Source organism: Castellaniella denitrificans, from assembly GCF_042653765.1.
GTDB lineage: Bacteria > Pseudomonadota > Gammaproteobacteria > Burkholderiales > Burkholderiaceae_B > Castellaniella > Castellaniella denitrificans.
Window position 1 is genome coordinate 110795 of sequence record NZ_JBHSEZ010000001.1, and the last position, 55277, is coordinate 166071.

Here is a 55277-nt window from a genome sequence, read left to right on the forward strand (position 1 = left end):
GCGACGCGCCGGGCGGCGGTGCGGGCGCCCGGCCCGGGATCAGCCGACCGTCAGCCGCCCGGATTCCAGCAGCCGGCCGACGTAGGCATTCACCCCTGTCTGGACGTCGCTGAAGGCGCCCGTGTAGCCGGCCGCGCGCAACCGGGTCAGGTCCGCCTGCGTGTGGCTCTGGTAGCGGCCCTTCAGGTCGTCCGGGAACGGGATGTAGCGCAGTTGCCCGCCCGCCGCCAGTTCCCGCAGCGGCAGGGCGAGCTGCCCCTGGTGCACGCGCAGGCTGTTGACCACGGTCTGGGCGACGTCGTTGAAGGGCTGGGCGCGCCCGGTGCCGCAATTGAAGATGCCCGAGACTTCCGGATGATCGAGGAAGTGCAGGTTGACCTTGACCACGTCGTCGACGAAGACGAAGTCGCGCTGCTGGCCGCCGTCCGGATAGCCGTCCCAGCCGCCGAACAGCCGCACGTGGCCCTCGCGCGCGTACTGGTTCATGTTGTGGAAGGCCACCGACGCCATGCGCCCCTTGTGCTGCTCGCGCGGGCCGTAGACGTTGAAGTAGCGCAGGCCCACCACCTGGGCCGTGAGGCGGTCCATGCGCCGGCGCAGGACCTGGTCGAAGAGCAGCTTGGAATAGCCGTAGACGTTCAGCGGCGCCTCGCAGGCCGGATCCTCGGCGTAGCGCGGGCCGGCCCCGTACACGGCGGCCGACGAGGCGTACAGGAAGGGGACTTCCCGGGCCTGGCAGTACTCGAACAGTTCCAGCGTGACGCGGAAATTGTTGTCCATCATGAAGCGGCCGTCGCGCTCCGTCGTGTCGGAGCAGGCGCCCTGGTGGAACACGGCGTCGGGACGCGGCAATTCGCCCGCCAGGACGCGGCGGCGGAACTCGTCCTTGTGCTGGTAGTCGGCGATCCCCAGGTCGGCCAGGTTGCGGAACTTGTCGCCGTCGGTCAGGTCGTCGACCGCCAGGATGTCGGTGATGCCGCGCGCGTTCAGGCCGCGGACCAGGTTGCTGCCGATGAAGCCGGCCGCGCCGGTGACCACGATCATGATGTCAATTCCTCTGCGGTGACGATGGAGGTGCCCAGCTTGCCGACGACGATGCCGCCGGCGCGGTTGGCCCACGTCATGGCCTCGAACCAGTCCAGGCCGGCGGCCCGGGCGACGGCCAGGGTGGCCAGCACGGTGTCGCCCGCGCCGGACACGTCGAAGACTTCGTGCGCCTGGGCGTCCGCGTGCCGGCGGCCTTCGGCGGTGAACAGGGTCATGCCCTGTTCGGAACGGGTGATCAGCAGGGCTTCCAGTTCCAGTTCCTGGCGCAGGGCCTGGGCGCGGCGCGTCAGGTCGTCTTCCGAGTCCCAGCGGCCGACGGCGTCCTGCATCTCGCTGCGGTTGGGCGTGACCAGCGTGGCCCCCCGGTAGCGCGGATAGCGGTGGCCCTTGGGATCGACCAGCACCGGGATGCCGCGCTCGCGGGCCGCCCGGATCATGGGTTCGACCCGGGACAGGGCGCCCTTGGCGTAATCCGACAGCACCAGCAGGTCGTAATCCGCCAGGACGTCCGCCAGGCCGACGTCCAGCGCGTCCAGCGCGCGGGCGCCCGGCCCCTGTTCGAAATCCACCCGCAGCAGCTGCTGCTGGCGCCCCAGCACCCGCATCTTCAGGGTGGTGTCCATGCCCTCGGCATCCTCGACCAGATGATCCCGGACGCCGGCCTCGCGCGCCAGGGCGCGCACGCGGGCGCCGGCCTCGTCGGCGCCGACCACGCCCAGCAGCCCCACGCTGGCGCCCAGGGCGACGATGTTGCGGGCCACGTTGGCCGCGCCGCCCAGGCGGTCTTCCCGGCGGGCGACCCGCACCACGGGCACGGGCGCCTCGGGCGAGATGCGGTCGACTTCGCCGAACCAGTAGCGGTCCAGCATGATGTCTCCGGCGACGAGGATCCGGGCGGCGGCGGCCGCCCGGGCCGGGAATACGGTCATCGAATTTCCTCCAGGCGGCGGGGCCGGTAGGTTTCCCAGGTGTTGCAGCCCGGGCATTGCCAGTAATAGCGCCGCGCCTCGAATCCGCAGTGCCCGCAGGCGTAGCGGTCCAGGCGCTGGGTGTGCTTGTGGATCATGCTGCGCAGCAGGCCCAGGTCGGCTCCGGGCACCAGCGGCTCGCCAGGCACGGCTTCGCCGCCCTGGGCCAATTCGACTTCGAGCAGGCGGTCCAGCCCCAGCAGCGAGGGATGGGCGCGCAGCGCCTGGCGGGCGAAGGCCCAGGCCGGGGCGGCGCCCTCCGAGGCGCGCAGGGCGCGGAAAATCACGTTGAACAGGTCGAGCGTCGGCAGCCGTTCGTACTGCTCGCGCAGCAGCGACAGGCCCTCGGCGGCGCGTCCCAGGGCCGCATGGCAGTCCAGCAACGGCTGGGCGACCAGGCCGGAGAATTCGGGCGCCGTGGACAGGACGTCCTGAAGATGCGCGCGCTGGGCTTCGAGATCGCCGCGCAGGGCCGCCCAGCGGGCGCGCAGCATGCGCACGCGGGTTTCGGAGGCCGGGGTGGCGCCGTTCTGGCGCGCGGCGTTCTCGGCGGCGTCCAGCGCCAGGGAGGCGGCGTCGAAATCGGGCGTCCTGGCTTCCATCAGCGCCTGGGCCCGCTCGCAGTGGTAGTGCGCCAGTTGCGGGACGGGCTCGTCGGTGCGGCCGCGCAGTTGCTGGACGGTGTCGATCGCCTTGTCCCAGTCGTGCTCGGATTCATGGATGCGGACCAGGGAGCGCAGGGCCTCGAGGACGTGGCGCGTCTGCAGCACCGCCAGGAACCCCTGTTCGGCGCGGTCCAGCATGCCGGCCTTGAGGAAATCCTGAGCCAGGGCCAGCTGGGCGTTTTCACGATCCGGCAGGGGCAGGTCTTCGCGTGAGAGCAGGCTCTGGTGCACGCGGATGGCGCGCTCGATCTCGCCCCGGCGGCGGAACAGGCTGCCCAGGGCGAAATGCAGTTCAGTGGTTTCCGGGTCGAGCTTGGCGACCTCGACGAAGGCGTCGATGGCGCGGTCGGGCTGCTCGTTGAGCAGGAAGTTCAGGCCCTTGAAGTAGGAATCGGGCAGCGCCCGGGTTTCCGACAGCATCTGGCGGAAGTCGAAGCGCGCCGCCAGCCAGCCCAGGCCGAACAGCACCGGAACGATGATCAGCCACCAGGGCTCGAAATCCACGGCCCGCCCCGGAATCTACAGGGGCGCCAGCGGCGCGACGGTTTCGGGAATCACCGGGGCGGACGCGGCCTGCGGATGATCCAGGGCGTCCTGGGCGCGGGCGAGCTCGCGGCGCAGGCGGTTGATCTCGCGGCGGCGGCGCAGCATGGACGTGGCCGCCATGAGCAGGCCGAAGGCCACCCCCAGGACGAAGGCGGTCAGCATCACGACGATCAGCGGGATCTGGCTGAGGACGTGGTCCGCGAACAGGCCGACATCCACCGGCGCCGTGTTTTTCAGGGCGAAAAGCAGCACGATGACAAAGATCACCAGCCGCAGAATCCAGACCAGGTAGCGCATGCGACAAGCTCCTCGGGACAATCCCTCTATTGTAAACGGAAAGAGCCCCCACGCCGCGCAGCCTGCGGCTGCTTGCATCCACCTCGCGGCCTGCATGCCGCTCGGATTCGCCAGGCGCAGGCCAGTCCGCAGGGACTGCCCCGCGTCCGGGTTCATCCCCCCGAGGGGGCGCTTTTTGCCTTGGGGCGACCCGGCGGCAAAAAGACGACGGGCGGTGCCTCTAAAGGCACCGCCCGTCATTCGGCCGCGATGGCGCGGGCCGGCCCGCGTCACATCATGCGGGCCTGGTACAGATCGGCCACGGTGGCGGGCTCGTCGGCGTCGCCGCCGGCGGGACCCTGGTCCACCCGTTCGCGCAGTTCCTTGCCCGGCTTGAAGTGCGGGACCAGCTTGGCCGGCACGTGCACTTTTTCACCGGACTTGGGATTGCGCCCCACGCGCGGCTGGCGCCGCGAGAGGGAAAAGCTGCCGAAGCCGCGGATTTCGATGCGCTGGCCCTGGGCCAGCGCATCGGCCATCGCGTCGAGGACCGTCTTGACAGCAAAGTCCATGTCGCGGGCCGCCAACTGCGGATAGCGGCCCGCCAGCACGGCGATGAGCTCGGACTTGGTCAGGCCAGGCATCACTCGTCGCGCTGTTGGTCGAGCTTGGCCTTCAGCAGGGCGCCCAGGTTGGTGGTGCCCGAGGAGGCGCTGGCTTCGGTCATGCGCTGGATGGTCTCGGCCGTTTCGGCATTGTCGCGGGCCTTGATCGACAGCTGGATCGAACGCGCCTTGCGGTCGATGTTGATGATCATGGCTTCGACCTGGTCGCCGGCGTGCAGGACCGTGGTGGCGTCCTCGACGCGGCCGGCGGAGATTTCCGAGGCGCGCAGGTAGCCTTCGACGTCCACGGACAGCGTCACGACGGCGCCCTTGGGTTCGACGGACTTCACGGTGCCCGACAGGACGGCGCCCTTGTCGTAGGTGGCCACGAAGTTGTTGAACGGATCGCCTTCGAGCTGCTTGACGCCCAGGGAGATGCGTTCCTTGTCGGTGTCGATGCCCAGCACCACGGCGTCGATCTCGTCGCCCTTCTTGAAGTTGCGCACGGCCTCTTCGCCGGTCTCGGACCAGGAGATGTCGGACAGGTGCACCAGGCCGTCGATGCCGCCGGGCAGGCCGACGAACACGCCGAAGTCGGTGATCGACTTGATGGCGCCGTGGACCTTGTCGCCGCGCTTGAAGTTGGAGGCGAAATCTTCCCAGGGGTTCGGGCGGCACTGCTTCATGCCCAGCGAGATGCGGCGGCGGTCTTCATCGATTTCCAGGACCATGACTTCGACTTCTTCGCCCAGGGTCACGACCTTGCGCGGATCGACGTTCTTGTTGGTCCAGTCCATTTCGGAGACGTGCACCAGGCCTTCGATGCCGGCCTCGACTTCGACGAACGCGCCGTAGTCGGTCAGGTTGGTGACCTTGCCGAACAGACGGGTGCCTTGCGGGTAGCGGCGGCCCAGGCCGATCCAGGGATCTTCGCCCAGTTGCTTGACGCCCAGCGAGACGCGGGATTTTTCCTGGTCGAACTTGAGGACCTTGGCTTCGATTTCCTGGCCCACCTGCAGCACTTCGGACGGGTGGCGGACACGGCGCCAGGCCATATCGGTGATGTGCAGCAGGCCGTCGATGCCGCCCAGGTCCACGAACGCGCCGTAGTCGGTGATGTTCTTGACGATGCCCTTGACGATGGCGCCTTCGTGCAGGGTTTCGAGCAGCTTTTCGCGTTCCTCGCCCATGCTGGCCTCGAGCACGGCGCGGCGCGACAGCACGACGTTGTTGCGCTTGCGGTCGAGCTTGATGACCTTGAATTCGAGGGTCTTGCCTTCGTAGGGGGTGGTGTCCTTGACGGGACGCAGGTCGACCAGCGAGCCCGGCAGGAAGGCGCGGATGCCGTTGGTCATGACCGTCAGGCCGCCCTTGACCTTGCCGGTGATGGTGCCGTTGACCAGTTCGCCGGATTCCAGGGCCTGTTCGAGTTGCAGCCAGGCCGACAGGCGCTTGGCGCGGTCGCGCGACAGGATGGTGTCGCCGTAGCCGTTTTCCAGGGAATCGATGGCGACGGAGACGAAGTCGCCGCCCTCCACTTCCAGGTCGCCCTGGTCGTTCAGGAATTCTTCGAGGGGGATGTAGGCTTCGGACTTGAGGCCGGCATTGACCACGACGAAATTGTGGTCGATGCGCACGACTTCGGCGGAGATGACCTCGCCGGAGCGCATGTTCTGATCCTTGATGCTGGCGGCAAACAGATCGGCGAAGCTTTCGCCGCCCAGGGCGGCTTCAGTGGTAAGGGTGGACATGAACGATTGATCCATACGCCCCGAGGGGCAATCATGACACGCCAGGCAAAACGCCCGGCGGAGTGAAAAAACATCCCGCCCGAAGGAAACGCCGGAAACGGCGCCCCGTCAGGCAGGCCCGCGTGCGGACCAGAGATCCAGCACTTGACGCACCACGTCATCGATCCCCTGATGGGACGAATCCACGGTAACCGCATCCGCCGCCGCAACCAGCGGCGCATGCGCCCGACCCCGGTCTCGCGCATCGCGCGCCCGCAGGTCTTGCAAAAGGCCATCTAGGTTAGCAGAAAAACCCTTGTCCTTCAACTGCTTATGGCGCCGCTGCGCCCGGACCTCGACGCCCGCGTCCAGAAAGATTTTCAAGGGGGCGTCGGGAAAGACCACGGTACCCATGTCGCGCCCGTCCGCCACCAGGCCCGGCGCCCGGCGGAAGTCCCGCTGGCGCGCCAGCAGCGCCTCGCGCACCGCCGGCCAGGCGGCCACGCGCGAGGCCAGGTTGCCGACCTCTTCCCGGCGGATCAGGGCGCCGACGTCCTCGCCGTCCATGAGGATGGCGTCCGGCTCGAAGCGCACGTCCAGGCGCCGCGCCAGCCGGGCCGCCTGGGCCTCGTCCGCGCCGTCGCCGCCCTCGCGCAGCACCGCCAGGGCGGTCAGGCGGTAGAGCGCGCCGCTGTCCAGCACATGCCAGCCCAGGACCCGGGCCACCCGCTGGGCGATCGTGCCCTTGCCCGAGGCCGTCGGGCCGTCGATGGTGATGACCGGCGCGGGCCGCGCCGGAGTGCCGTTGCCAGGATGATCGGCGGCCATGGGGGTTCCTCTTCTGTGGATCGGACCCGCCGCCCGGGACGCCCCGGGCGGACGGCGTCAGCCGGCCCCGAGCAGGCGGCGGAAGTCCGTGAAATAGTCGGGATAGGTCTTGCTGACGCAGCCCGGGTCCAGGATGGTCACCGGCACGGGACCGAAGGCCGCCAGCGAGAAGCACATCGCCATGCGATGGTCGTCGTAGGTGCGGATCTCGGCGGCGCGCCAGTCGGCGGCCCGCGGGGGGTGCACGGTCAGGCTGTCGGCGTCGGACTCCACGCGCGCGCCCAGCCGGGCCAGTTCGGCGTGCATGGCGGCGATGCGATCGGTTTCCTTGACCCGCCAGCTGGCGATGTTGCGCAGCCGGCAGGGGCCGTCGGCGTACAGGGCCAGCACGGCGGCGGTCATGGCGGCGTCGGGGATCAGGTTGAAGTCGCGGTCGAAGGCCTTGAGCCGCTCGCCCTCGGCCACCGCGAGGCCCCGCACCGTCAGGGCGTCGGCCTCGCGCTCGACCCGCGCGCCCATGGCCTCGATCACCTCGGCAAAGGCCACGTCGCCCTGGATGCTGTCGCCGCCGACGCCTTCGATGCGGACCGGGCCGCCGGCGATGGCGCCCAGCCCCAGGAAATACGAGGCGGACGAGGCGTCGCCCTCGATCCGGTAGCGGCCCGGACTGCGATAGCGGGCGTCTGCCGCGATGGTGAAGCGTTCCCAGCCTTCGCGCCGCACGCGCACGCCGAAGCGTTCCATCAGGTTCAGGGTGATCAGGATGTACGGCTTCGAGATCAGCGGACCGTCCAGTTCGATGACCACGTCCCGCCCGGCCCGGCGGGCCGCGATCGGCGCGGCCATCAGCAGCGCCGTCAGGAACTGGCTGGACACGGAACCGCGCACCCGCACGGGCTGGCGCGCGTCCAGGCGCCCCTGGCCGATGCGCAAGGGAGGATAGCCATCCTGCCCTTCATGGATGATGTCGCAACCCAGGCCGCGCAGCGCCTGGACCAGGTCGCCGATGGGCCGCTCGTGCATGCGCGGCACGCCCGCAAGCCGGTAATCGCCGCCCATCATCGCCAGCGCGGCCGTCAGCGGCCGGAAGGCCGTGCCCGCGTTGCCCAGGAACAGGTCGGCCTGTTTCCGCGGCCAGTCGGCGGCGCCGGACAGGGTCACCCGCCCCGCCCCGTCTTCGCGCAGGTCCAGGCCCAGGGTCCGCAAGGCATCCCGCATGACCCGCGTGTCGTCGGAATCCAGCAGGCCGTCGAGCTCGGTTTCGCCTTCGGCCAGCGCCGCCAGCAGCAGCGCCCGGTTGGAAATGCTCTTGGATCCCGGCAGGGTCACCGTGCCGCGCGCGCGCGCGGCCGGCTCCAGTCGCAGGGAGGGTTCGCGCGCGTCGGCGCCGGTCGTGTTCATTGCATCTGGCTCCTGCCGCCCCAGAACCGGCGGGCGAGCGCCGCCTGTTCGAGCAGGGCTTCGAGCGCGGCGGGGTCGGGATCGCCTTCGAGGGTCGCCCGCAGCAGCCGCAGCGCCTGGTCGAAATCGTCCAGTTCGCGCAGCACCGCCGCCCGGTTGGAAAGAAAGATGTCGCGCCAGACCTCGGCGGAACCCGCCGCGATCCGGGTGAAGTCCCGGAACCCCGTGCCGGCCAGGTTCAGGCGCGTGTCGGCGTCGTCGGCCCGGACGATCTGGGCCATGTAGGCGGCCGCCAGGAAGTGCGGCACGTGGCTGACCGCCGCCAGCGCCCGGTCGTGGGCCTCGGGCGTCATCAGCGAGATGCGCGCGCCGCAGGCTTCCCAGATCCGGATCAGGCGATGCTGCAGCAGGCCGGGCGTGTCCTCGAACGGGGTCAGCACGACCTTGCGGCCGTGGTACAGCATGGGATCGGCCGCCTCGGGGCCGGTCATCTCCGATCCCGCGATGGGGTGGCCGGGGATGAACTGCGCGTGGCGCTCGCCCAGGATGTCCAGGGCCAGGCGCGCCACGTCGGCCTTGGTGCTGCCGGCGTCGGTGATCAGGGTGTCGGGCCGCAGGACCGGCGCCAAGTCGCGAAGGATCGGCGCCATGGCGCCGATCGGCGTGGCGAGGAAGATCAGGTCGGCCCGGGCGGCCGCCTGATCCAGATCGGCGATTTCATCGATCAGGCCCAGGTCGCGCGCGCGCTGGAGCGAAACCGGATTGCGCCCGACCCCCAGCACCCGGCCCGCCTGCCCCACCCGGCGCAGGGCCGCCGCGAAGGAGCCGCCGATCAGCCCCGTGCCGACGACGGCCAGCACTGGAACGAGTGGGTGCCCCCACGCTGCGCCTTCGGCTTGCTGCCCCCCGAGGGGGCCGCTTTCGCCTTGGGAGCGGCCCGGCGGCGAAAGAGGGTGCCCCCACGCCGCGCCTTCGGCTTGCTGGTCCCCGGGGGGACCGCTTTCGCCCTGCTCTTTCATGCCCGCAGCACGGCCTTCAGGGCGTCGAGGAGGCGGGCGTTTTCCTCGGGCAGGCCGACGCTGACCCGCAGGTGCTCGGGCAGGCCGTCGCCGGCCACGGGGCGCACGATGACGCCCCGGCGCAGGAGTTCGCCATTGATGCGCACGGCGTCGCCCACCCGCACCAGCACGAAATTCGTATGGCTGGGCACGAAATCCAGGCCCAGGGCGGCGAAGCCTTCCTGGAGCTGCGCCCGGCCCGCCCGGTTCAGGGCGTAGGTGCGCGCCAGGAAATCGGCGTCGTCCAGGGCGACGCGCGCGGCGAGCTGGGCCAGGACGTTGACGTTGAAGGGCTGGCGCACCCGGTTGAGCAGGTCGGTGAGCGCCGGCTGCGCCAGGGCGTAGCCGACCCGCAGCCCGGCCAGACCATAGGCCTTGGAGAAAGTGCGGGTGACGATCAGGTTGGGGAATTCGCGCACCCATTGGGTGCTGTCCGCGCGCTCCTCGGGATCGAGGTATTCGTCGTAGGCCTCGTCCAGCAGCACGACGACGCGGTCGCCGTGCCGCTCCCGGACGGACTCCAGGAAGGCCCGCACGCGGAGACCGGGCAGATGGGTGCCGGTGGGATTGTTTGGATTGGCGATGAACACCAGCCGCGTGTCCCCGGCGATCGCCGCCAGCATGGCGTCCAGGTCGTGGCCGTAGTCGCGCGCCGGCACCATCAGGTGGCGGGCGCCCCGGGCCTGGGTGCTGAGGCGGTAGACCACGAAGGCGTGCTGCGCGTAGACGGCCGACGTGCCCTCGTCCAGCAGCGCCAGCGAGGCGAGTTCCAGCAGGTCGTTGGAACCGTTGCCCAGCGTGATCCAGTCCGCGGGCACGCCGTGGCGCGCCGAGAGGGCCGCCTTCAGGTCGAAGCCGTTGGCGTCCGGATAGCGGCCGTGCAGCGCGCCGGCGGCCTCGGCGAGCGCCGCGCGCACGCGGTCCGAGCAGCCCAGCGGGTTTTCGTTGGAAGCCAGCTTGATGATGCCGTCCGGATCCAGCCCGTACTCGCGGGCGAGTTCCTCGATCGGCTTGCCGGCCTGATAGGGAGCGATGGCCCGGATGTGGGTGGGCGCCAGGGTGTCTGTCATGAAGCGGACCTCATTGCCGGGGGTAGGATCCCAGCACCTTGAAGAAGGCGACCTGCTGGCGCAGTTCGGCCAGGGCCTGGGCGACGGGCTCGTCGTCCCGATGACCCAGCAGATCGACGTAGAAATAGTATTCCCACTGCCCCGTGCGGGCGGGGCGCGATTCGAGGCGCGTCATGGACACGCCGTGCCGGGACAGCGGCGCCAGCATGTCGTAGACCGCGCCGGCGCGGTTCGGCACGGCCAGGACCAGGCTGGTCTTGTCGCGGCCGGTGGGGCCGGCGTCGCGCGGGCCGACGGCCACGAAACGGGTCTGGTTCTGGGGATCGTCCTGGATCCCGCTGGCCACGGCGCTCAGCCCCCAGGCGGCGGCGGCCGCGTCCCCGGCGATCGCCGCGCAGGCGGGGTCTTCCGAGGCCATGCGCGCCGCCTGGGCGTTGCTGGCCACGGGCAGGCGTTCCAGTCCGGGATGGTTGCGGCTGAGCCAGGCCTGGCACTGGGCCAGGGCCTGAGGATGCCCCAGCACCCGGGTGACGCCTTCCAGCCCCCCGGTCAGGGTGAGCAGGTTGTGATGGATGCGGATGGTGCGCTCGCCCAGGACCTTCAGCGAGGAATTCAGCAGCAGGTCCAGGCTGCGGTTGACGGCGCCCTCGGTGGAATTTTCCACCGGCACGATGCCGACGTCCGCCTGCCCGGCCTCGACGGCGCGGAAGACTTCGTCGAAGGATTCGCAGCGCAGGCCGGTGATGGCATGGCCGAAATGCTCGTAGGCCGCCTGTTCGGAGAACGAACCCTGCGGCCCCAGGAAGGCGGCGGTCAGCACGCTTTCCAGGCCGCGACAGGTGGAGATGATCTGGCGCCAGATGGCGGCGACGGCCTCTTCCGGGACCGGCCCGGGGTTGTCGGACTGCAGGCGCCGGATGATCAGGGCCTCGCGCTCGGGCTTGAGGATCGGCCCGGCGGCGTCGAAGGCCTTCTTGACTTCGCCGACTTCCAGGGCCGCGCGGGCGCGCTGGTTGAGCAGGTCGAGGATCTGCGTGTCCAGCGCGTCGATGCGCTGGCGCAGGGGTTCCAGCCGGGACTGGAGGGTGTCGTCATCCGCCATGGCGGGCCTCGAAGTCCTTGAGGAAGTCGATCAGGGCCCGCACGCCTTCCATGGGCATGGCGTTGTACAGCGAGGCCCGCATGCCGCCCACGGCCTTGTGGCCTTTCAGGGCCAGCAGCCCGGCGGCCTCGGATTCGGCCAGGAAGGCGGCGTTCAGCGATTCGTCGCGCAGGAAGAACGGCACGTTCATGCGCGAACGGCAGGCCGGCGCGATGCGGTTTTCATACAGGCCGGAACCGTCCAGGTAGTCGTACAGGGCGCGCGACTTGGCTTCGCTGGCGGCGTCCATCGCCGCCACCCCGCCCTGGCGCAGCAGCCACTTGAAGACCAGCCCCGCCACGTAGATGGCGTAGGTCGGCGGCGTGTTGAACATGGACTGGGCGCCGGCCACGTTGGCGTAGTCGAACACCGAGGGGCAATGCGGCAGCGCATGGCCGATCAGGTCCTTGCGCACGAAAGTCAGCGTGACCCCGGCCGGGCCGGCGTTCTTCTGCGCCCCGGCGTAGACCATGCCCACCCGCGAGAAATCGATGGGCCGGGACAGGATGTTGGACGACATGTCGGCCACCAGCGGCACGTCGGGCGCCCCCAGGGCGGCCATGTCGGGCATGACGGGCTGCTCGACCCCGCCGATGGTCTCGTTGGCGCACAGGTGCAGATAGGCCGCGTCGGGGCGGACCCGCCATTGGGCGTGATCCGGCAGCCAGCACCAGGGGCCGTAGCGGCGGCCGTCCTCGACGGTCCCGGATTCGGCCGTGGCGGCGACGGCGATGTCGCCATAGCGCGCGGCCTCGTTGAAGGACTTGCGCGCCCAGTGGCCGCTCAGCACGTAGTCCGCCCGGCCCAGGCCGGCGCGGCCGATCAGGTTCAGCGGCACGATGGCGTTCTGCGCCGAGGCGCCGCCCTGCATGAAGAGCACCTCGAAGTCGTCGGGCACCGACAGCAGCGCGCGCAGGTCGGCCTCGGCCTCGTCGCGGATGCGGCTGTAATGCTTGCCGCGGTGGCTCATTTCCATGACCGAGGTGCCGCTGCCGTGCCAGTCGCACATTTCGGCGGCGGCCTGCTGCAGGACTTCGAGCGGCAGGGTGGAAGGGCCTGCGGCAAAATTCCAGGGGCGGCTCATGATTCCTGATCCTCGTCGGCTTGGGGTTCGGCCGGGCCATCGGCCGCCGGAGCGGCGCCGCCCGGCGATTCCGGACCGGCATCGACGGTCTCGTCGTCCTCGTCCTCGTCGGCATCGCTCTCGACCACGCGGCGCACCCCCGACAGCAGGCTGTCCTCGTCCACGTTGATCAGCGTGACCCCCTGGGTGGCGCGGCCCATCTCGCGGATCTCGGAGACCCGCGTGCGCACCAGCACGCCCCCGGTCGTGATCAGCATGATCTCGTCGTCGGGCTTGACCAGCACGGCGCCGACGACCTTGCCGTTGCGCGCCGAGGTCTGGATGGCGATCATGCCCTTGGTGCCGCGCCCATGGCGCGTGTATTCGACGATGGACGTGCGCTTGCCGTAGCCGTTTTCAGTGGCCGTCAGCACGCTCTGGGTTTCGTCTTCCGCCACCAGCAGGGCGATCACGGACTGGCCGTCCTCCAGCGACATGCCGCGCACGCCGCGCGCCGTGCGGCCCATCGGGCGCACATCGTTCTCGTCGAAGCGCACGGCCTTGCCCGCGTCCGAGAACAGCATCACGTCGTGCTGGCCGTCGGTCAGCTCGGCGCCGATCAGGAAGTCGCCGTCATCCAGGCCGACGGCGATGATGCCGGCCTTGCGGGGGTTGGAGAAATCCGACAGCGGGGTTTTCTTGACCGTCCCGCGCGAGGTGGCCATGAAGACGTAATGGTCGTCGCTGAACGCCTTGACCGACAGCACCACCGTGATGGTCTCGCCGTCGACCAGCGGGAACATGTTGACGATGGGCCGGCCGCGCGAATTGCGCGAGCCCTGGGGCACTTCCCAGACCTTGAGCCAGTAGACGCGGCCCCGGTCGGAGAAGCACAGCAGGTAGTCGTGCGTGTTGGCGATGAAGAGCTGGTCGATCCAGTCGTCTTCCTTGGTGGCGGTGGCCTGCTTGCCGCGGCCGCCGCGCTTCTGGGACCGGTATTCGGACAGCGGCTGGCTCTTGATGTAGCCGCTGCGCGACAGCGTCACCACCATGTCCATGGGCGTGATGAGGTCCTCGGTCTCGAGCTCGGTGGCGTTGTATTCGATTTCCGAGCGGCGCCGGTCGTTGCTGGCGTTGGAGAATTCGGCGCGGATCGCCTGGAGTTCGTCGCCGATGATCGCGGTGACCCGTTCGGGACGGGCCAGGATGTCCAGCAGGTCGGCGATGGTTTCCATGATCTCGCGGTATTCGCCGACGATCTTGTCCTGCTCCAGGCCGGTCAGGCGCTGCAGGCGCATGTTCAGGATTTCCTGGGCCTGGACTTCGGACAGGCGGTACTGACCGTCGGCCTGCAGGCCGAAATGCGCCTCCAGGCCGTCCGGGCGGTAGGCCGCGCGCCCGCCCGAGGCGACGTTGCCGTCGGCGCGTTCGAGCATTTCGCGCACCAGGGACGAATCCCAGCTACGGTCCATCAGGGCCTGGCGCGCCACCGGCGGGGTGGGCGCGGCCTTGATGATGGCGATGAAATCGTCGATGTTGGCCAGGGCCACCGCCAGGCCTTCCAGCACGTGGCCGCGCTCGCGGGCCTTGCGCAGTTGGAAGATGGTGCGGCGGGTGACGACTTCCCTGCGGTGCTGGAGGAAGTACTGCACCATCTGCTTCAGGTTCAGCAGGCGCGGCTGGCCGTCGACCAGCGCCACCATGTTCATGCCGAAGGTTTCCTGCAGCTGGGTGTTCTTGTAGAGGTTGTTCAGGACGACCTCGGGGACCTCGCCGCGCTTGAGCTCGATGACCAGGCGCATGCCGTCCTTGTCCGATTCGTCGCGGATGTCGGAGATGCCCTCGATCTTCTTTTCGTTGACCAGCTCGGCGATGCGTTCCTGCAGGGATTTCTTGTTCACCTGATAGGGAATGGCATCGACGATGATCGCCTGGCGGTTGCCGCGCTCCATGTCCTCGAAGTGGACCTTGGCGCGCATGATCACCCGCCCGCGCCCGGTGCGGTAGCCCTCGCGCACGCCGGACATGCCGTAGATGATGCCGCCGGTGGGGAAATCCGGCGCGGGGATGCGTTCGATCAGCTCGTCGACGGTGCAGTCGGGATTGCGCAGGCAGTACAGGCAGCCCTCGACGACCTCGGACAGGTTGTGCGGGGGGATGTTGGTCGCCATGCCCACCGCGATCCCGGCGCTGCCGTTGACCAGCAGGTTCGGCAGGCGCGACGGCAGCAGCAGGGGTTCCTGCTCGCTGCCGTCGTAGTTCGGGCCGAAGTCCACGGTTTCCTGGTCGATGTCGGCCAGCAGCTCGTGGGCGATCTTCGACAGTCGGACTTCGGTGTAGCGCATGGCCGCCGCATTGTCGCCGTCGATCGAGCCGAAGTTGCCCTGGCCGTCGACCAGCATGTAGCGCAGCGAGAAATCCTGGGCCATGCGCACGATGGTGTCGTAGACCGCGGAATCGCCGTGAGGGTGGTATTTACCGATCACGTCCCCGACGATGCGCGCGGACTTCTTATAGGCGCGGTTCCAGTCGTTGTTCAGTTCGTGCATGGCGAACAACACCCGCCGGTGCACGGGCTTGAGCCCGTCGCGCACGTCCGGCAGGGCGCGACCCACGATCACGCTCATCGCGTAATCCAGGTAGCTGCGCCGCATTTCGTCTTCGAGCGAAATGGGCAGCGTCTCTTTGGCGAAAGAATCCATGGCGTATCCGAAAAACCTTTCAGGCTTGAATGACTGGACCGGACGGCGCCCGGAGCGACGGACCGCGAATCGCGTCCCCCCGGACGAGTCGCGCATGCCCGACCCGCCTGGAGGGTTGCCCGTCTACCCGGCACCCTGGCCAATCGGTGATTCTATCATTCGCTCCACGGCTCCGGCCGGGCGGCGACGGCGGGCGGCGCCGCGCCCCGAAGCCGGCATCCGGACCGCCGGGCCGGCCTGGATGTTGCGAAAAGCCTACACCCGGCCGCGTCCATTCGTGTAAAACACGCCCAGAGGGGGCACGAAGGGATTTGTGCTTAACCCGGCGGGGGAAAATGCCTTAAGATTTCGCCTAACACGCATGAAACCCAGCGCAACTCTGAGCATTCCAACTCGACATTGCTATACTGGAAGCGTTCTTTCGATATGCGGCGGGGGTTCGCTGCGGTCACTTTCAAGCATCATGCTCAAACGAGGAGAAACATGAACAAACCCTCCAAAATCGCTATTGGACTCGCCATCGCTGCCATGGCCGCCGTCGGCACCGCCTCGGCTTCCGACAACTGGACCGGCGTGGACGGCACCGTCTGGAAGGACGCGAGCGGCCAGAACTGCTGGCGTGATGCGTTCTGGACGCCTGCCACCGCCGCCGAAGGCTGCGGCAAGCCCGTCGCCGAAGCGCCCGTCGTCGCCCCGACCGCCAGCAAGGTCGTCCTGAACGCCGACACCTTCTTCGACTTCGACAAGTCCACCCTGAAGCCCGAAGGCAAGCAAGTGCTGGACCAAGTCGCCCAGCAAGCCGACTCGATCAACCTGGAAACGGTCATCGCCACCGGCCACACCGACTCCATCGGCACCGAAGCCTACAACCAGAAGCTGTCCGAACGCCGCGCCAACACGGTCAAGCAATACCTGATCAGCAAGGGCGTGCCGGCCGACCGCATCTACGCCGAAGGCAAGGGCGAACTGCAACCCATCGCGTCCAACAAGACCCGCGAAGGCCGCGCTCAGAACCGCCGCGTGGAAATCGAAATCGTCGGTACCCGCAAGTAATCTCGCAGGCCGCACGAAGCCGCCGCGCCCCGCGCGCGGCGGATACAATAGGGCTCCGTTCAACGGAGCCCTATTCTTTTCTGGAGCCTTCTGGAGCCCGCCCCATGCATGCAGCCAACGCCGATCCGGCGGAACTCGACAAATTCAGCGCATTCGCCTCCAGCTGGTGGGACCCGCAGGGCGAACTGAAGACCCTGCACGACATCAACCCCCTGCGCCTGGACTGGATCCGCACCCAGGCCGGCGCCCTGGACGGCCTGCGGGCGCTGGACGTGGGCTGCGGCGGCGGCCTGCTGGCCGAGGCCATGGCGGCCGAAGGCGCCCGCGTCACGGGCATCGACCTGGCCAAGCAATCCCTGCAGATCGCGCGCCTGCACGGCCACGAATCGGGCGTCCAGGTCCAGTACGAATGCGCCAGCGCCGAAGACTACGCGCAACGGCAGGCCGGCCAGTTCGACCTCGTCACCTGCATGGAACTGCTGGAACACGTGCCCGATCCGGCCTCGGTCGTCGGCGCCTGCGCCCGGCTGGTCCGCCCGGGCGGCCTGGTGTGCTTTTCCACCCTGAACCGCAATCCGAAGTCCTTCCTGCTGGCCATCGTGGCGGCCGAATACGTGATGCGGATGCTGCCCCGGGGTACCCACAGCTACGAACACTTCATCACCCCCAGCGAACTCGCCGCCGCCGCGCGCGCGGCGGGGCTGGAAGTCGTCGGACTGTCCGGCATGGGCTACCAGCCCCTGACCCGGCGCTACAGCCTGACCACGGACACCGGCGTCAACTACCTGATGGCCGCGCGGCGCCCCGAATGACCATGCCGCACCGCCTCGTCCTGTTCGATTTCGACGGCACCCTGGCCGACACGGCGCCGGACCTGGCCGCCGCCGCCAACCGCCAGCGCCACTACCGGGGCCTGCCCCCCCTGCCCTACGAGGCCCTGCGGCCGCACGCCTCGCACGGCGCGCGAGGCCTGCTCAAGGCCGCCCTGGACCTGGATGCCCGGTCGGGGGAATACGAAGCCGCCCGGCAACGGTTCCTGCGCGACTATGCCGAAGCCATGCTGGTGCGCACCCGGCTGTTCCCGGGCATCCCCGAACTGCTCGACCTGCTGGGCGGCCAGTCCTACGGCTGGGGCATCGTGACCAACAAGGTCGAATCGCTGGCCCTGCCCATCGTGCGCCACCTGGGCCTGCAGGACCGCTGCCTGGTGACGGTGGGCGGCGACACCACCCCGCACACCAAGCCGCATCCGGAACCGCTGCTGCACGCGGCCCGCGAGGCCGGCGTCGCGCCCGAACACTGCATCTACATCGGCGACGACGAGCGCGACATCGTGGCCGGCCAGTCGGCCGGCATGGCGACCGTGGCCGCCGCCTACGGCTATTGTTCGCTGGACGATCCGGCCCGCTGGGGCGCCGACGCGATCGCCGACACCCCGGCGGATCTCTGGCCCCTCATCGAACGCTGGGTGGCGGGCGGCCTGAACCGGCGGCAGTGAGCCGCGCGTCATCCACTTCACGCTACCCGAAGGAACTCCATGGCTATACACACGATCCGCGTCGGCATCGCCGGCTACGGCAACCTGGGACGCGGCGCCCTGGCGGCCCTGACCCGCTGCCCCGACATGCGCCTGGCCGGGGTCTTCACGCGCCGCGACCCGGCCTCGCTGCGCCTGCCGGACCCCGCGACACCCGTCCTGCCCCTGGACGAGGCCGCCGCGCACCGCGACGACATCGACGTCATGATCCTGTGCGGCGGTTCCAAGGACGACCTGCCCGCCCAGGGCCCCGAGCTGGCGCGGTGGTTCACGACGGTGGACAGCTACGACACCCACGCCCGGATTCCCCGATACTTCGAAGCCATGGACGCCGCCGCCCGCGCGCACGGCAACCTGTCCGTCATCGCGGTGGGCTGGGACCCGGGCCTGTTCTCGATCAACCGCCTGGTGGGCGAGGCCATCCTGCCGGCCGGCGCCACCTACACGTTCTGGGGCAAGGGCCTGAGCCAGGGGCATTCGGACGCCATCCGGCGCGTGCCCGGCGTGCGGGCCGGGGTGCAGTACACGATTCCGGTCCCCGAAGCGGTGGCGCGCGTGCGCGCGGGCGAGCAGCCCACGCTCTCGACCCGTGAAAAGCACCGACGCGAATGCCACGTGGTACTGGAACCGGGCGCCGACCCCCGCGAGGTCGAGCAGGCCATCGTCGCCATGCCCGACTATTTCGCCGACTACGACACCACGGTGCATTTCATCGACGAGGCCACGCTGGCCCGCGAGCATGCCGGCATGCCGCACGGCGGCTTCGTGATCCGCAGCGGGCAGACGGCCGCCGCCGAGAACCAGGTGATGGAATTCTCGCTGAAGCTCGACAGCAACCCGGCCTTCACGTCCAGCGTGCTGGTGGCCTACGCGCGCGCCGCCTGGCGAATGAAGTCGGCCGGGGAGACCGGCGCGCGCACCGTGTTCGACGTGGCCCCCGGCCTGCTGTCGCCCCGGTCGCCCGAGGCCCTGCGCAAGGCGCTGCTGTAGGCGGCGGGCAGGCGCCCCCTCCGGCGGGAAGGCCGGCGCCGACCGGCGCCCCGAGGCCCCCGGCGGCGCGCTTTCCTCGTGCTTGCCTGCGGCCGCCCCGCACACTACCATGCCAAAAACACTATTCAGGAGTCAACAATGACGCAGCCTTCCTTCGACCGCAGGGATTTCCTGAAACTGGCCGGTGCCGCCGCGCTGCCCGGCCTGCCGGCCTGGGCGCACGCCGCCGACGCCGCCGCCCGGGCCGAGGGCAAGGCCACGTTCTTCGCCAACATCACCTCCGTGCAGCCCATCATGGATGCCTTCCAGAAGGCGACCGGCATCCAGGGCGAATATTCGCGGATCTCCAGTTCCAAGTTCATCCCCACCCTGCTGACCGAGGCCGCCGCTGGCAAGCTGACGGCGGACGTGGTGCAGGCTCCCCTGCCGATGCTGGAACTCCTGAAGGAACAGGGCATCCTGGCCCCCTACCGGTCCCCGGCCGCCCAGGGCTACCCGGACTGGGCCACCAAGGACGAGCACATCACCCTGTTCGGGGTGGAATACGTCTCCTACCTGTACAACACCCAGCACGTCCAGGCCGCCGACGCGCCCAAGCGCTACCAGGACCTGGGCGACCCGAAATGGCGCGGCCAAATCGTGATGGCCAACCCGTCCAGCCACGCCTCGACGATTTCCTGGCTGGTCGGACTCAAGGAGCAGGTCTTCGCCTCGGAAGACGAATGGATGCAGTTCGTCAAGGCGCTGGCGGCCAACCAGCCCATGTTCGTGGCCTCGTTCGGTCCGACGCCGGCGCCCATCGAAAGCGGCGAAAAGCGCATCGCCATTTCCATGCCCAAGTACATCGTCACCAAGGCTCCCGCGCCGCTGGCCTGGGGCCCGCTGTCCGGGCCGCTGCTGGGCTCGGCCCGCGCCATCGCCGTCACGGCCAAGGCGCCGCGCCCGGCCGCCGCGCGCGCCTTAGTGGACTACTGGCTGGGCCGCGAGGCCATGTCGCTGCTGGCCAGGGACGTGGGCGAATACGTGCTGGCCCCGGGCGTGCATCCCCCGATCCCGGGCATCGACCAGGTCCAGGTCAAGCCCGTGCGAGACCTCTCCGACCAGGAACTGCAACGCTGGGGGCGCGAGTTCGGCAAGCTGTTCGGCGCCCGCTGAACCCGGCGCCCGCCATGGAAATCCGCATCGAAGGCCTGTGCAAGACCTACCGGTCCGAAGGCCGCACCGTCGCCGCCCTGGACCACGTCGACCTGACCATCCCGGCCAACGAGATCTTCACCCTGCTGGGCCCCAGCGGCTGCGGCAAGACGACGCTGCTGCGCTGCATCGTCGGCCTGGAAACCCCGGACGCCGGCGAAATCCGCATCGGCGACGATGTCGTCTGGTCGTCCGAACGCCGCATCGCCGTGCCCACCGAGAAGCGCGGCCTGGGCATGGTGTTCCAGACCTACGCCATCTGGCCGCACATGTCGGTCTTCGACAACATCGCCTATCCGCTGCAGGTGCGCGGCACGCCCCGGGCGCAGATCCGCGAGAAGGTCGCCCGGGCGCTGGAATTCGTCCAGCTGCGCGGTGTCGAGCGGCAGCCCGCCACGCGCCTGTCGGGCGGCCAGCAGCAGCGCGTGGCCCTGGCCCGCGCCCTGGTGGCCGAACCGCGCGTCATCCTGTTCGACGAGCCGCTGTCCAACCTGGACGCCAAGCTGCGCGAGGAAACCCGCAAGCTGCTGCGCCGCTTCCTCGGCGAACTCGGCATCACCGCCCTGTACGTCACCCACGACCGGGTCGAGGCCCTGGCCCTGTCGCACACGATCGCCGTGATGCAGGCCGGGCGCGTGATCGAGACCGGCACGCCGCAGCACATGTACTTCGACGCGCGGCACCGCTACGTGGCGGATTTCATCGGCCGGGCCAACCAGTTCCCAGCCATCGTCCGCAACCGCGAGAACGACTGCACGCTGGCGCGCTGCGGCCTGGGCACGATCCACTGCCAGGCCCGCGACCTGCCGGAAGGCGCCGAGGCCACGCTGTGCATCCGGCCGGAATTCATCCGCGTCACGCGCCATGAGGTCGGTCCGGGCTTCAACGTCATCGAAGGCACGATCGAATCCATGGAATTCGTCGGCGAGGTCTACGAGGCCGAGATCCGCGTCAACGACGAACGGCTGCTGGCGCGCATCGATCCGGACGTGCAGGCCGCGCCGGGCGAACGCGTCGAAATCCGCCTGGATCCGGCTCACTGCCTGCTGCTGAGCGCCTGAAGCCGCCATGTCCCGCCCCCAGTCGCGCTCCCTGAGCTGGACCCTGATCGTCCTGGTCGGCTTCCTGACCCTGTGCCCGGTCCTGATGCTGCTGCTGGGCAGCCTGTCCCAGGGGCTGACCGCCTTCGGCCAGTTCACCCTGTCGAAATACGTCCGCGCCTACACCGACCCGTACCTGTGGGACGTCACGTTCAACACGGCGGTGTTCGTGCTCGGCTCGTCGCTGCTGGCCACGCTGCTGGCCCTGTTCCTGGCCTACCTGAACACCCGCACCGACATCCCCGCCAAGCCGCTGTTCACGGTGCTGTCCATCGTTCCGATGATGATCCCGCACCTGCTGTTCTCGGCCAGCTGGGCGCTGCTGCTGAACCCCAGCAACGGCCTGCTCAACCAGGCGCTGCAGGGGCTGCTCGGCCTGGACTCGGCGCCCTTCGACATCTACTCGCTGTGGGGCATGACCCTGGTCGAGGGGCTGCTGAACATGCCCATCGCCTACCTGATCATCGCCCCGGCCATGGCCGCCTTCGACCCGTCGCTGGAAGAGGCCGCGCGCGTGTCGGGGTCCGGCTGGACACGCACCCTGCTGCGGGTCACCCTGCCGGTCCTGCGGCCCGCCATCCTGGCGGCCATCGTCCTGGGGATCGTGCGCAGCCTGGCGTCCTACGCCGTGCCCCGGGTCCTGGGCACCCCCGGCCGCGTGGACGTGCTGGCCACCTACCTGTACGACATGATCTCCACCGGCTTCGCCCCGGACTACGGCCAGGCCGCCGCGGTCGGCATGAGCGTGCTGTCGGCCTCCATCGCCCTGATCGTGCTCTACCGCGCGCTGACGGCCGAGGGCGAGAAGTACGTCACGGTCTCGGCGCGCGGCTTCCGGCCCGGCCTGATCGAGCTCGGCCCCCTGCGGCGCCCGCTGGGCCTGGCCGTCGGGCTGCTGTGCCTGCTGATGGTCGTGCTGCCGGTGCTGGTGCTGCTGTACACGTCCCTGGTGCCCTACGTCATGCCGCCGGGCCCGCGGGCCTTCGCCGCCATGGACCTGCGGCACTGGATCGCCGTCTTCCACGAGCCCGGCGCCCTGCTGGCGCTGCGCAACAGCCTGTTCCTGGCGGTCGTGGGCGCCACCCTGGGCGTGGCGCTGTCCCTGGGCGTGGCCTACGTCGTCGTCAAGACGCGCGGCCCGCTGGCGACGCTGCTGGAAACGCTCAGCTTCCTGTCGTTCTCCTTTCCCGGCATCGTCATCGGCATCGGCTTCATGTGGTTCTTCGTGCAGACGCCGCTGTATTCCACGCTGGCGGCCCTGCTGCTGGCCTACATCGCGGCCTACCTGCCCTACGGGGTCCGGCCCCTGGCCAGCGCCTTCGTGCAGATCCACGGCCACCTGGAGGAATCCTCGCTGGTCTGCGGGGCCGGCCGCCTGACCACCCTGCGGCGCATCGTGATCCCGCTGCTGATCCCGGGGATCGTGTCCGCCTGGATCCTCATGGCGACCATGTTCCTGCGCGAGCTGACCGTGTCCGTGGTGCTGTCGCGCCCCGGCACGGAAGTCCTGGCCATCCAGATCCTGGGCTACGCCGACGACGGCCTCTGGGGCAAGCTGTCGGCCCTGGGCCTGTTCATGATCGCGCTGTCCACGGTCCTAGTGCTGTGCGCCCAGGCCGCGGGCCGCGCGTTCCGGCGACGCCAGGGGCTGTAGGGCGCGAGCAGGACGCAGCGGGGCGCGGCCGCGCACCCGGGGCGCTGGTGGACGCGGAGCGGTCCTAGTGCAGGGTTCCGCCGCCTCCGGACGGCCCGTCGGACGCGCCGCCGTCGGCATCGTACTCGTCGATCCGGATGTCCGGCGAACCCATCACCGCCTCCCAGCTGCGCCGCGGCAGGTAGGTCTGCAGGCGCGCGATGGACTGGCGGATCAAGGCGTCGTGCAGTTCATGGCCGACGCCCGAGGCCATGTCCAGGGTCGCGTCGCCGCCCAGGTCGGCCAGGTGGCCGTGGACCTGGCGCGCCTGGTCCACGGGGGCGACGCGGTCCGCCGCGCCATGCAGCAGATGCAGGGTGGTCAGCGCCGGCGCGGCCTGCGGCAGCGTGGCGAAACGGGTGGAAAACAGCAAGGCCCTGCCGGCCAGCCCCGCATCGGCGCAGACGGCTTCCAGCGCCACGGCCGCGCCTTCGGAAAATCCCGCCAGGGCCGTCTGTTCGCCGGTCAGGCCATGGCCGCGCTGCAAGGCCCGGACTTCTCCCGCCAGGACGGTCCCCGCCTGGGCCACCAGCCCGACATAGGCTTCGGCATCCGGGTCGGCCCGGGCGATCCAGCGCCGGGTGGCACCCGCGCCGAACGGCCCGTGCGGCTGGACGATCAGCGCCTGCGGGAAGGCCTGGCGGATCGCCGCCACCAGGCCCAGCACCTGGTCCGGCGCGGCGGATTCGCCGTGCAGCACGACGAAGAGCTGCGCGGGCGCGCCGGAGAAAGGCTCGATGATCAGGGGCTCGGGACGGGATTCGGACATGGGGGCGCGGAGTGATCGGTTCGGATTCGTCAGGCTGGGACCATTTTATAGTTGCCGCATCCCTCCACCTCCCGGCCTGCATGCCGGTCGGATTCGTCAGGCACAGAGCAGTCCGCAGGGACTGCTCTGTGTCCTGCCTCATCCCGCGAATCCCCCGGTGTTCAGGAATCGTTGTTCCTCGGGCGTGGTGTCGCGCCCGAGCGGGCGGTTGCGGTGCGGGAACCGCCCGAACCGCCGGACGACGTCGCGGTGCTCGATCGCCCAATGCAGCGAACCCGGCACCTCGCGCTCGTACAGGGCCACGGATTCCTCCTGGACAGCCAGGTTCTCGGCATGCATGAAGGGCAGGCAGACGAAGCCGCGCAAGGCGGGCTCGATCCGGTCCAGGAAGGCGAGCGCCCGGCGCGCGCAGGCCAGGGCCAGGCCATCCGTGGCGAACATGTGGCCGGTGCCCCGGAAGGCGTTGCGGGGATACTGGTCCAGCAGCAGGATCAGCGCCAGGGCCGATTCGGGATGCGCCAGCCAGCCTTCCAGCTCGCCGCGCGCGGCGGCGAAATGGGCGTCCATGAACCGCTCGCGGAACTCGGCGTCGAAGGCGGCGTCCTTGGAAAACCATCGGCCCGGGCCGGCCTCGCGCCAGAAAGCGGCAACGGCGAGGGCCGGTTCGGGCGCCGCGGAAGGCATCGTGGGAGCGGCATGCGCCATGGGGGTCTCCAGGAAACGGAATACCCTACGGTACACCGATCCTTCTACAATCGCAGCATCGACCACCCCAGCCGAACCCGCCATGTCCCTGTCCGAAGATCTCGCTCCCGCCGGCGTCCTGCGCGCCTCCATCAACCTGGGCAACCCGCTGCTGGCCCGGCGCGACGCCGGCACCGGCGAAGTCTCCGGCGTGTCCGTGGACCTGGCCGGAGAACTGGCGCGGGAACTCGGCGTCCCCCTGGAACTGGCGGTGTTCGACAAGGCCGCCCAGTCGGTCGAAGCCGTCACCGGCCAGGCCGCGGACATCGGCTTCTTCGCCATCGACCCCAAGCGCGGCGAAGGCATCGCCTTCACCGCCCCCTACGTCCTCATCGAAGGCGCCTACCTGGTGCGCGAAGATTCCCCACTGCGCGACAACGCCGAGGTCGACCGGCCCGGCCACCGCGTCGTGGTGGGCCAGGGCAGCGCCTACGACCTGTTCCTCAGCCGGCATCTGAAGCAGGCCGAAATCGTGCGGGCGGAAAATTCCCAGCGCGTGGTGGACGATTTCCTGGCCGGAGGCCAGGAGATTGCCGCCGGGGTGCGCCAGCAGCTCCAGGCGGACGCGGACCGGGTCGGCGGCGTGCGCCTGCTGCCCGGCCGGTTCATGGTGATCGAACAGGCCATGGGGCTGCCGAAATCGCGGCCGGCGCGGACCGCCGCCGCACTGGCCGATTTCGTCGAACGCTGCAAGGCGTCCGGTTTCGTGGCCCGGGCGCTGGCGCGCCACGGCATCCAGGGGGCCTCGGTCGCGCCGTAGCACCCCGTCAGGCACCGATCAGTCCGCGGGGACTGACCGGTGTCCGGACTCATCCCGCCGCCCCCGCCACTGGCGGTACCAGCCGTAGCCGCTCAGCAGCACGACTCCCGTCACCACCAGCAGCGTTCCGCCCAGGAAGCCCGCTCCCACCGGCTCGCCCAGCAGCCAGGCGCCCAGGGCCACGCCGAACAGCGGCGTGAGAAAGGAAAAAACGCCCAGGCGGGACGCCAGGTACTTGCGCAGCAGCCAGAACCAGGCCAGGTAGCTGAAGAACGCGACGAACACCGTCTGGAAGGCCAGGCTGGCCCAGACCACCGGCGTCATGCGGAAGTCCGTCTGTCCCATCAGGAACGAGACCGCCAGCAGCCACGCGGCGCCCACCACCAGCTGATACATCAGGGTCTGGGTGGCCGGCAGCGCGGCCATCCGCGTCACCCGCACCACCACGGTGGTGGCGCCCCAGGCCGCGCCGCCCAGCAAGGCCAGCAGATCGCCCCAGAGCATGGCGGCGCCCGTCGCGCGGGCGCTATCGTCGCGCCACAGGAACGCCAGCGCCACCCCGCCGAAGGCGAGCGCCACGCCCAGCCATTGGACGGCGGCCAGGCGCTCGTCGGGCAGCTTCCAGTGCAGCCCCAGCGCGGCGAAGATCGGCGCCGTGTACAGCAGCACCACGACATGGCCGGCCGAGGTATGGCGCAGGCTTTCGCCCACCAGGACGAATTCCAGGGCATACAGGGTGCCGGCCAGCAGCCCCGGGCGCCACAGGCGCAGGATCCCGTCAGGACGCTCGCCGCGCCAGGCCATGAACAGGCCCAGCAGCACCCCGGCGACGGCGCTGCGCACCGCGATCTGGAACATGGGGGCGAAGTCCGTGGCGGTGGCCTTGAGCACGATCTGCTGCATGGCCCAGATCAGGCACAGCACCAGCATCAGGCCCGAGGCCAGGCCGTCCATGGGCCGGCGGGATTCCATACGACTCACCCGGAAAAGGAAAACCGCCATTGTAGGCTTCCCGCCGCCCGGGCGCGGGGTCTGCGCCCCTGCGCGCTTGCGCCGATCCCCTGCCCCGCCCGGGGCTTTCCTGGCCGCGCCCGCGGCGCGGGCCTATGATGGTCTTCATCACAGCCCCAGGAGCCCCTCGCCATGGATTCCCCGATGTATCCCCACCCCACCGCAGAACTGGCCAAGCGGCGCGCCGAACTCGCGCCCGAGGCCCTGTCCGCGTTCAAGGCCTTCAGCAGGGCCGTGTTCGCCCCCGGCGCGCTGGACGCGAAGACCAAGCAGTTGATCGCCGTGGCCGTGGCCCACGTCACCCAATGCCCCTACTGCATCAAGGGCCACACCGAAGGCGCGGCCCGCGCGGGCGCGTCCGATGCGGAAATCATGGAAGCCATCTGGGTGGCGGCCGAAATGCGGGCGGGCGGTGCCTACGCCCATTCGGCCCTGGCCCTGCAGACCCTGGAAGACCTGCCCGGACGCAAAAAGACCTGACGCGCGGCCCGGCGCGCCGCCATGCCGGTCCGGCGGCGGCGTGAAACGGGCGGCGTGAAACGGGCTGCACGGAACGGAGGGCATGGAACGGACGGCATGAAACGTTTTCCGGACCGGCCGCATCCAATGCCGACGGTATTCTTTTCAGGAGCTCACGTGGACACCCAGATCCAGCACGATCCGTCGGCCTCGGACGACCTCGCCCTGATCGGGCGCGCGGCGAACGGCGACCTGGCAGCCTTCGAAGCCCTGATGCGCCGCCACAACCAGCAGATATACCGGGCGGCGCGTAGCATCCTGCGCGACGAGGCCGAGGCCGAGGACGCCGTCCAGGAAGCCTGGTGGAAGGCCTACGTCCACCTGCGGGATTTCCGCTCGGAAGCCCGGCCCGCCACCTGGCTGACACGCATCGCCATCAACGAGGCCCTGATGCGGCGGCGGCGAAACAGATCGCGCGAAGCCCTCATCCAATCCGCATACCAGGCTCCGCACGAACAGGACACCATGCCGATGCACGACCCCGACACCGCGGCCCCCGCATCCGCCGGCCCCGACCAGATGGCCTGGCGCGCCGAACTGCGGCGCCGGCTGGAACGGCGCATCGACGAACTGCCCGACCTCTACCGCACGGTCTTCGTGCTGCGCGCCGTGGACGACATGCCGGCCGCCGAGGTCGCGGCCGTGCTGGACCTGCCCGAAGCCACCGTGCGCGTGCGCTTCATGCGCGCGCGCCGCCTGCTGCAGGCGGCCATGCAGCAGGATTTCGACCCGCGCGCGGCGGGCGCGTTCTCGTTCGCGGGCCAGCGCTGCGACCGCATCGTGGCCGGCGTCCTGGCCAGGGTGCGGACGGCCGCCGCTTGAAAAGACGCCGCCCGCCCAGGCAGGGCCGGGCCCGAACGGAGCGCGGCCCTCGTTCCTGGGAAGAAGGGCCGCGCTCCGGCCCGCGGTCAATCGACCCGCCCCCGTTCCAGGATGGCCGCCACGCCGGGGAAACCCGCCACGGCGGCCGGAGGCAGCCGCGCATCCGTGCCGGCATAGGGCGGCGCGGCATCCACGTCCCCCACCACGATCCGCCCGACCATGCCTGCATGCTCGTGCGGCAGGCAGAAATAGTCGTAGACGCCGGGCGTGTCGAACACCACGGTGAAGGACTGCCCCGGCAGCAGGTAGTCCGAATTCCACGGCTTCGCGCCTTCCGGCATGCGCAGCGGCTTGCCGTTGGCCGGATGATAGGCCGTGGAGGTATGGACGTTGCCGGCGTCGCGGTTGACCCAGCGGACGGCCTGGCCCGGCCGGATCAGCAAGCCCCTGGGGCGGAACCAGACGTCCGACCCGGTCGGCGTGCCCGACATGCCGATCTCGACCGCCTCGCCGGCATGCGCCGGCCACGGCAGGACGGCCGCCAGCACCAGGCCGCCGCCGGCCCCGAGCAGCAGCCGGCGGCGCGGGTCATGCGCGGGCGCGCTCATTTCGCCACACGGCTTTCCTGCGCGGCCGGCACGTTCCACAGCACGATGTGGATGTGCGGCTCCGGCACGCCGGGATGCCCCGCGTTGTACATGATGTCGACGTGGTCCACCTTCACGCCGGCCGGCACCTTCAGGTCGTCCAGATGCATGTCGGGCTTCATCAGCGACAGCGGGATCATGTAGGTGGTGTTCACCAGGCGGCCGGCATGGTCGTAGCCCAGGAACGGCCCGGCCGGCAGTGTGGCGGGATCGACGAACAGCCGGCCCATGCCGGGGATGAAATCGGGCAGCTTCACCAGCGAGCTGACCGCCTTGTAGGGGGCGGCCGGCGGCGCCTTGAGCGCCGACGCGCCGGCCGCCTGGACCGCGGGCGCGCCCAGGCTGAACGCCGCGGCGGCCGCGGCCGCCGTCAGGAAGGAACGTGTGATCATGGAAATCTCCCGGTATGCGCGGCGGGAATCGCCGTGTTTCGCGCCATTGGATGCGCGGTCCGGGGGATTCGTTTCGGCGGCCCCTGCGCAGACGGATCAGGCCGCCTCGTCCTCGCACATCAGGTCGGGCAGGCCCCGCAGGACGGTCCGCGGATCCAGCGAACGCAGCGGCACGCCCGCGTCCGCCGGAATGCGGCCGTCGACCTGCAGCATCTGGTAGCGCAGGCAGCAGACGCGCAGGAAGGAGGAAAAATTGCCGGTCTCGCCCCGGTATTCCAGCAGTTCGTCGTACAGGCGTTCGATCAGTTGGCTCACCCGCATGCCGTCCCGCCGCGCGATGTCTTCCAGCACGTGCCAGAACAGACGCTCCAGGCGCACGCTGGTCGCCACGCCATGCAGGCGCAAGGAACGGGTTTCGCTGTCGTAGGACCGGGGATTGGCCCGGATGAAGATTTCGCACATGGCGCAGGCTCCGGAACGGGCGCGGGACCCTGTGACTGTAGAGACGGCCGGCCGGGCCGCGCAAGAGGGGAATCCCCGACGCGCCGGGCGGCGGCGCCCGGTCCCGGCCCCGCCCGGCCTCGCCATGGACGACGAGGCTTGCGCTGCGGCGCGCGGTCAATGCTGGATGCGCGTCCCCAGCACCGCCAGGAACCGGGCGATCCAGGCCGGATGCGCGGGCCAGGCCGGCGCCGTCACCAGATTGCCGTCCGTATGCGCCTGGTCCACCGCGATGTCGGCATAGCGGCCGCCCGCCAGGCGGACTTCCGCCGCGCAGGCCGGATACGCGGAGCAGGTGCGGCCCTGGAGCACGCCGGCCGCGGCCAGCAGCTGCGCCCCGTGGCAGATCGCCGCGATGGGCTTTCCGGCGGCGTCGAAATGCTGCACGATGGCCAGCACGCGCTCGTCCATGCGCAGGTATTCGGGGGCGCGGCCGCCCGGGATCACCAGCCCGTCGTAGGCCATTGCATCCACCGCGTCGAAATCCCGGTTGACGGTGAAGCGGTGTCCGGGCTTTTCGCTGTAGGTCTGGGCGCCGTCGAAATCGTGGACGGCCGTAGCCACCCATTCGCCCGCCTTCTTGCCCGGGCACACCGCGTCGACCTCGTGCCCCACGGCCCGCAGCGCCTGGAACGGCACCATGGCCTCGTAGTCCTCGACATAGTCGCCCACCAGCATCAGCAGTTTTTTCGCCATCGTTCGTCTCCTGTGTTGAATGATCCCGGGCCGGTCCCCGGCGCATGGACATCGGCGGTCGAATCCCGCATCCGGGCACCGCACCCGTCCATTGTGGCGCCCCGGGCCGGCGCCCGGGTGGTATTCCCATACCGCCGCGCGCCGGCGCGGCGGGTCTTGGAAACCGCCGTTCCGGCCCCATCTGCTGTCTGTTCAACCGACGGAAAATCCCCCATGCCCACCCTGTTCGATCCGCTCCAGCTCGGCGACCTGCCGCTGCCCAACCGCATCATCATGGCGCCCCTGACCCGCTGCCGGGCCGAGCCCGGGCGCGTTCCAGGCGAACTGATGGTCGAATACTATCGCCAGCGCGCCGGCGCGGGCCTCATCATCAGCGAAGCCACCTCCGTCACCCCGATGGGCGTGGGCTATCCGGACACCCCGGGCATCTGGTCCGACGCCCAGGTCGATGGCTGGAAGAAAGTCACCGCCGCCGTGCACGCGGCGGGCGGACGCATCGTCCTGCAGCTCTGGCACGTGGGCCGCATTTCCGACCCCCTGTACCTGGACGGCGCCACGCCGGTCGCGCCCAGCGCCATCCAGCCCGCCGGCACCGTCAGCCTGGTGCGCCCGAAGAAGGCCTACGTCACGCCCCGCGCCCTGGACGCCGGGGAAATCCCCGGCATCGTCGACGCCTACCGGCGCGGCGCGGAAAACGCCCGGGCGGCCGGCTTCGACGGGGTGGAGATCCATGCCGCCAACGGCTACCTGATCGACCAGTTCCTGCAGAGCCGCACCAACCGGCGCATCGACGCCTACGGCGGCCCAGTCGAGAACCGCGCCCGCCTGCTGCTGGAGATCACGGACGCGGTCCTGGAAACCTGGGCGCCCGGCCGGGTCGGCGTCCACCTGTCCCCCCGGGGCGACAGCCACGACATGGGCGACGACCGGCCGGCCGAGACCTTCGGCTACGTGGCCGAGGCCCTGGGCCGGCGCGGCATCGCCTTCCTGTGCCTGCGCGAATACGAGGGCCCGGACAGCCTGGGACCGATGCTGCGCGAGAAATTCCCGGGCCGCTTCATCGCCAACGAGGCCTTCGACCAGGACAAGGCGGCCGATTGGCTGGCGCGGGGCCGCGCCGACGCGGTCGCCTTCGGCCGGCTGTTCATCGCCAACCCCGATCTGCCTGTCCGTTTCGCCCAGGAAGCGCCGTTGAACGAACCCCGGCCGGAACTGTTCTACGCCTCGGGCGCCGAGGGCTACACCGACTACCCGGCGCTGGAAGGCTGCGGGACCGCCGCCTGAGGCGGCCCAGGCATCGCCACGGGAAAGGCGCTCCACCGCGCCCCGCGGCCGATCCGGCCCCGGGTCCGCTCAGTCCCGCCTGAATCGGGTTCCTGCGGCTATTCCACGCTGGCGTCGATCAGGCGCGCCGCCACGTCCGCCAGATGCCGCACCGGCCCCTCCGGACCGAGCATCTGGCTGGACACATAAGCGCCCTCCAGCAGAAGCTGCAGGCCGTCGCCCAGCGCCTCGGGGTCGCGCGCGCCCATCCGGCGCGCCAGATCGACCAGGCGCTCGCGCACTTTCCGCTTGTTGGCCACCGCCACCCGCCGGGCCGGATGCTCGGGCTCGGGATATTCGACACAGGCGTTGGTCAGCCCGCAGCCCCGGTATCCCGGCTGGCCGGTCCGTTCGGCCAGGCCGGTGAAATAGGCCAGGACCTGCGCGCGCGGATCGTCCGGATGGACAGCGGCCGCCGCGTCGAAACGACGCCAGAACTCGTGCTCGTAATCCCGCAGGTAGGCCGCGGCCAGTTCATCCTTCGAGGCGAAGCTGCGATAGAGGCTGGGCTTGGTCACGCCCGCCTCGGCCACGATGGCATCCACGCCCACCGCCCGGATTCCCTGGCGGTAGAACAGGTCCTGCGCGCTGCGGCGGATGCGGTCGGCCGCGCGCGGCGGCTCCGCCCGCGGCCCGGGTTTCCGGCCATCCGGCCGTAATGCGGCTCGCGCTGTCTTTTTCATGGTTCTGCTTGACGATGTTACTGACCGGTACGTATTATAATCCGTCCCGAACGTACCGGTCAGTAACATACCATGCCCCCTCCCGCCAACACCGCCCCCATTCCCCGCCTGGGCCAGCGCTACGCCTTCGTGGTGGTCGGCGTCATCTTCCTCTGCCTGCTGTTCTCGGCCGGGCTGCGCGCCACGCCCAGCGTGCTGCTCGATCCCCTGGAGCAAGCCTTCGGCTGGAGCCGGGCGACCATCTCGCTGGCGGCCGCCATCGGCATCTTCTTCTACGGCATGGCAGGCCCCTTCGCCGCCGCCGCCATGGACCATTTCGGCCTGCGCCGCGTGCTGCTGACAGCCCTGGTCATCATGGCGGCATCCTCCGCTGCCAGCGCCTACATGACCCGGACCTGGCATCTCATCGTCCTGTGGGGCTTCTTCTCGGGGCTGGGCTCGGGCGCCGTCGCCGCCGTGCTGGGCGCCACCATCGCCAACCGCTGGTTCGTCAGGCACCGCGGCCTGGCCATGGGGATCCTGACCGCCAGCACCGCCACCGGCAACCTGGTCTTCCTGCCCGCGCTGGCCGCCCTGGCCTCGTCCGGCGACTGGACGCGCGCCGTCTGGGCCGTGGCCATCGCCATGACGCTCATGGTGCCGCTGGTCTGGCGGCTGGTGCCCGGGCGCCCGTCCGACGTGGGCCTGCTACCCTACGGCGCCGACCCCGCCAACCCGCCCGCGCCCGCCGCGCCGCGCACCGGCCTGCTGGCCGCCACCTTCGGCGCGCTCGGCCGCGCCAGCCGCACCCGCGCCTTCTGGTACCTGTTCGCCACCTTCTGGGTCTGCGGCTTCACCACCAACGGCCTGGTGGGCACGCACCTGATCGCGATGTGCGGCGACCACGGCATCCTCCCGGTCCAGGCCGCGGGCCTGCTCGCGCTGATGGGCGTGTTCGACCTGGTCGGCACCACGGCCTCGGGCTGGCTCACCGACCGCTACGATCCGCGCAAGCTGCTCTTCGTCTACTACGGCCTGCGCGGCGTCTCGCTGATGGTGCTGCCCTATACCGATTTCTCGCTCTACAGCCTGTCCATCTTCGCCATCTTCTACGGCCTGGACTGGATCGCCACCGTGCCGCCCACGCTGCGCCTGGCCACCGACGTCTTCGGCGACCGAGACGCCCCGGTGGTGTTCGGCTGGATCGTCGCCGGCCACCAGATCGGCGCCGCCACGGCGGCCTGGATGGGCGGCTTCGTGCGCGAGGTGTCCGGCAGCTACCTGATGGCCTTCGTGCTTTCGGGCGCCACCGGCATCGTCGCCGCCGTGATCGCACTGATGATCAAGCGCCAGCGCGTGGCGGGAGGACTGGCGGCGGCCTGAGCGGCGGCACGCGCCGGCAAACGAATGGGCCCTTGGTTTTCGCCAAGGGCCCATTGCTTTGAAACTGGCGGAGAGGGTGGGATTCGAACCCACGGTACGGGGTTACCGTACGCCTGATTTCGAGTCAGGTACATTCGACCACTCTGCCACCTCTCCGGGTACGACGCATTGCGAGTCGAGTCGCGCATCATAGCATGAATCCGCGCGGCACGCGGCCGGCCTCCCGGCCCGCCGCGCCGGCGGCGGGCCGTTGCCCGCCCCCTTCTTCTGGCCTATAGTGGACTCAGGCATAAACGCAGCCGGAGGTCCGCCATGAACATCCAAGCCCTGCATTTCGTGCTCGACATCGACGGCAACGGTTCGGTCGCCGGATGGGAGATCATCGAAGCCCTGAAATGGGGCTTTTCCCTGCCCGGCCGCTTGATGGTCGAAGGCCTGGGCAACATCCCGCTCGTCGCCGACACCTTCCACATCCAGGCCTCGGCCGCCACCGGATACGCCAGCTTCCACAGCCTGTGGGCCACGGTCCTGACCCTGCTGTTCTGGGTCGGCTGCCTGGTCCTGATCACGCGCATCGGCGCCGACCGGAAAGCGGCCGACGCGGCCGCCCCCGACACGGCGTCGGCCCCGGGCACGCCCGGCATGCCGCACTATCGCGGCCCGAAGGCCCGCAAGACGTAGGTCCGGCGGAAGGCGCCCGCCGCGTCGGCCGCCCGGAGCGTCTCCCGGCCATCCGCCGGGCGGTGGCCGCCGAAAGACAACCCCGCCCCGCCCGGCCGCTCAGGCCCGGATGGCCTCCAGCCCGCCCATGTAGGGGCGCAGCACGGGCGGGATCACGATGCTGCCGTCGGCCTGCTGGTAGTTTTCCAGCACGGCCACCAGGGCGCGGCCCACGGCCAGCCCGGATCCGTTCAGGGTGTGCAGGTATTCGGGCTTGGCCTTGGGGCCTTCGGGGCGGAAGCGCCCCTGCAGGCGCCGCGCCTGGAAGTCCAGGCAGTTCGACACCGACGAGATTTCCCGCCAGGTGTTCTGCGCCGGCAGCCAGACCTCCAGGTCGTAGGTCTTGGCCGAGCCGAAGCCCATGTCGCCCGCGCACAGCAGCACCACGCGATACGGCAGCCCCAGAGCCTGCAGCACGTGCTCGGCGTGGCCGACCATCTCGTCCAGGGCCTGCCAGGACTGGTCCGGATGCACGATCTGCACCATCTCGACCTTGTCGAACTGGTGCTGGCGGATCAGGCCGCGCAGGTCGCGCCCGCCGCTGCCGGCCTCGGAACGGAAGCACGGCGTGTGCGCCGTGAGGCGGATCGGCAGGTCGCGCGCCTCGACGATGCGGTCGCGCACCGTGCCGGTCAGCGGGATTTCGGCGGTGGAGATCAGGTACAGGTCCTCGGCCGGGCCGTCTTCGTCCGGCGTGCTGCCCTGGCCGCCCTTGGTCACCCAGAACATGTCGTCCTTGAACTTGGGCAGCTGGCCGGTGCCGTACAGGGTGGAGCCGTTGACGATGTAGGGCGTATAGCATTCCTGGTAGCCGTGCTCGCTGGTCTGCAGGTCGAGCATGAACTGCGCCAGCGCGCGGTGCAGGCGGGCGATGGGGCCACGCAGCATCATGAAGCGCGCGCCCACCAGCGACCGGGCCGCCTCGAAATCCAGGCCGAAGGGCTCGGCCAGGGCGACGTGGTCGCGCGGCTCGAAGCCCAGGCCGGCGGGGTTGCCGTCGGCGCCGGCGGCGCCCGGCAGCCAGCGGCGCACCTCGACGTTGTCGGCCTCGGACGCGCCGTCCGGCACGCTGTCGTCGGGCAGGTTGGGGAGGGTCATCAGCCAGGCGGACAGCTCTTGCTGCACCGCGCCCAGGTCCTGCTCCAGGGCCTTCAGCTGGTCGGGGATGGCCTGGGATTCGGCCAGTGCGGCCGAGGCGTCCTCGCCGCGCGACTTCAACTGGCCGATCTGCTTGGCCAGCGCGTTGCGCCGCGCCTGCAATTCCTCGGTCTGGACCTGCAAGGCCTTGCGGCGGGCCTCCAGGGCATGGTAGCGGTCGGTATCGAAGGCCAGGCCGCGCCGGGCGAGAGCCCGTACGACGCGGTCCAGATCCTTGCGCAGCAGATTGGTGTCGAGCATGGCGAGGTGACGGAGATTCGTGAAAGAGGGTATTGTATTCAATCCCGCCCCCGCCCCGGCGGGGCCGCGCCGCGCGGCGTCCGGGACGGCGGGCATCGCCTCAGGAAAGGAGTCTTCCCATGTCCAAAGTGCTGGTGCTCTATCACTCGACCTACGGTCACATCGAAACCATGGCCCAGGCCGTCGCCGAAGGCGCCCGCTCGACGGGCGCCACCGTCGACATCAAGCGCGTGCCGGAACTGGTCCCCGAAGACATCGCCCGCAAGTCCGGCTACAAGCTCGACCAGGCCGCGCCCGTGGCCCAGGTCAAGGACCTGGCCGACTACGACGCCATCCTGATCGGCTGCGGCACCCGCTTCGGGCGCATGTGCTCGCAGATGGCGAACTTCCTCGACCAAGCGGGCGGCCTGTGGGCCAGCGGCCAGTTGAACGGCAAGGTGGGCGCGGCCTTCACCAGCACCGCCACGCAGCACGGCGGCCAGGAAATGACGCTGTTCTCCATCATCGCGAACATGCTGCACTTCGGCTTCGTCGTCGTGGGCCTGCCCTACAGCTTCCAGGGCCAGATGCGCCTGGACGAAGTCACCGGCGGCGCGCCCTACGGGGCTTCCACCATCGCCGGAGGCGACGGCTCGCGCAAGCCCTCCGCCAACGAACTGGACGGCGCCCGCTTCCAGGGCAAGCACGCGGCGGAAGTGGCGAACAAGCTGTTCGGGTGATTTTGTCTTATTGACCCGAATGCAGGGTCAACCTAAGATGCATTACAAATGCGATGCATCTTAGGAGCGATCCCTCATGGCGAAAACCGCGACCCTGCCCTCTCTCCGTGTGGACCCGCAACTGCGCCACGATGCCGAGACCGTCCTGAAAGAAGGCGAAAGCCTGTCCCAGTTGATCGAGTCCGCCGTCCGTGACCAGGTGGCATTGCGCCGCCACCAGGCCGAATTCCTGGCGCGCGGCCTGGCGGCCCGCGACAGGGCTCGCGAGACCGGCCGCTACGTGTCGCCCAACAGCGTGCTGGAGCAACTGCAATCCCGCCTGCAAGCCGCCCGGCAAAAAACCGGCCGCGCATGAGCCATACCGTCCGCCTGACCGAAGAGGCCCAGGCCGATCTGCTGCGGCTCTACGATTTTCTGCTGGAGCAGGACCCGGACACGATTCGCGTGGCCGAGTCGCGCTGTTCGAAATCGAACCTGACGGCCTGGTGACCATTCTCGCCGTCCGGCATCAGCGGGAATCGGACTACCGCTGATCGCGGGGCTTGCCGGACGGAGCGCCGGCCGCCTCCTCGTCCCACGCCCGCAGTTGCGCCAGCTTCTCGCCGATCTTCAGTTCCAGGCCCCGGGGCGCCGGCCGGTACCAGCCCGGCTCGGCCATGCCTTCGGGCAGGTAGGTTTCCCCGGCCGCATAGGCGTTGGGCTCGTCGTGGGCGTAGCGGTACTCATGCCCGTAGCCGAGCTCTTTCATGAGCTTCGTGGGCGCATTTCTCAAGTGCACCGGCACCTCGCGGCTGCGGTCCTGCTTCACGAAGGCGCGCGCCCGGTTGTAGGCCATGTAGCCGGCGTTGCTCTTGGCGGCGACCGCCATGTAGATCACGGCCTGGCCCAGGGCCAGTTCGCCTTCCGGCGAACCCAGGCGCTCGTAGGTGTCGGCCGCGTCGTTGGCGATCTGTATGGCTCTCGGATCGGCCAGGCCGATGTCCTCCCAGGCCATGCGCACGATGCGCCGCGCCAGGTAGCGCGGATCGGCGCCGCCGTCCAGCATGCGCGTCAGCCAGTACAGCGCGGCGTCCGGGTGGGAGCCGCGCACCGATTTGTGCAGCGCCGAGATCTGGTCGTAGAAGTTGTCGCCGCCCTTGTCGAAGCGGCGGCTGTTCAAGGTCAGCGCAGAGCGGATGAAGTCGGCGTCGATGCGCGTCGCGCCGGCCGCGCCCGCCGCGGTGGCGCACTGCTCCAGCAGGTTCAGGAAGCGGCGCGCGTCGCCGTCGGCGTAGCCCACGAGGGTGTCGACGGCGCCCTCGTCGAATTCCAGGTGCCCCAGCCCGCCGGCGGTCCGCGCCCGCTCCAGCAGTTGGCGCAGCTCGTCGTCGGACAGCGGTTCGAGCACGTAGACCTGGGCGCGCGACAGCAGGGCGGAATTGACCTCGAAGGAGGGGTTTTCCGTGGTCGCCCCGATGAAGATCACCAGGCCCGATTCGGCGTAGGGCAGCAGGGCGTCCTGCTGGGACTTGTTGAAGCGGTGGATCTCGTCCACGAACAGGATGGTGCGCCGTCCCGCCGCGCGGTGCTGGCGGGCCAGGTCGATGGCCGCGCGGATGTCCTTGACTCCCGAGAAGACCGCCGACAGGGCGATGAACTCGCAGTCGAAGGCATCGGCCATCAGGCGCGCCAGGGTCGTCTTGCCGACGCCGGGCGGCCCCCACAGGATCATGGAATGCGGCGTGCCGGATTCGAAGGCCAGGCGCAGCGGGCGGCCCGGCCCCAGCAGGTGGGTCTGGCCGACGACCTCGTCCAGGGTGCGGGGGCGCAGGGATTCGGCCAGGGGCGTGCCGGCGGCGTGGTCCTCGGCGGGACTGCCCCGCCGGCCCTTGGCGCCGGACCGGGCGGGTGGCGCCGCGCCCGCGAGATCCGGATCGTCGCCCAGCAGATCGCCCTGATTCGCCATCACGAGGTCCCGTTCACACTAATCCATCTTCACCAGATCGGCGCCCTGGGGCACCGCGAACCGGAACTGTCCGGCGGGAATGTCGGGATTGGCCTTCAGGCCGGTGAAGACGATGCGCGAGACCTGGCCGAAGGCGTCCAGCAGTTCCAGCCGCCGGGGCAGGCCGTCGGAAAAAGCGATGTCCGCGTGGACGAAACCGGCGTCCGGCGTCTTGGGCACGGCGCGCAGCCACTGCAGCCCGTCGCGGTCGGGCCGGGACTGGAGGTCGAAGGCGTCCCCCAGCGAGCCCGAGCCGAACAGCAGCGCGGCCGGCGAGGCGCCGACGGCCTGGCTGGCGCGCCGCTCGGTGACCTGCTCCAGGTCCGGATCGTACTGGTAGACGTGCCGGCCGTCGGACACGATCAGCTGTTCGTAGGGCGCGCGGACTTCCCAGCGGAACTTGCCGGGCCGCTGGAAGGCGAAGGCGCCGCTTTGCGGCTTCTGGGCGGCTCCCTTGGCGTCGGTGCGCTCCTGGCTGAACTGGCCGGTGGCCGACTGGACGCGGTCCACGAAGGACTGCAGCTGGGCGCGGGCATCGGCCGCGGCCAGGGCCAGGCCCGGCAGGCAGGCCAGCAGCGCGGCGGCGCAGGCCGTCCGCCAGCCGGAAGGACGCCGCCCGCCGCGGGCGGGCCGAAGACCGCGCCGGGCCGGATCACATTGCATGGCAGACATCTTCATATCCATCCGATTCGAGAGTTCAGGCCGGCCGGCCCGCATCGGCCGGGGATTCAATCCTCGTCCGCGCCCTTGCTGGCCGGCACCAGGATGTCGCGGTTGCCGTTGGGCTGCTGAGGGGACACCAGGCCGGCCCGCTCCATCTGTTCGAGGATGCGGGCGGAGCGGTTATAGCCGATCCGCAGGTTGCGCTGCACGAAGGAGATCGAGGCCCGGCGGCTGCGCATCACGACTTCGACGGCCTGGTCGTACAGCGGATCGCTTTCCGGGTCGGAGAAGCCCGTGACGGAACTGACGCCGTCGCCGGTCTCGCCTTCGCCCGCGCCTTCCAGCAGGCCCTCGACGTAGTCGGGCTCGCCTTCAGCCTTCAGGGCCTCGACCACGCGGTGGACCTCGTCGTCATGCACGAAGGCGCCGTGGACCCGCGTGGGCACGCTGGTGCCCGGCGGCTGGTAGAGCATGTCGCCCATTCCCAGCAGGGTTTCCGCGCCCATCTGGTCCAGGATGGTGCGGGAATCGACCTTGGACGAGACCTGGAAGGCGATGCGCGTGGGGATGTTGGCCTTGATGAGGCCGGTGATCACGTCCACGCTGGGCCGCTGGGTGGCCAGGATCAGGTGGATGCCGGCGGCGCGGGCCTTCTGGGCCAGCCGGGCGATGAGTTCCTCGACCTTCTTGCCCACCACCATCATCAGGTCGGCCAGCTCGTCGATCACCACCACGATCATGGGCAGCGTGCCCAGGGGCTCGGGCGCGTCGGGCGTCAGCGAGAAGGGGTTGGGGATGGGTTCCTCGCGCTTCTGCGCCTCGCGGATCTTGGTGTTGTAGCCCGCCAGGTTGCGCACCCCGAGCTTGCTCATGAGCTTGTAGCGCTTTTCCATTTCGGCCACGCACCAGTTCAGGGCGTTGGCCGCGTGGCGCATGTCGGTGACCACGGGCGCGAGCAGGTGGGGAATGCCCTCGTAGACGGACATTTCCAGCATCTTGGGGTCGATCAGGATCAGGCGCACCTGGGTGGCGTCGGCCTTGTAGAGCAGCGACAGGATCATGGCGTTGATCCCCACCGACTTGCCCGAGCCGGTGGTGCCGGCCACCAGCAGGTGCGGCATCTTCGCCAGGTCGGCCACCACCGGATTGCCGGCGATGTCCTTGCCCAGCGCCATCGTCAGCATGGAAGCGCTGGTGTGGTAGACCTGGGAACCCAGGATTTCCGACAGGCGCACCGTCTGGCGGCGGGGGTTGGGCAGTTCCAGCCCCATCAGGTTCTTGCCCGGGATGGTTTCCACCACCCGGATACGCACCAGGCTGAGCGCGCGGGCGAGGTCCTTGGCCAGGTTGACGATCTGGCTGCCCTTGACGCCGGTGGCCGGCTCGATCTCGTAGCGCGTGATGACCGGCCCGGCCTGGGCGGCCACGACGGTGACGCTGACGCCGAAGTCCGACAGCTTCTTCTCGATCAGGCGCGAGGTGTATTCGATGGTTTCCGGCGAGACGGTTTCCTGGGACGGCTCCACCGGATCCAGCAGCGACAGGGCCGGCAGGCTGCCCGCCATCGCCGGGTCGTCGCGCGCGGTGAACAGGGCCTGCTGCTTTTCCTGCTGGACGCGCGGGGATTTCGGCACGGTGGTCACGGTGGGCTCGATGCGCACCGGCTGTTCGTGTACCAGTTGGGTCTGGCGGGTCTCGACGATTTCCTGGCGTTCGGCCTGGGCCGTGACGCCCACGCGGCGGTCCTGCCAGGCGTTCTTCAGGTCCCACAGGCGGCGCCAGGCGAGTTCGATGGCGTGGCCGACGCGTTCGGAGACATTCAGCCACGAAAAGCCGAAGAACAGGCTGGATCCCATCACGATGAAGGCCAGCAGCAGCAAGGTGCTGCCCGCCCCGCCCATCAGCCGGGCCAGGCCGCCCGCCAGCAGCTGGCCCAGTTGGCCGCCCGCCCCGGCGGGCAGCGCGGCGCCCCAGCCCCGCAGCCGCAGGGCCTCGACGCCCATGCAGCCCAGGAACAGCAGGGTGTAGCCGATCCCGACTTCCCAGCGCACGCGCGGCAGCAGTTCCGGGACCCGGCTGGGCAGCACGGCCCGCGACAGGCGGTAGAACCCCGCCGCCACCCGGCGCAGCAGCAGCAGCACCCACAGCCAGGCGGACGCGCCGCACAGGTACAGCAGCAGGTCGGCGACGTAGGCGCCGAAGGTGCCGCCCCAGTTGCGGATCGTGCCGCCGTGGACGGAATGCGACCAACCCGGATCGGTGCGGTTCCAGGTGGCTAGCACCAGGATCAGCCAGCAGGCCAGGGCCGCCAGCAGCACCCAGCGGGCCTCGCGGAACAGGCCCGACAGGCGTGTCTGCAGGGGCGAAGGGCCATTGCGCACGTTGCGGGAGGAGCGTGTGGGGGTCGCCGGAATTCTTGCCATCGCATCATTATAATTGCGGGGTCAATATCGAACGGATTTTCAGCGATGTCCAGCGCAAAACACGCCAAGCTCATGATTCTAGGGTCCGGCCCAGCGGGCTACACCGCCGCCGTCTACGCCGCGCGCGCCAACCTGGCCCCGGTCCTGATCACCGGCCTGGAGCAGGGCGGCCAGTTGATGACCACCACCGAGGTCGACAACTGGCCGGCCGACGTCGCCGGCGTCCAGGGGCCCGACCTGATGCAGCGCTTCATGGAGCACGCCCAGCGCTTCAACACGGAAATGGTGTTCGACCACATCGCGGGCGTGGACCTGTCCCGCCGCCCCTTCACGCTGACCGGCGACACGGGCGCGACCTACACCTGCGACGCCCTGATCATCGCCACGGGCGCCTCGGCCCAGTACCTGGGCCTGCCGTCCGAGCAGTCCTTCATGGGACGCGGCGTGTCGGCCTGCGCCACCTGCGACGGCTTCTTCTACAAGAACCAGGACGTGGTCGTGGTCGGCGGCGGCAACACCGCCGTCGAAGAGGCCCTGTACCTGTCCAACATCTGCCGCACCGTCACCCTGGTGCACCGCCGCGACAAGTTCCGCGCCGAGCCCATCCTGGTCGACAAGCTGATGGACAAGGTCGAGCACGGCAACATGCGCCTGGCGCTGTTCCGCGAACTGGACGAAGTCCTGGGCGACGATTCGGGGGTCACCGGCGTGCGCCTGCGCGAAAAGCGCAGCGGCGAAACCGAGGACCTGGCCGTCACCGGCGTCTTCATCGCCATCGGCCACAAGCCCAACACGGCGATCTTCGAAGGCCAGCTCGCCATGGAAAACGGCTACATCACCACCCGCAGCGGCCTCCAGGGCCTGGCGACCATGACCTCCGTGCCCGGCGTCTTCGCCGCCGGCGACGTGCAGGACCACGTCTACCGCCAGGCCATCACCAGTGCGGGCACCGGCTGCATGGCCGCCCTGGACGCCCAGCGCTGGCTGGAGAGCGAAGGCCTCTGAGTGAAGGCTTCCAAGTCGTCCCTGGCCGACCTGCGCCGCCTGCGCGCCGAGGCCGTCCCGCCCGAACCGCCCGCCGCGCCGCGCCGCGCGAAATCCGGCTCACGGCGCGGCGGCCGGGGCGCGGCGGCGCGCCCGCGCGGCGGTGAACACGGCGCTCCGGCGGCGCGTCCGGACGACGAACCGGAAACCCCCGGCCACCCCGCGCAGGCCGAAGCCCCGCCGCTGGACCCGGCCGACCGCGCCCTGTTCCGCCAGGCCATGCGCTTCGTGCGGCCGCTGCCGGACCACGGCCCCCGCGCCCGGGCGGGCGGCGCGCGGCGCGACCCCGAATCCCTGCTGCAGGCCCGGCGCCAGCACGCCCAGGGCGGCGCCGAATCCCGGACGGCGCCGCCCGCCCACCGGCAGCGGCGCAAGGCCCCGGCCTTCGACCCCGAGGCCGGCGCCTTCCTGCAGGCGGGTTGCGGGCCGGACCTGCTGCGCGGCCTGCGGCGCGGCAAATGGATTCCCCAGGCGTCCCTGGACCTGCACGGCAGCACCCTGGAGCAGGCCCGCGAACGCCTGGACCGGTTCCTGGCCTCGTGCCTGGAGCACGACGTCCGCTGCGTGCGCGTCATCCACGGCAAGGGCATCGGCTCGCGCCAGGGCGAACCCGTCCTGAAGGACGCGATCCGCCAGCACCTGTGCCGCCTGGAAGCCGTCCAGGCCTGGGTCCAGTGCGGCGAGCACGAGGGCGGCGAAGGCGCCCTGCACGCCCTGCTGCGGCTGGAGAGCCCCCGATGAACCCCAGCTGGATCTACCTGGGCATCGCCATCCTGGCCGAGGTCATCGCCACGTCCGCCCTGAAGGCCTCGGACGGCTTCACGCGCCCCCTGCCCTCGGCGGTCACCGCCATCGGCTACGGGCTGGCGTTCTATCTGCTGGCCCTGGCGCTGAAGACCATCCCCGTCGGCATCGCCTACGCCGTCTGGTCGGGCGCCGGCATCGTCGCCATCGCCCTGATCGGCTATTTCGTCTTCGGCCAGGCGCTGGACGCCGCCGCCCTGGCCGGCATCGGCCTGATCCTGGCCGGCGTGCTGGTGCTGAACGTATTTTCGAATTCAGGCGGGCACTGAGACCGGCGCCGGCATCAGTCGCCGGTAGCGCGCCGGCAAGGCGAACAAGGCCCCGTGGAATTCGGCGCTGTAGACCTGCAGATCGCCGATGCCCCGGTTGCACAGGCGCGCTTCGACGTCCCCGGGTGTCAATGCGGCCGGATCGAGCGAGTCCGAAGCCACCGCCAAGGCCCAATACGAGCCATACAGCGGAATGTGCAGGCCATAGCCGTGGACCCGGGAAAAGACCTTGCCCAGGGCGGCTGCCAGGCCGGACACCTGTCCCGGCTCGTGGAACGGCGCCCCCAGATGCAGGACCAGCGCGCCGCCCGGCGCCAGAATGTCCCGGCACGCCTCGAAGAACGCCTGGGTGTACAGCGGCCCGGCCGGGGTCTCCGGATCGGTCAGGTCCAGATAGACCAGGTCGAAGGTCTTGCCGCATTCGCGCACGAACGCCACCCCATCCTGGATGCGAAGCGTCACCCGGGGATCGTCCAGGCTGCCTCGGTGGATGGATTTCAGGTGCGTGCGTGCAACGTCCACCACCCCGCCGTCCAGTTCCACCAACGTGACGGATTCGACGCAGCGGTGCTTCAGCAATTCTTCCAGCGCGCCGCCGTCGCCGCCGCCGACGATCAGCGCCCGGCCCGGTGCCGGGTGGGCCAGCGCCGCCGGATGGATCAAGGCCTCGTGGTAGAACGCCTCGTCGGCCTCCGAGGTCATCAGGCGGCCGTCCAGGCGCAGCGTCAGCCCCAGTTCGCGCGATTCGAGCAGTTCCAGCCGCTGCAGGCCGGTGTCGATCGCCAGGAGCCGGCGATCGAAGCGGAAACCGTATTCAGTGCCCTCGTCCAGAGGTTCCATCAACAGTTCACGATCAAGCGCCGGATGATCGCGCTCCCCCCGCATCAGGCGCTGTCGCTGGGATTGGGTGGGCAGAAAGGCGGCTTCGATCTGAGCGATCAGCTGTTCCGCCCGGGCGGAATTGTCGGCTTCGAAATTGCAGACGTAGACGTCCAGCGTCACGCCGCCGCGTTCCGGCCAGGTATGCACCGCCAGATGGGATTCGGCCAGCAGCAGCATGCCAGTGACGCCGCCGGGTTGGCCCTGGTAATCGGGAAAGGTATGCCATTTTTCCCCGACGATGGTCAGACCGGCATCGGTCGTCGCCCGGCGGCACAAGCCGGCGAGCGCGGCCTCGTCGGTCAGCAGCGTGGCGTCGGACTGGCAGCGATAGAGATCCGCGGTCAGGTGCAGACCCTGCATGATGGCATCCTCCAGGTCAAAGGATCGCGCGTCTTGCGCGGATGAAACGGCCCCGCGGGCATTCTGGCAACCAGAGCCCACCCCATCCGTTTTTTTGCCGCCGGACCGTCCCAAGGCAAAAAGCGCCCCCTTGGGGGGATGAGCCTGGACGCGGGGCAGTCCCTGCGGACTGGCCTGCACCTGGTGAATCCGAACGGCATGCAGGCCGCGAGGTGGATGCAAGCCGAAGGCGCGGCGTGGGGGCCTTTTGAAGTGAAGCGAAAGATGATAGACGAAGACAACCGTTGAATCAAGAAGCCGCCAGATAGGCATTGATTTCGCCGCATCAGGCGGGGCAGGGATCCCGCCACGCCCCCGGTGGCGGGCCCCAAAATGGACCGGGGCCGACGATTGTGTCGTCGGCCCCGCCAGATTTTTGTTTCTTATGGGTACTGCCACAAATGAAAGCGCCATCTCCGTGGCGCCAGTGCCCAGCAGGGCTGTCTCCTCACCTGCATGGGCTGCATTATGCCGTCTGTATCCACAAATGACACCTAGGGAAGTCCCGTAGCCGGCGCCGGCCTGCCGAACAGGAACCCCTGCGCATGGACACAGCCCATGGACAGCAGCACGTCCCGCTGGGCCGTGCTTTCCACGCCTTCGGCGACCACGTCCAGATCCAGCGAGGCGGCCAGGCTGAGCACGGCCGACACGATGGCCGTGCTGCGCTGCTGCGCGCCCAGCCCCAGCGGCGCGATGAAGGAACGATCGATCTTCAGCGTCCGCAGCGGAAAGCGGTGCACGTGGCTGAGCGAGGAATAGCCGGTGCCGAAATCGTCCAGCGCGATGCGCACGCCGGCCTCGTGCAGGCTGCCCAGGATCTCGGCCGCCGCGTCCGGGTCCGACAGCAGGGAGCTCTCGGTGACTTCGACGCACAGCTGGTCCACCGCGACGCCGGCCCACGCCGCCAGGTCGAGCAGGCGCCGGGGGAAATTCCGGCTGTGGAAATGGCACGGCGAGATATTGATGTTCAGGATCTTGTCCGGCCCCAGCAGCGCGGGCGCGGCCTGGCAGGCCAGGCGGTACATGTGCCAGTCGATCGTCTCGATCAGGCCGGTTTCCTCGGCCGCGGGCAGGAACTGGCCGGGGCCCAGCACGCCGTACTCCGGGTGCCGCCAGCGGATCAGGGCCTCGTATCCGGTGACGTCGCCGTCCGCCAGGCGCACGATGGGCTGGAAATAGGACATGAACTGCTCCTTTTCCAGCGCGACGCGCATCTGCTGCTCCAGGTCGAGCACGTTCATGGCCGACGCGTGCAGGGCCTCGTCGAACAGCACGAAGCGCTGGCGGCCCGCCGCCTTGGCCCGATACAGGGCGGTATCGGCGTCGTGCAGCAGCTGGTCGACCGTCCGGTAGGCCTGGCGGCTCATCGCGATGCCGATGCTGACCGAGACATGCAGCTGGCGGCCGCCCACCTCGATGGCCTCGGCCATCCGGGCCTGGATGCGCTCGGCGACCAGGCAGGCCGAGGAAGGCTGCGGACAGTTCTCGAGGAGGACGGCGAACTCGTCGCCCGACAGCCGGCCGACGATGTCGGGCGCCCGCACGCAATCGGCCATCCGGGCCGAGACGATGCGTAGGACCTCGTCGCCCACTCCGTGCCCCAGGCCATCGTTGAACAGCTTGAAGCGGTCCACGTCCAGGTACAGCAGCGCGAAGCTGCGCGCCGGATCGAGTTTCTGTGCGCCGAGCGCGCGCTCCAGGCGCTCGCGCAGGTACAGGCGGTTGGGCAGGCCGGTGAGCGAATCGTGCATGACCTGGTGCTTGAGCTGCTTCTGCGCCCGTTCCCGGACCACGATCTGCCGGCGCAATTCCTGCGTGCGTTCCTGGACCCGCTGCTCCAGTTGGGCGTTCAGGGCCTGCAAGGCCTCGGCCTGCTGGCGCCGCTGCAGGGTGCTGGCGATCTGGTAGGACACGAAGGTCAGCAGCTCGGCGTCCTGCTGCGTGTAATGCAGATCGGACCGATAGCTCTGCACCACGACGACGCCCATCACGCCGCGCGCGCCCATCAGGGGCGCCCCCAGCCAGGAGACGGCCGGCGTGCCGTAGGTCGCCGCGTCCACCTCGCCCTGCTCGATCAGCGCGCCGATCGCCTCCGCTTCGAACCGGAGGGTCCGCGCGCAGCGGATCGCGTATTCGCTCATGCCCCGGCCCATGGGCCGGCGCACGAGCTCCGCTCCCGAACTGTCCACGTAATAGGGGAAGTCCAGCCACTGGCCATCGTCGGACACCAGCGCGATACAGAAGCTCTCGGCGTTGAGCAGCTCGCCCACGGCCTGGTGGATGCTGCGATAGAAGGCCTCGTTGCTGTCCTGCCCATGGCCGAGCGCGGCGATCCGGTACAGCGTCGCCTGCAGGTGCACCGCCCGCTCGCTTTCGCGCACCTGTTCCTGCAGCCGGTCATTGGCGAGGGCCAGCTCGCGCGTGCGCTCGGCCACCCGGCGCTCCAGGGCCTCCTGCCCCAGCTTGCGCTCGACGGCGTTCAGCACGTGCCCGGCCACGAACGCCAGCACGTGCTCGTCGGACTGCGTGTATCCCCTGCCCTCCTCGTAGCTCTGCACGGCCAGGATGCCGAAGACCTGTCCGTTCCGGCACATCGGCACCGCCATGAAATCCACCGAGGGCGTCCCGACCCCGTGCCCCTGTTCCAGCCCCAGGGCGCGGGCGATCTCGTTCGACGGCCCGCGCATGGGGCGGGCCCGCCGGATCAGGCGCAGGGTGATGGTGTCGCTCAGCTGCCCGACGGTGAATTCCTGGTCGGGCCGGTAGACCTGCCCGTCCATGACGTCGGAGAAATAGACGAACCGGACCGTCTCACGCTGCGGATCGTGCAGGGCGATATAGAAATTTTCCGCGTACATCAGCTGGGAGACGATGCGGTGCAGCCCTTCGAGCAGGCTTTGCATGTCCAGCCCGGAAGCCGCCATGTCGGCGATGGCGAACAACGCCCGCTGCAGGCGTTCGGAATGCTCGAGGCGCTGCACTGAAGCCTGCAGACGCTCGATGGCCCCCGTCTCGGTCATTTCCGTCGAGCCCGACGGATTCGTCCGGCGCTCATGACTCATTACGATCCCCAGTGGCACTGCGCGATGCGCTGATCCCTGCCGTCCTGTCCACGAGTATACCGGCCGGCGGCCGGGACCAAAGGATGGAAAAATCGGGTGAATCCGCCGCCTGCGGGCGCGACGGCGGCGCCGGGCCCCAATAATGGAAAAGGCCCCGCCTTCCGAAGAAGGCGGGGCCCCGCATGCCGGCCCGGCCGGGCGGCCGGGCCGAAACCCGCGTCCCGCGCAAGGCGGGACGGCGCGCGATCACATGTTCTCGATCATCACCTGGCCGAAACCGGAGCACGACACTTGCGTTGCGCCTTCCATCAGGCGGGCGAAGTCGTAGGTGACCTTCTTCGACAGGATGGACTTTTCCATGCTGCTGATGATCAGGTCGGCGGCCTCGGTCCAGCCCATGTGGCGCAGCATCATTTCGGCCGACAGGATTTCCGAACCCGGGTTGACGTAGTCCTTGCCGGCGTACTTCGGCGCGGTGCCGTGGGTGGCTTCGAACATGGCCACGGAATCCGACAGGTTGGCGCCCGGGGCGATGCCGATCCCGCCGACCTGGGCGGCCAGTGCGTCGGAGATGTAGTCGCCGTTCAGGTTGAGCGTGGCGATGACGTCGTATTCGGCCGGGCGCAGCAGGATCTGCTGCAGGAAGGCGTCGGCGATGACGTCCTTGACCACGATGTCGCGGCCGGTCTTGGGGTTCTTGAACTTGCACCACGGGCCGCCGTCCACCAGCTGGGCGCCGAATTCCTTCTGGGCCAGGGCGTAGCCCCAGTCGCGGAAGCCGCCTTCGGTGAACTTCATGATGTTGCCCTTGTGCACCAGCGTGACGCTCGGGCGGTCGTTGTCGATGGCGTACTGGATGGCCTTGCGCACCAGGCGTTCCGTGCCTTCGCGCGACACGGGCTTGACGCCGATGCCGGACGTGCCCGGGAAGCGGATCTTCTTGACGCCCAGCTTGTCCTGCAGGAATTCGATGAGCTGGCGGGCCTTGTCGGACTCGGCCTCGAATTCGATGCCGGCGTAGATGTCCTCGGAGTTTTCGCGGAAGATGACCATGTCGGTCTTTTCCGGCTCGCGCACGGGCGAAGGCACGCCCTTGAAGTAGCGCACCGGGCGCAGGCAGACGTACAGGTCCAGTTCCTGGCGCAGGGCCACGTTCAGGGAACGGATGCCGCCGCCCACCGGCGTGGTCAGCGGGCCCTTGATGGACACGACGTACTCGCGCACGGCTTCCAGGGTTTCCTCGGGCAGCCAGACGTCCGGACCGTAGATCTTGGTGGACTTTTCGCCGGCGTAGACTTCCATCCAGTGGATCTTGCGCTTGCCGCCGTAGGCCTTGGCCACCGCCGCGTCCACGACCTTCAGCATCACCGGGGTGATGTCCTGGCCAGTGCCGTCGCCCTCGATGTAGGGAACGATGGGCTCATCGGGGATGTTCAGGGAGAAATCGGCGTTGACCGTGATCTTCTGTCCGCCGGCCGGGACCTTGATGTGCTGATAGGACATGGGTGCTCCAGTGTTGCTGGGTTTGTTGTGCAAGAGAAGGGGAATCAGTCTTATATAAGAGTTTAGCGTAAACTGGCCGTCGGCAAACAGCCTTTCGCCCTTATTCTACCGGCCGGCACCCCGGAAATACCCGAATCCGCGGGTTAAAATGGATGACCCGGCCCGTCTTCCCCCTTCCCCCATGTTCAATCCTTCCAAGGAACAGGTCCGCGCGTTCTTCACCGACGCCTGGCGCAAGCGCCGCGAAGGCGGGGTGCTGACGCCGCTGGAAACCATGGCCGCCGACCTGGTCGAGCGCCACCCCGAATACCACGACGACCTGCAGGACCCGGACGCCGCCGAACGCGACTACCCGGTCGAGGCCGGCCGCACCAACCCGTTCCTGCACCTGTCGATGCACCTGGCGATCCAGGAACAGCTGTCGATCGACCACCCGCCCGGCATCCGGGCGGCCTGGAACGCGCTGTTGCAGGGCCGCGACGAACACGAGGCCGCCCACGTCATCATGGAAGCCCTGGGCGAGGTCGTCTGGGAAGCCCAGCGGCTGGGCAAGCCGCTGGACAACGAACGCTACCTAGACCTGATCCGGCGCCACGCCACGCGCGACCGCTGAACGGGAAGAACGGTCCGCATCCGCCCCGGCGGCGAGACGCCCGCCCTGGGCGCACGGCCCCGGACGAAACCCGGACGAAAAAGGGTTCGGGACGCAGAAACGTCCCGGCGAAGCACCATTCCCAACAAAGAGACGCCCGCCGGGCGCGCGGGCCGGGCGGGCGTTCGGCGAAAGGACGCCGCGCGCTACTTGCGCACGGCCAGCGGCGAGGGCTGGGTCGACAGCCAGGCGGAGATGTTCTCGATGTCGGCGGCCGACAGCTGCGTGGCCATGGCGCCCATGATGGCGTTCTTGCGCACGTTGGCCGAGGCCGGCGCCCCCGCCTGGCCGCGCTGGTAGGCGGTCAGGGCGTGGGCCAGGTAATCCTGGTGCTGTCCGGCCAGGATCGGATAATCGGGCTGCAGCGGCGACTTGGCGTCGGCCCCGTGGCAGGAGACGCAGGTGTATTTCTCGAAGGCGGCCTTGCCGGCCTGCAGGTCGGCCGCGCGGGCGCCGGTGGCCGCCAGTCCGAGGCCCAGCAGGGCAATCCACAATGTACGCATGATGGTCTTCCCCCGGATCACTTGAGGCTGGAATAGTAGGCCGCGACGTCGGCCATGTCCTGCTCGGACAGGGACCGCGCAATGGCGTCCATGGTCGGGAAGGAACGCGCGCCGCTGGCGTATTCCTTCAGCGCCGCGACGATGTAGGGCGCGTTCTGACCGGCGATCATGGGGACGTGGTACAACTCGGGATAGGCGGCCTTGTAGCCCGGAATGCCGTGGCAGCCGATGCACATGGACACCTTCTGGGCGCCGGCCTGGGCATTGCCCTGCACGGCGGGCGGATCGGCCGCCAGGGCCGGACCGGCCAGCAGACAGGACGCCGCCACCACGACGGCGCCCAAACCACGATCAAGCATTGCTCGCGACTTCATATGGCCTCTTGTCTCTCTGATTCATATTGTGTCGGCATCGGCCACCCTCCTGCCGGGCCGATGAGGCATGTCGATTGTACGATAATTGTTTCGATACAGTCAGACATGAAAATTTCAAGTCCATAATATCCGCCTTCCCTGCCCCCGGCGCCTCTTTTCCGCTTCCATGAACCCCACGCCCGCCACCGCCCCGAACGGCCGTTTCGACGGCACCGACCGCTACGTCGCCACAGAATCCCTGAAAACCGCCGTCAACGCCGCCCTGGCGCTGCAGCGCCCGCTGCTGGTCAAGGGCGAGCCCGGAACCGGCAAGACCCTGCTGGCCGAGGAAGTCGCCCGCGCCCTGGACCGGCCCCTGCTGCAATGGCACATCAAGTCCACGACCAAGGCGCAGCAGGGCCTGTACGAATACGACGCCGTCTCGCGCCTGCGCGATTCCCAGCTGGGCGAGGCCGCCGTGCACGACATCCGCAACTACATCGTGCAGGGCGTGCTGTGGCAGGCCTTCGAGTCGGAGCGGCCCTGCGTGGTGCTGATCGACGAGATCGACAAGGCCGACATCGAATTCCCCAACGACCTGCTGCGCGAACTGGACCGCATGGAATTCCACGTCTACGAGACCCGCCAGACCGTCCGCGCGCGCCACAAGCCCCTGATCATCATCACCTCGAACAACGAGAAGGACCTGCCCGACGCGTTCCTGCGGCGCTGTTTCTTCCACTACATCGAATTCCCCGACCGCCAGACCCTGACCGACATCGTGGCGGTCCATTTCCCGGACCTGCGCGCCGACGTCCTGGGCGCGGCCCTGGACGCGTTCTTCCGCCTGCGCGAGGTCCCGGGACTGAAGAAGCGTCCCTCGACCTCGGAATTCCTGGACTGGCTGCACCTGCTGCTGGCCGAATCCGTGCCGCCCGACAGCCTGGCGCGAGGCGACGTCCCGCCGCTGGCCGGCGCCCTGCTGAAGAACGAACAGGACCTGAACCTGCTGCGGCGGCTGGCCGCCCTGACGCAGCGCGGCGGACGCTGACGGCCGGACGCCGGAACGCCCTCTCCGATTCCCAACCACCGGACCGACCCATGAACACCCCCGGTTTCAAGCAAGCGCCCCGTCCCGTCACCCTGGAAGGCCACGGCGTGCGCCTGGTCCCCCTGTCTCCCGACCACGCCGGCGGCCTGCGCGCCGCCGCCGCCGACGGCGAGCTCTGGAACCTGCGCGTCACCTCGGTGCCCGAGCCCGACCAGACCGGGTCCTACATCGCCCAGGCCCTGAAGGGCCGGGACGACGGCCACATGCTGCCTTTCGCCGTCACCGACGCCGCAAGCGGCGCCATCCTGGGCACCACGCGCTATCACGACATCGTGCCGGCGGTCGCCCGGCTGGAGATCGGCTACACCTGGTACGCCCGTTCGCGCCAGCGCACCCACGTCAACACGGCCTGCAAGCTGCTGCTGCTCGAACACGCCTTCGACGCCCTGGGCGCCGCCGTGGTGGGCTGGCGCACCGACAACTACAACCACGCTTCCCAGCGCGCCATCGAGCGCCTGGGCGCGCATCGCGACGGCGTGATCCGCCACCACGCGCCGCGCCGCGACGGCACCGTGCGCGACACGGTCATGTACAGCCTGCTGGCGGGCGAATGGCCCGAGGTCCGCGCCCATCTGCTCTATCAGCTGCGCCGCCCCCGCGCCTGAAAAGCCCCGCCTTCCCCGCCATGCTGACCGACTTCTTCACCCAGTTGCGCGCCGCCGGCATCCCGGTCTCGATCCGAGAATACCTGAGCCTGCTGGAGCTGCTGTGCAGTCCCGCCGCGCCCGCCAGCACGGAAGAGTTCTATCACCTGGCGCGCCTGGCGCTGGTCAAGGACGAGACCCGCTACGACCGCTACGACCGGGTCTTCGCCGCCTTCATCGGCCAGCTCCAGGCCCGCGCGGGCGGCCCGGACATCCCGCCGGACTGGCTCGTCCAGACCTTCCGCAAGCAGCTCACCGACGAGGAAAAGGCGGCCCTGGAAAGGCACGGCTGGGACCGGCTGATGGAGATGTTCCGCGAACGCCTGGCCGAACAAAAGGAACGCCACGCGGGCGGCAGCAAATGGATCGGCACCGGGGGCTCGTCGCCCTTCGGCCACGGCGGCTACCATCCCGAAGGCATCCGCGTCGGCGGCCCCTCGGCCGGCAACCGCACCGCCATCAAAGTCTGGGAACGGCGCGACTACCGCGACTACGACGACCAGCAGACCCTGGGCACGCGCAATTTCAAGATGGCGCTGCGGCGCCTGCGGCGCTTCGCCCGCCAGGGCGCGGCGCTGGAGCTGGACATGCCCGGCACAATCCGCGGCACCGCCGAGCAGGCCGGAATGCTGGACCTGCGCTGGGTGCCCGAGCGCCACAACGCGGTCAAGGTCCTGATGCTGCTGGACGTGGGCGGCAGCATGGACGACCACATCGCCCGCATCGAATCCCTGTTTTCCGCCGCGCGCAGCGAATTCCGGCACCTGGAGGTCTATTACTTCCACAACTGCCCCTACGAATCCGTCTGGCGCCACAACAGCCGCCGCCACGGCGAGCGCATCGAGACCTGGGATCTGCTGCGCACCTACGGCGAGGACTGGCGCCTGATCCTGGTGGGGGATGCTTCCATGAGCCCCTACGAACTGCTGTATCCGGGCGGGTCCATCGAGCACCACAACGAGGAAACCGGCGCCGCCTGGCTGCAGCGCATCCTGGGCCGCTGGCCGCGCGCCGTCTGGCTGAATCCGGAACCGTCCGGATCCTGGCCCTACCGCCAGTCCATCGCGCTGATCAAAGAACTGATGCACGAGCGCATGTTCGGCATGACGATGGACGGCCTGGAGCAGGCCATGCGGCTGCTGTCGAAATAAGGCCGTCCCGATCAGCCCGTCCCGGCGAGGGCCGGCGGCGGCTCAATCCACGGTGGACAGCACGTCGGCCAGCGTGCCGAAGATCTGTCCGATCTGTGTCTCGTCGATGATGAGCGGCGGCGAGATCGCGATGATGTCGCCGGTATAGCGGACCAGCACCCCTTTGTCGAAGCATTTCCCGAACACCTCGGCGGCCCGGGCCCCGGGCGCGCCCGGGCGGGGGGCCAGTTCGATGCCGGCCACCAGCCCCAGGTTGCGAATGTCGATGACGTGGCGGCGGCCCTTCAGCGCATGCGCGGCCTCTTCGAAAGGCGCCGACAGCGTCTTCGCCCGATCGAACAGTCCCTCGTCCCGGTAGATGCCCAGGGCGGCGCGGATCGCCGCCGTCGCCAGCGGGTGCGCGGAATAAGTGTAGCCGTGGAAGAACTCGATGCCGGCCGCGCTGGCCTCGATGATGGTGTCATGCACGGACCTGCGCACGGCGACCGCGCCGGCGGGCACGGCGGCGTTGCTGATGCCCTTGGCCAGGGTGATCAGGTCGGGGGTGACGCCGAAGAATTCGCTGGCGGTGGCCGCGCCCAGGCGGCCGAAGCCGGTGATGACCTCGTCGAAGATCAGCAGGATGCCGTGTTTTTCCGTAATGGCCCGCAACCTTTCCAGGTAGCCCTTGGGCGGCACCAGCACGCCGGTGGATCCCGCCAGCGGCTCGACGATGACGGCGGCGATCGTCGAGGCGTCGTGCAGCGCGACGATGCTTTCGAGGGCGTCGGCGAACCGTTCGCCCCCCCAGGACGGCTGGCCCCGCGAAAAGGCGTTGTGCTCCAGGTCGTGGGTGTGCGGCAAATGATCCACGCCCGGCAGCAGCACCCCGGAGAACGCCTTGCGGTTGGGGGAGATGCCGCCCACCGAGATGCCGCCGAAGCCGACGCCGTGATAGCCGCGCTCGCGGCCGATCAGGCGGGTCCTCTGGCCCTCGCCGCGCGCCCGGTGGTACGCCAGCGCGATCTTGAGCGCCGTATCGACCGACTCGGAGCCCGAATTGGTGAAAAACACCCGGTCCAGGCCGGCGGGCATCAGGGCGGCCACGTCGGAGGCCGCCCGGAAGGAGTCTTCGTGGCCGATCTGGAAGCTGGGGGCGTAGTCGAGATGCGCGGCCTGCCGGCTGATCGCGTCGACGATGGGCTGCCGGCCATGCCCCGCATTGACGCACCAGAGGCCCGACGTGCCGTCCAGCACCTGGCGGCCGTCCGCGGCGGTGTAGTACATGCCCTTGGCGGCGGCGAGCATGCGGGGATGCGCCTTGAACTGGCGGTTCGCGGTGAAGGGCATCCACAAATTGGACAGGTCGGGGGAATGTGTCGCTTCGGTTTGCATGGCAGCCTCTCAATCCGGGAGTCCGGGGACCAGGACGAATGCCCCCATTCTCGGCCGGCCCGTGCGCGCAGGCCATAGACGGTGACAGGATGGCCGGATAACTGTATCGTTCGAATTGAGACAACTGTATTGAAAACGGCCCCTCGAGGCGCCGTGCGCCGAAGGGGCATCCATGATCCTGTTCGAACCGGACCGCCGGCGGAAAACGGCTCCCACCCTGGTGGACCAGACCGTCGCGGCGCTGGAAAGCGCCATCCGCGCCCACACGCTGCGCCCGGGGATGGCCCTGCCGTCGATCAGGCGGTTCGCCCGGGACCACGGACTGAGCACGTTCACCGTCATGGCGGCCTACAACCGCCTGGTCGCCCGCGGCCTGCTGCAATCTCGGCCGGGGGCCGACTTTCGCGTCAGCCGCCGGAAGCAGGCCGCACCCGCGCCGGTGCCCGAATGGGTGGCGCCGCGCATCGGTTCCTCCTGGCTCCTGGCCGACGTGTTCGCCGATCATTCGATCTCGATCAAGGCGGGCTGCGGCTGGCTGCCGCCGGACTGGCACGACCAGGCCGGCCTGCCGCATGCCCTGCGCCAGCTCAGCCGCGTCCCGATCAGCCAGATGTCGGCCTATGGGCATCCGCTCGGCTACCGCCCCTTGCGCGAACACATCGCCTGCCGCCTGCTGGAGCACGGGCTCGAAGTCGAGCCCGACCAGATCCTGCTGACCCA

At 69.4% G+C, this 55277-nt stretch carries 55 protein-coding genes and 1 tRNA gene (1 of these 56 cut by a window edge); 24 read left to right on the forward strand and 32 right to left on the reverse strand.

The features are described from left to right. Positions 1-39 precede the first annotated feature (39 nt). The 13 genes from rfaD to gyrA form a co-directional block, all read right to left on the reverse strand. Positions 40-1044, reverse strand: coding sequence for an ADP-glyceromanno-heptose 6-epimerase (rfaD, locus tag ACFO27_RS00570; RefSeq protein WP_376815536.1), 1005 nt, complete (start codon positions 1042-1044; stop codon positions 40-42). Beyond that, positions 1041-1976 (reverse strand): D-glycero-beta-D-manno-heptose-7-phosphate kinase, encoded by a 936-nt coding sequence (rfaE1, locus tag ACFO27_RS00575; RefSeq protein ID WP_376815537.1) that lies wholly within the window; start codon positions 1974-1976, stop codon positions 1041-1043. The genes rfaD and rfaE1 overlap by 4 nt, the downstream gene beginning before the upstream one ends. After that, complete coding sequence (lapB, locus tag ACFO27_RS00580; RefSeq protein ID WP_376815538.1) at positions 1973-3184, reverse strand: lipopolysaccharide assembly protein LapB; 1212 nt, start codon at positions 3182-3184, stop codon at positions 1973-1975. Before lapB ends, rfaE1 begins: the two co-directional genes overlap by 4 nt. A 15-nt stretch (positions 3185-3199) precedes the next feature. Then, positions 3200-3523, reverse strand: coding sequence for a LapA family protein (locus ACFO27_RS00585; protein ID WP_323023962.1), 324 nt, complete (start codon positions 3521-3523; stop codon positions 3200-3202). A gap of 269 nt (positions 3524-3792) precedes the next feature. Next, on the reverse strand, positions 3793-4137 hold the full coding sequence (locus tag ACFO27_RS00590; protein ID WP_323024011.1) for an integration host factor subunit beta: 345 nt from the start codon (positions 4135-4137) through the stop codon (positions 3793-3795). Between the two features lie 8 nt (positions 4138-4145). Then, a complete protein-coding gene (gene rpsA / locus ACFO27_RS00595) occupies positions 4146-5858 on the reverse strand; it encodes a 30S ribosomal protein S1 (RefSeq protein WP_376815539.1) in 1713 nt (570 codons plus the stop codon). Positions 5859-5966: 108 nt separating this feature from the next. Then, a complete protein-coding gene (cmk, locus tag ACFO27_RS00600; protein ID WP_376815540.1) occupies positions 5967-6665 on the reverse strand; it encodes a (d)CMP kinase in 699 nt (232 codons plus the stop codon). A 57-nt stretch (positions 6666-6722) separates the two neighbouring features. Beyond that, positions 6723-8066: a 3-phosphoshikimate 1-carboxyvinyltransferase gene (gene aroA, locus ACFO27_RS00605; protein WP_376815541.1), complete on the reverse strand. Its 1344-nt coding sequence runs from the start codon at positions 8064-8066 to the stop codon at positions 6723-6725. Further along, on the reverse strand, positions 8063-8926 hold the full coding sequence (locus ACFO27_RS00610; RefSeq protein WP_376815542.1) for a prephenate dehydrogenase: 864 nt from the start codon (positions 8924-8926) through the stop codon (positions 8063-8065). The genes aroA and ACFO27_RS00610 overlap by 4 nt, the downstream gene beginning before the upstream one ends. 155 nt (positions 8927-9081) lie before the next feature. Beyond that, positions 9082-10194, reverse strand: coding sequence for a histidinol-phosphate transaminase (hisC, locus tag ACFO27_RS00615; RefSeq protein WP_376815543.1), 1113 nt, complete (start codon positions 10192-10194; stop codon positions 9082-9084). A 10-nt stretch (positions 10195-10204) separates the two neighbouring features. Continuing rightward, positions 10205-11296 carry a prephenate dehydratase gene (pheA, locus tag ACFO27_RS00620; RefSeq protein WP_376815544.1) on the reverse strand — a complete coding sequence of 364 codons (1092 nt, stop codon included), beginning with the start codon at positions 11294-11296 and terminating at the stop codon, positions 10205-10207. Next, positions 11286-12419 (reverse strand): 3-phosphoserine/phosphohydroxythreonine transaminase, encoded by a 1134-nt coding sequence (serC, locus tag ACFO27_RS00625; protein WP_376815545.1) that lies wholly within the window; start codon positions 12417-12419, stop codon positions 11286-11288. The genes pheA and serC overlap by 11 nt, the downstream gene beginning before the upstream one ends. Next, positions 12416-15100 (reverse strand): DNA gyrase subunit A, encoded by a 2685-nt coding sequence (gene gyrA, locus ACFO27_RS00630; protein ID WP_376815546.1) that lies wholly within the window; start codon positions 15098-15100, stop codon positions 12416-12418. Before gyrA ends, serC begins: the two co-directional genes overlap by 4 nt. A gap of 483 nt (positions 15101-15583) precedes the next feature. On the opposite strand from gyrA, the gene ompA reads away from it, so the two are divergent. The 7 genes from ompA (at position 15584) to ACFO27_RS00665 (ending at position 22628) form a co-directional block, all read left to right on the forward strand. Next, entirely contained in the window at positions 15584-16153 is a 570-nt protein-coding gene (gene ompA, locus ACFO27_RS00635; protein WP_376815547.1) for an outer membrane protein OmpA, read from the forward strand. A gap of 104 nt (positions 16154-16257) precedes the next feature. Beyond that, entirely contained in the window at positions 16258-16965 is a 708-nt protein-coding gene (gene ubiG, locus ACFO27_RS00640; RefSeq protein ID WP_376815548.1) for a bifunctional 2-polyprenyl-6-hydroxyphenol methylase/3-demethylubiquinol 3-O-methyltransferase UbiG, read from the forward strand. Further along, positions 16962-17651 carry an HAD family hydrolase gene (locus ACFO27_RS00645; protein WP_376815549.1) on the forward strand — a complete coding sequence of 230 codons (690 nt, stop codon included), beginning with the start codon at positions 16962-16964 and terminating at the stop codon, positions 17649-17651. Before ubiG ends, ACFO27_RS00645 begins: the two co-directional genes overlap by 4 nt. 39 nt (positions 17652-17690) lie before the next feature. Further along, on the forward strand, positions 17691-18680 hold the full coding sequence (locus ACFO27_RS00650) for a diaminopimelate dehydrogenase (protein ID WP_376815550.1): 990 nt from the start codon (positions 17691-17693) through the stop codon (positions 18678-18680). Positions 18681-18818: 138 nt separating this feature from the next. Further along, entirely contained in the window at positions 18819-19835 is a 1017-nt protein-coding gene (locus ACFO27_RS00655; protein WP_376815551.1) for an ABC transporter substrate-binding protein, read from the forward strand. A 14-nt stretch (positions 19836-19849) separates the two neighbouring features. Beyond that, on the forward strand, positions 19850-20935 hold the full coding sequence (locus ACFO27_RS00660) for an ABC transporter ATP-binding protein (RefSeq protein WP_376815552.1): 1086 nt from the start codon (positions 19850-19852) through the stop codon (positions 20933-20935). 7 nt (positions 20936-20942) lie between these two features. Then, positions 20943-22628: an ABC transporter permease gene (locus ACFO27_RS00665; protein WP_376815553.1), complete on the forward strand. Its 1686-nt coding sequence runs from the start codon at positions 20943-20945 to the stop codon at positions 22626-22628. Positions 22629-22692: 64 nt separating this feature from the next. On the opposite strand, the gene ypfH is transcribed toward ACFO27_RS00665, so the two are convergent. Both ypfH and ACFO27_RS00675 read right to left on the reverse strand, forming a co-directional pair. Continuing rightward, positions 22693-23436, reverse strand: coding sequence for an esterase (gene ypfH, locus ACFO27_RS00670; RefSeq protein ID WP_376815554.1), 744 nt, complete (start codon positions 23434-23436; stop codon positions 22693-22695). Between the two features lie 138 nt (positions 23437-23574). After that, complete coding sequence (locus ACFO27_RS00675) at positions 23575-24141, reverse strand: DUF924 family protein (RefSeq protein WP_376815555.1); 567 nt, start codon at positions 24139-24141, stop codon at positions 23575-23577. A gap of 82 nt (positions 24142-24223) precedes the next feature. On the opposite strand from ACFO27_RS00675, the gene ACFO27_RS00680 reads away from it, so the two are divergent. Continuing rightward, positions 24224-24940: an ABC transporter substrate-binding protein gene (locus ACFO27_RS00680; protein WP_376815556.1), complete on the forward strand. Its 717-nt coding sequence runs from the start codon at positions 24224-24226 to the stop codon at positions 24938-24940. Positions 24941-24958: 18 nt separating this feature from the next. On the opposite strand, the gene ACFO27_RS00685 is transcribed toward ACFO27_RS00680, so the two are convergent. Then, positions 24959-25912: a DMT family transporter gene (locus ACFO27_RS00685; protein ID WP_376815557.1), complete on the reverse strand. Its 954-nt coding sequence runs from the start codon at positions 25910-25912 to the stop codon at positions 24959-24961. A gap of 171 nt (positions 25913-26083) precedes the next feature. Between ACFO27_RS00685 and ACFO27_RS00690 the strand changes: the two genes are divergently transcribed. Continuing rightward, complete coding sequence (locus tag ACFO27_RS00690; RefSeq protein WP_376815558.1) at positions 26084-26431, forward strand: carboxymuconolactone decarboxylase family protein; 348 nt, start codon at positions 26084-26086, stop codon at positions 26429-26431. Between the two features lie 156 nt (positions 26432-26587). Next, positions 26588-27292: an RNA polymerase sigma factor gene (locus tag ACFO27_RS00695; RefSeq protein ID WP_376815559.1), complete on the forward strand. Its 705-nt coding sequence runs from the start codon at positions 26588-26590 to the stop codon at positions 27290-27292. An 86-nt stretch (positions 27293-27378) separates the two neighbouring features. Here the strand turns inward: ACFO27_RS00695 and ACFO27_RS00700 are convergent, their stop codons facing one another. From ACFO27_RS00700 to ACFO27_RS00715, 4 genes are all read right to left on the reverse strand, one after another. Next, positions 27379-27900, reverse strand: a complete 522-nt coding sequence (locus ACFO27_RS00700; protein ID WP_376815560.1) for a plastocyanin/azurin family copper-binding protein — start codon at positions 27898-27900, stop codon at positions 27379-27381. Then, entirely contained in the window at positions 27897-28331 is a 435-nt protein-coding gene (locus tag ACFO27_RS00705) for a DUF5602 domain-containing protein (protein WP_376815561.1), read from the reverse strand. Before ACFO27_RS00705 ends, ACFO27_RS00700 begins: the two co-directional genes overlap by 4 nt. A gap of 96 nt (positions 28332-28427) precedes the next feature. Next, positions 28428-28793 carry a ribbon-helix-helix domain-containing protein gene (locus tag ACFO27_RS00710; protein WP_376815562.1) on the reverse strand — a complete coding sequence of 122 codons (366 nt, stop codon included), beginning with the start codon at positions 28791-28793 and terminating at the stop codon, positions 28428-28430. A gap of 156 nt (positions 28794-28949) precedes the next feature. Next, complete coding sequence (locus tag ACFO27_RS00715; RefSeq protein ID WP_376815563.1) at positions 28950-29528, reverse strand: DJ-1/PfpI family protein; 579 nt, start codon at positions 29526-29528, stop codon at positions 28950-28952. 213 nt (positions 29529-29741) lie between these two features. Between ACFO27_RS00715 and ACFO27_RS00720 the strand changes: the two genes are divergently transcribed. After that, positions 29742-30812: an alkene reductase gene (locus ACFO27_RS00720; RefSeq protein WP_376815564.1), complete on the forward strand. Its 1071-nt coding sequence runs from the start codon at positions 29742-29744 to the stop codon at positions 30810-30812. 98 nt (positions 30813-30910) lie between these two features. On the opposite strand, the gene ACFO27_RS00725 is transcribed toward ACFO27_RS00720, so the two are convergent. Beyond that, positions 30911-31534 carry a TetR/AcrR family transcriptional regulator gene (locus ACFO27_RS00725; RefSeq protein WP_376815565.1) on the reverse strand — a complete coding sequence of 208 codons (624 nt, stop codon included), beginning with the start codon at positions 31532-31534 and terminating at the stop codon, positions 30911-30913. A 72-nt stretch (positions 31535-31606) separates the two neighbouring features. Between ACFO27_RS00725 and ACFO27_RS00730 the strand changes: the two genes are divergently transcribed. Continuing rightward, positions 31607-32896 carry an MFS transporter gene (locus ACFO27_RS00730; RefSeq protein WP_376815566.1) on the forward strand — a complete coding sequence of 430 codons (1290 nt, stop codon included), beginning with the start codon at positions 31607-31609 and terminating at the stop codon, positions 32894-32896. A 65-nt stretch (positions 32897-32961) separates the two neighbouring features. On the opposite strand, the gene ACFO27_RS00735 is transcribed toward ACFO27_RS00730, so the two are convergent. After that, positions 32962-33052: transfer RNA gene (locus tag ACFO27_RS00735), tRNA-Ser, on the reverse strand. A 156-nt stretch (positions 33053-33208) separates the two neighbouring features. Between ACFO27_RS00735 and ACFO27_RS00740 the strand changes: the two genes are divergently transcribed. Further along, the gene (locus ACFO27_RS00740; protein ID WP_376815567.1) at positions 33209-33577 is read left to right on the forward strand and encodes a hypothetical protein; all 369 of its coding nucleotides are present in this window, start codon (positions 33209-33211) and stop codon (positions 33575-33577) included. A gap of 99 nt (positions 33578-33676) precedes the next feature. Here ACFO27_RS00740 and serS read toward each other — a convergent pair whose 3' ends face one another. Then, positions 33677-35014 (reverse strand): serine--tRNA ligase, encoded by a 1338-nt coding sequence (gene serS / locus ACFO27_RS00745; RefSeq protein ID WP_376815568.1) that lies wholly within the window; start codon positions 35012-35014, stop codon positions 33677-33679. A gap of 119 nt (positions 35015-35133) precedes the next feature. On the opposite strand from serS, the gene wrbA reads away from it, so the two are divergent. The 3 genes from wrbA to ACFO27_RS00760 all read left to right on the forward strand — a co-directional run bounded on the left by wrbA (position 35134) and on the right by ACFO27_RS00760 (position 36222). Continuing rightward, complete coding sequence (wrbA, locus tag ACFO27_RS00750; protein ID WP_376815569.1) at positions 35134-35733, forward strand: NAD(P)H:quinone oxidoreductase; 600 nt, start codon at positions 35134-35136, stop codon at positions 35731-35733. A gap of 76 nt (positions 35734-35809) precedes the next feature. Then, on the forward strand, positions 35810-36088 hold the full coding sequence (locus tag ACFO27_RS00755) for a YlcI/YnfO family protein (RefSeq protein WP_376815570.1): 279 nt from the start codon (positions 35810-35812) through the stop codon (positions 36086-36088). Continuing rightward, on the forward strand, positions 36085-36222 hold the full coding sequence (locus ACFO27_RS00760; protein ID WP_376815571.1) for a hypothetical protein: 138 nt from the start codon (positions 36085-36087) through the stop codon (positions 36220-36222). Before ACFO27_RS00755 ends, ACFO27_RS00760 begins: the two co-directional genes overlap by 4 nt. A gap of 34 nt (positions 36223-36256) precedes the next feature. On the opposite strand, the gene ACFO27_RS00765 is transcribed toward ACFO27_RS00760, so the two are convergent. From ACFO27_RS00765 to ACFO27_RS00775, 3 genes are all read right to left on the reverse strand, one after another. Further along, entirely contained in the window at positions 36257-37678 is a 1422-nt protein-coding gene (locus ACFO27_RS00765; RefSeq protein WP_376815572.1) for a replication-associated recombination protein A, read from the reverse strand. An 18-nt stretch (positions 37679-37696) separates the two neighbouring features. Continuing rightward, positions 37697-38380, reverse strand: a complete 684-nt coding sequence (gene lolA, locus ACFO27_RS00770; RefSeq protein WP_376815573.1) for an outer membrane lipoprotein periplasmic chaperone LolA — start codon at positions 38378-38380, stop codon at positions 37697-37699. A gap of 65 nt (positions 38381-38445) precedes the next feature. After that, positions 38446-40803, reverse strand: coding sequence for a DNA translocase FtsK (locus ACFO27_RS00775; RefSeq protein ID WP_376815574.1), 2358 nt, complete (start codon positions 40801-40803; stop codon positions 38446-38448). A gap of 45 nt (positions 40804-40848) precedes the next feature. Here ACFO27_RS00775 and trxB point away from each other — a divergent pair, with 45 nt between their 5' ends. From trxB to ACFO27_RS00790, 3 genes are read left to right on the forward strand one after another with little or no spacing between them, the layout of a single operon-like run. Then, positions 40849-41808, forward strand: coding sequence for a thioredoxin-disulfide reductase (gene trxB, locus ACFO27_RS00780; protein WP_376815575.1), 960 nt, complete (start codon positions 40849-40851; stop codon positions 41806-41808). Continuing rightward, the gene (locus ACFO27_RS00785; RefSeq protein WP_376815576.1) at positions 41809-42588 is read left to right on the forward strand and encodes a Smr/MutS family protein; all 780 of its coding nucleotides are present in this window, start codon (positions 41809-41811) and stop codon (positions 42586-42588) included. It begins immediately after the preceding gene. Beyond that, positions 42585-42920 (forward strand): DMT family transporter, encoded by a 336-nt coding sequence (locus ACFO27_RS00790; RefSeq protein ID WP_376815577.1) that lies wholly within the window; start codon positions 42585-42587, stop codon positions 42918-42920. Before ACFO27_RS00785 ends, ACFO27_RS00790 begins: the two co-directional genes overlap by 4 nt. Here ACFO27_RS00790 and speE read toward each other — a convergent pair. The 3 genes from speE to icd form a co-directional block, all read right to left on the reverse strand. Continuing rightward, entirely contained in the window at positions 42906-44162 is a 1257-nt protein-coding gene (gene speE / locus ACFO27_RS00795) for a polyamine aminopropyltransferase (RefSeq protein ID WP_376815578.1), read from the reverse strand. The genes ACFO27_RS00790 and speE overlap by 15 nt on opposite strands. A 533-nt stretch (positions 44163-44695) precedes the next feature. Continuing rightward, positions 44696-47266: a bifunctional diguanylate cyclase/phosphodiesterase gene (locus ACFO27_RS00800; RefSeq protein WP_376815579.1), complete on the reverse strand. Its 2571-nt coding sequence runs from the start codon at positions 47264-47266 to the stop codon at positions 44696-44698. Positions 47267-47512: 246 nt separating this feature from the next. Further along, complete coding sequence (gene icd, locus ACFO27_RS00805) at positions 47513-48769, reverse strand: NADP-dependent isocitrate dehydrogenase (RefSeq protein ID WP_323023910.1); 1257 nt, start codon at positions 48767-48769, stop codon at positions 47513-47515. A 181-nt stretch (positions 48770-48950) separates the two neighbouring features. Between icd and ACFO27_RS00810 the strand changes: the two genes are divergently transcribed. Continuing rightward, positions 48951-49382 carry a DUF1841 family protein gene (locus tag ACFO27_RS00810; RefSeq protein ID WP_323023909.1) on the forward strand — a complete coding sequence of 144 codons (432 nt, stop codon included), beginning with the start codon at positions 48951-48953 and terminating at the stop codon, positions 49380-49382. Between the two features lie 185 nt (positions 49383-49567). On the opposite strand, the gene ACFO27_RS00815 is transcribed toward ACFO27_RS00810, so the two are convergent. Together ACFO27_RS00815 and ACFO27_RS00820 are read right to left on the reverse strand one after the other, a co-directional pair. Further along, positions 49568-49924, reverse strand: a complete 357-nt coding sequence (locus tag ACFO27_RS00815; protein ID WP_376815580.1) for a c-type cytochrome — start codon at positions 49922-49924, stop codon at positions 49568-49570. Positions 49925-49941: 17 nt separating this feature from the next. After that, the gene (locus ACFO27_RS00820; protein WP_376815581.1) at positions 49942-50283 is read right to left on the reverse strand and encodes a c-type cytochrome; all 342 of its coding nucleotides are present in this window, start codon (positions 50281-50283) and stop codon (positions 49942-49944) included. A 181-nt stretch (positions 50284-50464) separates the two neighbouring features. On the opposite strand from ACFO27_RS00820, the gene ACFO27_RS00825 reads away from it, so the two are divergent. Genes ACFO27_RS00825 through ACFO27_RS00835 form a run of 3 tightly spaced genes read left to right on the forward strand, consistent with a single transcriptional unit; the run spans position 50465 to position 53183 of the window. After that, on the forward strand, positions 50465-51328 hold the full coding sequence (locus tag ACFO27_RS00825; protein ID WP_376815582.1) for an AAA family ATPase: 864 nt from the start codon (positions 50465-50467) through the stop codon (positions 51326-51328). A 50-nt stretch (positions 51329-51378) separates the two neighbouring features. Continuing rightward, positions 51379-51993: a GNAT family N-acetyltransferase gene (locus ACFO27_RS00830; protein WP_376815583.1), complete on the forward strand. Its 615-nt coding sequence runs from the start codon at positions 51379-51381 to the stop codon at positions 51991-51993. 20 nt (positions 51994-52013) lie between these two features. Beyond that, on the forward strand, positions 52014-53183 hold the full coding sequence (locus tag ACFO27_RS00835; protein ID WP_376815584.1) for a vWA domain-containing protein: 1170 nt from the start codon (positions 52014-52016) through the stop codon (positions 53181-53183). A gap of 42 nt (positions 53184-53225) precedes the next feature. Here ACFO27_RS00835 and aptA read toward each other — a convergent pair whose 3' ends face one another. Beyond that, positions 53226-54557 (reverse strand): omega-aminotransferase AptA, encoded by a 1332-nt coding sequence (gene aptA, locus ACFO27_RS00840; RefSeq protein WP_462936696.1) that lies wholly within the window; start codon positions 54555-54557, stop codon positions 53226-53228. Between the two features lie 172 nt (positions 54558-54729). Between aptA and ACFO27_RS00845 the strand changes: the two genes are divergently transcribed. Beyond that, positions 54730-55277, forward strand: the 5' end (the start) of a protein-coding gene (locus tag ACFO27_RS00845) for an aminotransferase-like domain-containing protein (protein ID WP_376815585.1). 886 nt of this gene lie beyond the right edge of the window; the window shows 548 of its 1434 coding nt (coding positions 1-548); its start codon is at positions 54730-54732; its stop codon lies beyond the right edge, outside the window.

Coding starts and splice junctions, on each gene's coding strand:
- rfaD (WP_376815536.1), bottom strand. CDS start 1,044: ATGATCGTGGTCACCGGCGCGGCCGGCTTCATCGGCAGCAACCTGGTC.
- rfaE1 (WP_376815537.1), bottom strand. CDS start 1,976: ATGACCGTATTCCCGGCCCGGGCGGCCGCCGCCGCCCGGATCCTCGTC.
- ACFO27_RS00585 (WP_323023962.1), bottom strand. CDS start 3,523: ATGCGCTACCTGGTCTGGATTCTGCGGCTGGTGATCTTTGTCATCGTG.
- rpsA (WP_376815539.1), bottom strand. CDS start 5,858: ATGTCCACCCTTACCACTGAAGCCGCCCTGGGCGGCGAAAGCTTCGCC.
- cmk (WP_376815540.1), bottom strand. CDS start 6,665: ATGGCCGCCGATCATCCTGGCAACGGCACTCCGGCGCGGCCCGCGCCG.
- aroA (WP_376815541.1), bottom strand. CDS start 8,066: ATGAACACGACCGGCGCCGACGCGCGCGAACCCTCCCTGCGACTGGAG.
- hisC (WP_376815543.1), bottom strand. CDS start 10,194: ATGACAGACACCCTGGCGCCCACCCACATCCGGGCCATCGCTCCCTAT.
- pheA (WP_376815544.1), bottom strand. CDS start 11,296: ATGGCGGATGACGACACCCTCCAGTCCCGGCTGGAACCCCTGCGCCAG.
- serC (WP_376815545.1), bottom strand. CDS start 12,419: ATGAGCCGCCCCTGGAATTTTGCCGCAGGCCCTTCCACCCTGCCGCTC.
- gyrA (WP_376815546.1), bottom strand. CDS start 15,100: ATGGATTCTTTCGCCAAAGAGACGCTGCCCATTTCGCTCGAAGACGAA.
- ompA (WP_376815547.1), top strand. CDS start 15,584: ATGAACAAACCCTCCAAAATCGCTATTGGACTCGCCATCGCTGCCATG.
- ubiG (WP_376815548.1), top strand. CDS start 16,258: ATGCATGCAGCCAACGCCGATCCGGCGGAACTCGACAAATTCAGCGCA.
- ACFO27_RS00645 (WP_376815549.1), top strand. CDS start 16,962: ATGACCATGCCGCACCGCCTCGTCCTGTTCGATTTCGACGGCACCCTG.
- ACFO27_RS00650 (WP_376815550.1), top strand. CDS start 17,691: ATGGCTATACACACGATCCGCGTCGGCATCGCCGGCTACGGCAACCTG.
- ACFO27_RS00655 (WP_376815551.1), top strand. CDS start 18,819: ATGACGCAGCCTTCCTTCGACCGCAGGGATTTCCTGAAACTGGCCGGT.
- ACFO27_RS00660 (WP_376815552.1), top strand. CDS start 19,850: ATGGAAATCCGCATCGAAGGCCTGTGCAAGACCTACCGGTCCGAAGGC.
- ACFO27_RS00665 (WP_376815553.1), top strand. CDS start 20,943: ATGTCCCGCCCCCAGTCGCGCTCCCTGAGCTGGACCCTGATCGTCCTG.
- ypfH (WP_376815554.1), bottom strand. CDS start 23,436: ATGTCCGAATCCCGTCCCGAGCCCCTGATCATCGAGCCTTTCTCCGGC.
- ACFO27_RS00675 (WP_376815555.1), bottom strand. CDS start 24,141: ATGGCGCATGCCGCTCCCACGATGCCTTCCGCGGCGCCCGAACCGGCC.
- ACFO27_RS00680 (WP_376815556.1), top strand. CDS start 24,224: ATGTCCCTGTCCGAAGATCTCGCTCCCGCCGGCGTCCTGCGCGCCTCC.
- ACFO27_RS00685 (WP_376815557.1), bottom strand. CDS start 25,912: ATGGAATCCCGCCGGCCCATGGACGGCCTGGCCTCGGGCCTGATGCTG.
- ACFO27_RS00690 (WP_376815558.1), top strand. CDS start 26,084: ATGGATTCCCCGATGTATCCCCACCCCACCGCAGAACTGGCCAAGCGG.
- ACFO27_RS00700 (WP_376815560.1), bottom strand. CDS start 27,900: ATGAGCGCGCCCGCGCATGACCCGCGCCGCCGGCTGCTGCTCGGGGCC.
- ACFO27_RS00705 (WP_376815561.1), bottom strand. CDS start 28,331: ATGATCACACGTTCCTTCCTGACGGCGGCCGCGGCCGCCGCGGCGTTC.
- ACFO27_RS00710 (WP_376815562.1), bottom strand. CDS start 28,793: ATGTGCGAAATCTTCATCCGGGCCAATCCCCGGTCCTACGACAGCGAA.
- ACFO27_RS00715 (WP_376815563.1), bottom strand. CDS start 29,528: ATGGCGAAAAAACTGCTGATGCTGGTGGGCGACTATGTCGAGGACTAC.
- ACFO27_RS00720 (WP_376815564.1), top strand. CDS start 29,742: ATGCCCACCCTGTTCGATCCGCTCCAGCTCGGCGACCTGCCGCTGCCC.
- ACFO27_RS00725 (WP_376815565.1), bottom strand. CDS start 31,534: ATGAAAAAGACAGCGCGAGCCGCATTACGGCCGGATGGCCGGAAACCC.
- ACFO27_RS00730 (WP_376815566.1), top strand. CDS start 31,607: ATGCCCCCTCCCGCCAACACCGCCCCCATTCCCCGCCTGGGCCAGCGC.
- ACFO27_RS00740 (WP_376815567.1), top strand. CDS start 33,209: ATGAACATCCAAGCCCTGCATTTCGTGCTCGACATCGACGGCAACGGT.
- serS (WP_376815568.1), bottom strand. CDS start 35,014: ATGCTCGACACCAATCTGCTGCGCAAGGATCTGGACCGCGTCGTACGG.
- wrbA (WP_376815569.1), top strand. CDS start 35,134: ATGTCCAAAGTGCTGGTGCTCTATCACTCGACCTACGGTCACATCGAA.
- ACFO27_RS00755 (WP_376815570.1), top strand. CDS start 35,810: ATGGCGAAAACCGCGACCCTGCCCTCTCTCCGTGTGGACCCGCAACTG.
- ACFO27_RS00760 (WP_376815571.1), top strand. CDS start 36,085: ATGAGCCATACCGTCCGCCTGACCGAAGAGGCCCAGGCCGATCTGCTG.
- ACFO27_RS00765 (WP_376815572.1), bottom strand. CDS start 37,678: ATGGCGAATCAGGGCGATCTGCTGGGCGACGATCCGGATCTCGCGGGC.
- lolA (WP_376815573.1), bottom strand. CDS start 38,380: ATGCAATGTGATCCGGCCCGGCGCGGTCTTCGGCCCGCCCGCGGCGGG.
- ACFO27_RS00775 (WP_376815574.1), bottom strand. CDS start 40,803: ATGGCAAGAATTCCGGCGACCCCCACACGCTCCTCCCGCAACGTGCGC.
- trxB (WP_376815575.1), top strand. CDS start 40,849: ATGTCCAGCGCAAAACACGCCAAGCTCATGATTCTAGGGTCCGGCCCA.
- ACFO27_RS00790 (WP_376815577.1), top strand. CDS start 42,585: ATGAACCCCAGCTGGATCTACCTGGGCATCGCCATCCTGGCCGAGGTC.
- speE (WP_376815578.1), bottom strand. CDS start 44,162: ATGCAGGGTCTGCACCTGACCGCGGATCTCTATCGCTGCCAGTCCGAC.
- ACFO27_RS00800 (WP_376815579.1), bottom strand. CDS start 47,266: ATGAGTCATGAGCGCCGGACGAATCCGTCGGGCTCGACGGAAATGACC.
- icd (WP_323023910.1), bottom strand. CDS start 48,769: ATGTCCTATCAGCACATCAAGGTCCCGGCCGGCGGACAGAAGATCACG.
- ACFO27_RS00810 (WP_323023909.1), top strand. CDS start 48,951: ATGTTCAATCCTTCCAAGGAACAGGTCCGCGCGTTCTTCACCGACGCC.
- ACFO27_RS00815 (WP_376815580.1), bottom strand. CDS start 49,924: ATGCGTACATTGTGGATTGCCCTGCTGGGCCTCGGACTGGCGGCCACC.
- ACFO27_RS00820 (WP_376815581.1), bottom strand. CDS start 50,283: ATGCTTGATCGTGGTTTGGGCGCCGTCGTGGTGGCGGCGTCCTGTCTG.
- ACFO27_RS00825 (WP_376815582.1), top strand. CDS start 50,465: ATGAACCCCACGCCCGCCACCGCCCCGAACGGCCGTTTCGACGGCACC.
- ACFO27_RS00830 (WP_376815583.1), top strand. CDS start 51,379: ATGAACACCCCCGGTTTCAAGCAAGCGCCCCGTCCCGTCACCCTGGAA.
- ACFO27_RS00835 (WP_376815584.1), top strand. CDS start 52,014: ATGCTGACCGACTTCTTCACCCAGTTGCGCGCCGCCGGCATCCCGGTC.
- aptA (WP_462936696.1), bottom strand. CDS start 54,557: ATGCAAACCGAAGCGACACATTCCCCCGACCTGTCCAATTTGTGGATG.